A 56,311-nucleotide genomic window follows, 5' to 3' on the forward strand; every position below is an offset into this window, starting at 1 on the left:
GCAATCTGGTGCAGCTGGGCCACGGCGCCCGCCAGCGCCGCATCTGGACGGCCGAGACCGACATGACCAGCGCGATCGCCGAAGGCATCGCCAGTGACAAGGACCTGACCAAGAACCTGCTCAAGGCCGTGGGCGTGCCCGTGCCCGAGGGCCAGGCGGTCAAGACGCCGGCCGAGGCCTGGGAAGTGGCCCAGGACCTGGGCCTGCCCGTGGTCGTCAAGCCCAGCGACGGCAACCATGGCCGCGGCGTGACCCTGGACCTGCAGACCCAAGCCGATGTCGAAGCCGCCTTCAAGGTGGCCGACGAAGAAGGCTCCGAGGTGCTGGTCGAGCGCTACATCCGCGGCAACGAGCACCGCATCCTGGTCGTCGGCGGCCGGGTGGTGGCCGCCGCGCGCGGTGAGGCCGCCTGGATCACCGGCGACGGCCAGCAAACCGTGCGCCAGCTGGTCGACAGCCAGATCAACACCGACCCGCGCCGCGGCCTCACCGAAGACTTCCCGCTCAACCGCATCACCCTGGGCGAAGACCCGGTGGTGATTCTCGATCTGCAAAGGCAAGGTCTGACCCCCGAGTCGGTGCCGGCCGCCGGCCGCCAGGTGCTGATCCAGCGCAACGGCAATGTCGCCATCGACTGCACGGCCGAGGTCCACCCCGATGTGGCCCATGCCGTGGCCCTGGCCGCCCGCGTGGTCGGCCTGGACATCGCCGGCGTCGACCTGGTCAGCGAAGACATCTCCAAGCCCATGGCCGAGACCGGCGGCGCCATCGTCGAGGTCAATGCCGGCCCGGGCTTGCTGATGCACCTGAAGCCGGCTGCGGGCAGCCCGCAGCCGGTCGGCCAGGCCATCATCGACCACCTGTTCGCCGAAGACGAAACCGGCCGCATCCCGGTGGTCGGCGTGGCCGGCTCGCGCGGCACCCACACCATCAGCCGCCTGGTCGCCTGGCTGCTGCACCTGAACGGCCGCCATGTCGGCCTGGCCTGCCGCGACGGCCTGTTCCTGGGCACGCGCCGGGTCGAGCGCCGCCCCTCCAACCGCTGGGACGCGGCCCACCGCCTGCTGATGAACCGCGGCGTTGACGCCGTGGTGATCGAGAACAGCGCCGCCAATGTGCTGCGCGACGGCCTGGCCTACGACCGCTGCCAGGTCGGCGTGGTCACCGATATGGGCGGCATCGAAGGCCTGGCCGAGTTCGATGTGCACAGCGAAGACCAGCTCTACAAGGTGCTGCGCACCCAGGTGGACGTGGTGCTGTCGGAAGGCGCCGCGGTGCTCAATGCCGATGTCGCCCGCCTGCTGGACATGGCCGAGCTCAGCGACGGCGAGGTCGTGCTCTACGCCCTGGACGGCGCGGCCGAGAGCCTGAAGGCCCACCGCGAGCAAGGCGGCCGTGCCGTCTTCCTGCAAGGTGGCGCCGCGGTGCTGGCCCAAGGCCACTCGGAAACCGTGGGCGCCAATGTCGACGCCCTGCTGCGCCGCTTTGCCGCCAGCCCGGCCGGCGCCGGCGCCGAGGTCGATGCCGCCACCGTGCTGGCCGCCGTGGCCACGGCCTGGGCGCTGGGCATCCCGCCCGAGCTGATTTCGGCTGGCCTCGACACCTTTGTTCTCGAACTGCAGGCCTGACCTCGGCCTGCGCGACGCTCCCCATACCTTTCCAAGCTCTGGAACACGCACCATGGAAGTTTCCCGCACACGCGCGCTGCGCGGCCCCAATATGTGGAGCCGCCACACGGCCATCGAAGCGGTCGTGCACTGCACGCCGGCCGAGCAGTCGATCGCCGACATGCCCGAATTTGAAGCTCGGCTGCGCGCCCTCTTCCCCAGCATCGGTGCCCTGCGCCCCGCCAGCGCCCAACGCACGCCCATCACCCTGGCCCATGTGCTGGAACAGGCCACCCTGGCCCTGCAAGCCCAGGCCGGCTGCCCGGTGACCTTCAGCCACACCCACATCACCTCCGAGCCCGGCAGCTACCAGGTGGTGGTGGAGTACAGCGAGGAAGACGTGGGCCGCATGGCCTTCGAAGCCGCCTGCAAGCTGGTGGAAGCCGCACGTGACGGCGGCAGCTTCGATGCCGACGCCACCCTCAAAGCCCTGCGCGACCTGGACGAGGACGTGCGCCTCGGCCCCTCGACCGGCTCCATCGTCAACGCCGCCGTGGCCCGCGGTGTGCCCTACCGTCGCCTGACCCAGGGCAGCCTGGTGCAGTTCGGCTGGGGCGCCAAGCAGCGCCGCATCTGGGCCGCCGAAGTGGACGCGACCAGCGCGGTGAGCGAATCGATCGCCCAGGACAAAGACCTCTGCAAGCGCCTGCTGCAATCGGCCGGCGTGCCGGTGCCCACCGGCCGCCCGGTCAGCTCCATCGACGACGCCTGGGAGGCCGCGCTGGAGATCGGCCTGCCCGTGGTCGTCAAGCCGCAGGACGGCAACCAGGGCAAGGGCGTGACCGTCAATGTGGTCACCCGCGAGCACATGGAGATTGCCTACAAGGCCGCCGATGAAATCGGCCAGGTCATGGTCGAGAAATTCCTGCCCGGCAGCGACTACCGCCTGCTGGTGGTGGGCGACAAGCTGGTCGCCGCCGCCCGCCGCGACCCGCCGCATGTCATCGGTGATGGTGTGCTGACGGTCAAGCAACTGGTCGACAAGGTCAATGCCGACCCCAAACGCGGCGATGGCCACGCGACCTCGCTGACCAAGATCCGCTTCGACGACATCGCTGTGGCGCGCCTGACCCAGCAAAACCTGACCCCCGACTCGGTGCCGGAAAAAGGCCAGCGCGTCATCCTGCGCAACAACGCCAATCTGTCCACCGGCGGCACCGCCACCGACGTGACCGATGACGTGCACCCGGACGTGGCGGCGCGCGCCATCGCCGCGGCGCAGGTCGTGGGCCTGCATGTCTGCGGCGTCGACGTGGTGGCCGAGAGCGTGCTGCGCCCGCTGGAAGAGATCAACGGCGGCATCGTCGAAGTGAACGCCGCGCCGGGCCTGCGCATGCACCTCTCGCCCTCCTACGGCAAGGGCCGCAATGTCGGCGAGGCCATCATTGCCCACCTCTACGGCCACGGCCACAAGAGCGAGGACGGCCGCATCCCCGTGGTCGCAGTCACCGGCACCAATGGCAAGACCACCACCTCGCGCCTGATCGCCCATCTGTTCGCCACCTGCGGCCTCAAGGTCGGCATGACCAACACCGACGGCGTCTACGTCGATGGCCGCCAGATCGACAGCGGCGATTGCTCCGGCCCCAAGAGCGCCCGCAATGTGCTGATGCATCCCGATGTGGAGGCGGCCGTGTTCGAGACCGCGCGGGGCGGCGTGCTGCGCGAAGGCCTGGGCTTTGACCGCTGCCAGGTGGCCGTGGTCACCAACCTCGGCGCCGGCGACCACCTGGGCATGAACTTCCTCAACACCGTGGAAGAGCTGGCCCTGGTCAAACGCGTGATCGTGCAGAACGTGGCGCCGAACGGTTATGCCGTGCTGAATGCCGCCGACCCCATCGTCGCCAACATGGCCGGCACCTGCCCGGGCCAGATCATCTTCTTCGCCGCCGACCGCCACCACCCGCTGATGGCCACCCACCGTGCACAAGGCAAGCGCTGCGTCTACGTGGACGGCGACCAGCTGGTGGCCGCCCAGGGCAGCTGGCGCGAGAACATCCCGCTGCGCGACATCCCCATCACCCGCGGCGGCGCGATCGGCTTCCAGGTCGAGAACGCCATGGCCTCGGTGGCCGCTGCCTGGGGCGTGGGCCTGGACTGGGACACCATCCGCCGCGGCGTGGCCAGCTTCGCAAATGACGCCGACAACGCGCCCGGCCGCTTCAATGTGATGGACTACCGCGGCGCCACCGTGATTGCCGATTACGGCCACAACGCCGACGCCATGCGCGCCCTGGTGGCTGCGGTCGAAGCCCTGCCGGCCAGCAAGCGCTCGGTCGTGATCAGCGGCGCCGGTGACCGGCGCGACGAAGACATCCGCGAACAGACCGTCATCCTGGGCGCCGCCTTTGACGAGGTGATCCTGTTCCAGGACGCCTGTCAGCGCGGCCGCGAGGACGGCGAGGTGCTGGCCTTGCTGCGCCAGGGTCTGGAAGGCGCCAGCCGCACCCGCTACATCGAGGAGATCCGCGGCGAGTTCATCGCCATCGACGCCGCCCTGGCGCGCCTGCAGCCGGGCGAACTCTGCCTGGTGCTGGTGGACCAGGTGGAAGAAGCCCTGGCCCATCTGGCGCAGCGCATCCAGGCTGGCTGATCGGCGTTTCGTCCCGAAGCAGAAGCCGGCGCCCCAAGCGCCGGCTTTTTTCTGCCCGGCGCACATCTTCCGCGCGTATGCTGCGCGCATGCACCTCTTGGACACCCTGCACATGACGGTTTATTCCGGCGGACTCTCATGACTGCAACTCTGCGCCATCTGGTTCTGGTGCTGGGGGATCAGCTCAACAGCGACGCCTCCGCCTTCGACGACTTCGACCCGGCACAAGACGCCGTCTGGATGGCCGAGGTGCGCGAGGAGTCGACCCATGTCTGGTCCTCCAAGCCGCGCACGGTGATGTTTCTGGCGGCCATGCGCCATTTCGCCCTGGCCCTGCGCCGCCTGGGCCGCCCCTTGCACTACCGCTGGCTCGATGACCCCGACAACCAGGGCAGCCTGGCCGGCGAACTGCGCGCCGCCATCGCCCGGCTGCAGCCGCAGCGCCTGATCATGACGGCGCCGGGCGACTGGCGCGTGCTGCAGGCCCTGCGCGCCGTAGCGGCCGAGGCCGGCCTGCCGCTGGAGCTGCGCGACGACCGGCATTTCTTCAGCACCGTGCGTGAGTTCGCCGCCCACGCGCAAAGCCGCGGCAGCTTGCGCCTGGAGTACTTCTACCGCGAGCTACGCCAGAAGCACGGTGTGCTGATGGAGCCCGATGGCCGCCGCCCGATGGGTGGGCAGTGGAACTTCGATGCCGAGAACCGTGAGGCCTTCGGTGCCGCCGGCCCCGGCTTTCTGCCGGCCCGCAGCCAGTTCCCCCCCGATGCACTGACCCGCGAGGTGATCGCCCTGGTCCAGCGCCAACTGCCCGATCACCCGGGCCGGCTGGACAGCTTTGCATGGCCGGTCACGCGCGAACAGGCCTTGCAGGCGCTGGGCGAGTTCCTCAGCGAGCGCCTGCCCTTGTTCGGCCACTACCAGGACGCCATGTGGCCCGAGGAGCCCTGGCTCTACCACTCCCATCTGGCCGCTGCGCTCAACCTCAAGCTGCTGAACCCGCGCGAGGTGGTGGCTGCGGCCGAGGCCGAGTACCGCGCCGGGCGCGCGCCGCTGGCCTGCGTGGAGGGCTTCATCCGCCAGATCCTGGGCTGGCGCGAGTATGTGCGCGGCGTCTACTGGACGCAGATGCCGGGCTATCTGGAGCACAACAGCCTGCAGGCCAAGCAGGACCTGCCCGCCTGGTACTGGACCGGCGAGACCGAGATGGTCTGCCTCAGCGCCGCCCTGCGCCAGACCCTGGACCATGGCTACGCCCACCACATCCAGCGCTTGATGGTGACCGGCCTGTTCTCACTGCTCTACGGCGTGGCGCCTGCGCAGATCCATGCCTGGTACCTGGCCGTGTATGTCGACGCCGTGGAGTGGGTGGAACTGCCCAACACCCTGGGCATGAGCCAGTTCATCGACGGCGGCCTGCTGGCCAGCAAGCCCTATATCGCCAGCGGCAAATACATCCAGCGCATGAGCAGTGGCAGCTACTGCCGGCGCTGCCCGTATGACCCGGCCGAGCGCCTCGGCGAGCGCGCCTGCCCCTTCACCACCTTGTACTGGGATTTTCTGATCCGCCACGAAGCCCTGCTGGCCGCCAACCCGCGCATGGTCATGCAGGTGCGCAATGCAACGCGGTTGAGCGCAGAGGAACGCACAGCCATCCAGCAGCAAGCGGCCGCCCTGCGCCAGCCCAAACCACGGGCCGGCACTCCCTGATATGCCACAGGCCGATAGATCTGCATTGCCGAGGCGCACGCACTTGAGTTACCGTCCAGCCATGCGCTTGGCGCCGCCGCTTCCGGCCCCACCGGACTGCTCTCAATGAAAAAGATCCTGATCGTTGACGACAACCCCGACATCCGGGCCCTGCTGCACGCCACCCTGGACCTGGCCCAGAGCTTCGAGATCCACGAGGCCACCAATGGCGTCACCGCGGTCGAACAGGCGGCCATCATCAAACCCGATCTGGTGCTGATGGACATCATGATGCCGGGCGAGTTCGACGGGCTGGAGGCCTGCCGCCGTATCAAACAACTGACCCTGGACCACGGCCTGCCGCCCAAGGTGCTGCTGGTCAGCGCCAAGCCACGCGATCAGGTGCGGCAGCAGCTGGATGAGGTCGGGGCCGATGAATTCATGGCCAAGCCCTTCGGGCCGGCCCAGTTGGTGGCCTGCATCATGGCCTTGTTCCAACCCAAGGACTGAAAGCCCGCAGCAGGCCGAGGGCCCGCCTGCGCACATCCAGCTCCCGCTCACCACTTGCAGCCGTTCTTGCGCACCGCGTCGGCGGCCAGCGGGATCACGGCCAGCAGCCCCATCTGCTCGCCATAGGCCTTGCGGCAGTCCTTCTTGCCGGCGGCCTCCATGCTTTCTTCCAGCTTGGATTTGCGCTCGGGCGGCGGCGGCACCATGTTCAGCAAGCCCGAGCTGCTGCGCGAGGGCAGTGCGCCGCCGCGCATATCGCGCGGCAGATTGAGATTGAGGCGCGGTGCATCGGGCGGTGTGGAGGCCGGCGTCGCCACATCGTGCCCCAGTTGCGCGCCGGCATCGGGTGCGCCTTGACCGGGGCGACTCGATGACGCGGGCGTGGCCGTGGCGGGACTGCCAGGCTGGGCATTGCGGCCATTCGATGACGCCGGGGGCGCGTGGACCGGGTTGTTCGGGCTGGCACTGGGCTTGGCTTGAGTCTGCGCCCCGGCCTCCGGGCTGCGGGCCGCGCTGCTGTCGGCAGCCTGAGCGCTGGGGCTGGGGCTGCTCTGCACCTGGGCGGCCGCGGGCTCGGCCTTGGCGTCACTGATCGCCGTGTTGGGCACACCGCCTATCTGAGGGTTGCTAACAGGCAGCGCTGGCAGCTGAGGCAGCGCTGCGGCCGCTTCCACCGGCGCCCGCTGCGGCGGCAAAGGCAGGGCCTCGGATCGGGTGGGAGCTGTCAACGCAGCCGGGTTCGGCTGGGGCAGTTGGCGCGTGCGAACCGGCGCCGTCACCGGTTCGAAGGCCGGCAAGGGCTGCACCGTTTGTGCCGGGGCCGGCAGGGGTTGGGTGGGGCTCAGATCTTGCGCCGTGGCTCGACTCAGGCGGCTGCTGGCCGCCGGCAGGCTGCGCGTTTGCACGGGCGGGACGAAGGCCACGGGCGCCTGGGCCGGCAAGCTCGCGAGGGGGGCGGCTTCGGCACTGGACTGCAAGGGAATGAGCTCGGCGCGTGCCCGGTTCACGGGCGGCGCTGCTTCCCGCAATCGATTCAGCGCCCGCGCCGCCAAGGGCTCCGGCAGCGGTGTGGGGTCCGGTGAAGGCAAGGCCATCGGCTCGGGCAGGCGCTCCAGCGCCGGGGCTGGATCGGGCGCGGGCGCGGGCGCGGGTGCGGGCACGGACTTGGGCATGGGAGCGGCGGCCGGCGTGAGCTCGGGAGCAGGCTTGGGGCCCTCCACCGGCCGAGCCTGGTCCTGCCCGGTTTGCTCCATTTCCTGCGCGGCCGGCGTGGGGTTCCAATCGCCCAGTCGCGCCGCCCCCGGCCCCGTCTCGCGTGGCACTTCGGGCCGCACGCTGCCCCCGTGTCGAGTCTGTCGCGCCTGACCCACCGGGCCCGTCTGCTGCGGCACCCCGGTGCCGGCCTCGCCCGAACCCGCTTCCAGGCGGGGGCCACGCAAAGTCACATTGATGCGCCCCCAGACGCCCTCACCCGCCGGCGCCGTGCCGCCTTGGGTGTTGCCGAAGACCAGCACCAGCAACACGTGCAGCAGCAGGGCCAGGGTCAGGCATTGCTGCATGCGTGTGGGCGGCTGACGCGGCTGCTGAAGCCACGCAGCCATGGCCGAAACACCAGCACTGCGGGCCGGGGCATTCACGGTGGCGAAGGCGGGAAATCGGAGCATTGAAAGCGGGGCGGGCAGACGTTCGCGCCCGGCAAGGCTCGGCGGGGCAGGCTGAAATGTAGCGCGGCGCGCCCGGGCGCCACCTGGGGCCTGCCCGCAGTGCGCGGCAGCCGCACTTCGTGAGCGATGTCACGAAATCGGGAAAACCTGGCCCGCAGACATGGGCTGGCGCGCCGGGCGGGCGAGGACTAAGCTGCGTGCATCGCCTGGACTCTCGCTGTGCATTGCAGCGGCACCAGTTTTGCACCCGCCCATTGCAAGGAATCGCCATGAAAACCACCCTGCTCGCCCTCAGCCTGATCAGCCTCAGCGCCCTCTCGCACGCCGCCGCCGCGCCGCAAGACAGCCCCGAAGGCCTGGCCCTACGCAGCGAATGCGCGCAGAAGTACAGCGCGGGCTACGCGGCCCGTGACGCCGCCGCCAAGTCGGACACCGACGAGTACGTGTTTGTCTATCACAAGGGGCAATACAAGGGTGAGCATGTCGCCGGCCAGACCCTGGACTGCACCGAACGCCAGTACGCCGCCTATCTGAACACCGTGGATCCGACCCGCGTGATGGCCGCCTATCCGACTGCCGCTGGCCGCCCCAGCATCAAGGCACCGCGTCTGCCGCGCACGCCCTCGGTCGGCAAGTGAGCGCCTGACCCGCGCTCAAAGACAGCCCGCTTGCGCGGCCGGGCTCGGCTCGCCGTAGCGCAGCTGCGCCAGTGAAGCCTGAACGCCTGCGGAAACAGCGGGCCGCAAGACGAAGAGGTGCTGATAGCTGCTTTCACACAGCTCTGCCACCTGCGGCCCTCCCAGGGCCGCGATCAAGGCCGGCACCGTGTTGCTGTGACCGACGATCAAGAGCGCCCCGCCGGACTGAGCACGGGTCAGCGCCACGATCTCCTGGATATGTGCGGCGCCTTCCCCGCGCCGGGCAGGCACCGGTCGGGCTTCGATCTGCAGCCGCTGCGCCAGCGGCGCCGCCGTCTCACGGGTGCGACGGAACTGGCTGGTGATGATCTCCCGCACCCCAGCGGCGACCAGCGCCTCAGCCAAGGACTGGGCACGTACCTGGCCGGCGGCGCTCAAGCCCGGGTCGGCCGCGGGCTCGCCCGCCCGCTCGGCATGTCGCACCAGAAAGATCTGGTCCGGCCAGGCCGAAGCGGAAGCCGCCAGCAGCAGGCCGCCGACCGCCCACAAGCTGCGAATCAGGCACTGCCGCGTCGTGGTGGCGGCCCTGCGCTTCATGGGGCAGCTTTGGGTGGTTGCACAGCGCCGCCGGTCGAGCGGGCCACGAACACCGCCAAAGCCTCGATGTCGGCCGCGCTGAGCTTGTCTGCAAAGCTGGGCATGGCGCCCAGGCCCGAGCGCAAGACTTTGCGCACCCGCTCGGCGTCGGGCTTGAGCTCGTCCAGCACCGGCCCGACCTGACCTTCCGAGCCGGCCGCCGCCAGCGTGTGGCAGACGGCACAGGCCGGCTGGGTCTGGGTGAACAAGGCCTTGCCTCGCGCCAGTTGCTGCGGCTCGTCAGCCGCCAGCGCGAGCGGCATGGCGGCCAGGCCGCCGATCAAGCCAAGCCAGACGCGCAACTCAAACCACCGTGATGGTGACGGCATGGTCGCGCCAGCTGTTGTTGTTGTACCCGCTGAGGTTCTCCTCGCGCAGCTCGGCCTGCACATGGCCCTGAGCATCGGTGGCGCGGCTGGCCAGGGTGTAGCTGCCCGCAGGCAGGCGTACCGACAGCACGAACTGGCGCCAGGCAAAGCGGCCCAGATCGGGGCCGACCAGGCGGGCGGGGTACCAGTTCTTGCCGCCGTCCACCGAGACCTCGACGCCCTTGATCGCCTGCGTGCCGCCAAAGGCCACGCCGTGGATCTGCACCAGGCCTTCCTTGACCGGGCCGGTCTCGGGCAGCGGGCCGTTGATCCAGGACTTGACGCCCATCTCCAGCACCGAGGGCTGGTCCGGCGCGGCCTTGGCGCCGGCGGGAGTCATGCGGTAGCCGTGCGACATGATGCGAGCCTTGGACTCCTGGGCGGTGAAGGCCAGGCTCTTGACGTACTTGATGTTGTTCACGCCTTGGTAGCCCGGCACGATCAGGCGCAGCGGGCCGCCGTGAGCCAGGCTCAGCGGTTCGCCGTTCATCTCCCAGGCCAGCAGCGCGTCTTCCAGGGCCTTGATGGGCACCGAGCGCTCGACGATGACCGAGGCCGGGTCCACGCCCTCGGGCAACTTTTCACCGCCGGTGCCGGTGATGTAGAGCATGCCGTCGGCCAGACCGCCGAGCGCCGTCACCACATTGCGCAGCGGCACGCCGCTCCACAGCACGCAGCCGGCCGCGCCCACGGTCCAGGGCGTGCCGCTGGGCTTGCTGGGGAAGAAGCCGCGGCCATTGCCCGAGCATTGGATGACGGTGGCCACGGTTTCCAGGCCCAGGGTCTTGAGCTCGGCCAGACGCAGGCTGCGCGGATTCTTGACGCCCTCGACCGACAGGGTCCAGGCATCTCGGTCGTCCAGGATGGCGGCGTCGGGCGCGGGCAGGTTGTTGCGAACGTAAAGCTGCGAGGCCGGGGTGATCACACTGGTGCCGAAGGCCGAACGGCGGGTCTCCAGGGTGCTGCTGCTGTGCTGGATCAGCTGGGCGGCGTTCTTCCAGGCGGCGTAAGCCGGCAGCGGTTTGGCGGCGGGTGCAGCCGCAGCAGTCTGGGCCGCGGCCGGGCCCATCCAACTGCCCAGGCCGACGGCGCCAAGGGCCGAAGCCGTGCCAGTCAGCCATTGGCGGCGGGCATGGAGGGGGGCGGAGGGGTTCTTCTTCGTGCTCATGCAATCGTCTCCCGGGGTGCGTGTTTGAAGGGAAGTTTGGGCTAAAGAACAGACTCTGAAATGAAAGCTCGAAACCAGTGCATCTTTCTTGCAAGCGCGCCATTCTGGGGGCTGGCGGCCATGCCGCCGCTCAGGATATAGCCCTAGAGGGCGACGCGCGCCCATTCTGCATTCGACTCTGTGACGACATGAAATACGGGCACACTTCAGGCTTTGGGCAAGATGCCCGAGTCCCAGTCATCGCCATCGGGAGGGGCGACGACTTCTGGCGGCTGCAACCGGACTGAGACGCCGGACCAGCCTGTTATCAAGAAAACCGCCCGATGTTGACGATGAAACCACTTGCAAATATGTGGCGCGCCGCCATGGTGATGGGCCTCTGGGCCTGCGGCTCGGCCCAGGCCGGCTTGAGCGCCGTGGTCGCGGTTGAACCCACCGCCAAGAAAGCCAGCTACAGCATCCACTACAGCGCCCTCGACGCCGCCCTCAGCCGGGCGGCCTCTCAAGCGGTGGCCGCCACCGCCAGCGAAGACATGGCCGATGTCATGCGCGCCACCCGCAGCGCGGGCTTCGACATCTTCATCGGCCCGGCTCAGGTGGCCGCCTCGGCCCTGCACCGCGGCTACGAGCTGGTGGGTGCCACCCAGGCATCCGAGCCTTTCTTGCTGGTGGTGCGCAAGGAAGTGCCCGACATCCCGGGGCTCAAGACCCGCCGCATCTATCTGCCGCAGCAGGATTCGATCTACACCTATATGGCGCGCGGCCTGCTCAACCAGGGCGGCCTGTCCATGCAGGACATGAAGGTGGCCCATGAGCGCTTTCCGCAAGCCGGCCTGACCGCCCTGATGCTGGGCGCGGCCGATGCCACCGTGGTGACGGCCAGCGATTGGAATGAATGGTCGGCGCAGAACCCGCAAATCGGCCGCGTGCTGGCCAAGACCGAGGGCGTCCCGGCCGGCCTGAGCGTGGTGATCAAAAAAGACCTGCCGGCAGACGTGCGCAGCCGTCTGAGCAGCTTCTTCAATGCGCCGCCTGCGGCTGTGGGCCTGCCGCCCACCAAGTTCAAACCCGACAGCGGCGAGTACAAGCGCGTCTCCGAGTTGGGCCTGTTCACGCCCACCAGCCTGCCTGGCGTGACCCGTGTCAGCGCGCGCGAAGCGCAGAAGCTGCAAGGCCAGGGGGCCTTGCTGATCGACACCCGCACCGAGAAAGAATTCCAGGCCCGCCGCATCCCCGGCGCCATCTGGGTGCCCTATGTCGAGAAGAGCCTGAAAGACATCGCCTTCAATGCGGCCCAGGACGACTTCAGCGCGCTGGCCAAGGTGGACAAGCTCGACGTCAACCGCGCTGTGATCTTTGCCTGCAACGGCGCGGAATGCTGGAAGTCTTACAAGGCCGCGCGCGTGGCCCAGCAAAAAGGCTTCAAGAAGGTGCACTGGTTGCGCGGCGGCCTGCCCGAATGGGAGGCCGAAGGCCTGCCGGTGCAGAACGCTGCGCCCTGAACCCGGCCGCTCAGCGCGCGGCCTGGCGAGCCTTCCGCTCAATCCAGGCCGTAGCGGCGCCGGATCTCGCGCAGCACACCACGCGCCTCCAGCCGGCCCAGCGCCTGATCCAGCAGTTGCGCATCGGCCTCGCTGACGCTTTTCTCGCTCAGCATGAAGGCCACCGGCCCGCGCACCGTGCCAAAGGGCATGAGCTGCAGCACCATGTCTTGCTTGCGGGCCAGATCCAGCAAGGACGCCACATCACCCAGGATCAGGGGTGCGCGCTGGCGCTGCAGCATGGCCACGCCCTTGCCATGGGTCTCGAACAGCTCCAACAGGCCGGCCTCGCGCAGCGGTGCGCGCCAGGGCTCGAAGTCCGGCCCCAGGCGCCCGGCGTTGAGCACCAGCAGCGGCGTGCGCGTGCGCAGCACATCCTCGAAGCTGCTCAGGCGGGCGGCAGGCGCGGGCAATTCGCGCCCCTTCAGGCTGCGCAAGGCCAGCACACCCAGCACTTCCTCGCGGTAGACGCGGGTGTATCGGACGCCGGCGGCGGGCGGATTCTTGGGCGTGGCGGCCAGGATCAGGTCGATCTCGCCCTCTTGCAGCTGCAGGATGCGCCGCCGCCGCGGCAGCGGATCCACCCACTGCAGACGACAACCGCTTTCGTTCATCAAAGCCTGCAGGATTTCGAAATCCATGCCGCTGTGCTGACCGTCCTCATGATTGACCAGGTAAGGCGGCCAACTCGCACGGGTGACGCGCAGAGCATGGCGGCAGCCCGCGCTCCAGGCTGAACTCATGGCCAGCAAAAGCAGCAGACTCAGCGCCGCCGAACGGCGATGAAAGCGGGATGAAGCGAGACAGTTCACGAGCGGAGCGACCGGCGTCAAAAACGCTGCGCCTGCGGCCAGCGATTCCCGGACCATAACGCAAAGCCGCCCGAACGGGGCTGGGCGCAGACCCCTATCTGAAATACCGCTGCTGCAGCCGGGCAACGCTGCCGTCGGCCACCAGCTGCTGGTAGGCGTGCAACCAGCGATCAGTCTCGACCTCGCTGACATGCAGAGAGCAGCCCATGTAGAGGTCGGCCTCACCCAGATGGGCGAGGGTCCGGAACGCGCTGCGCGCATAACCATTCAACTCGATGGCAGCATTGAGCATGGGCGCACCGGCATAAATCGCATCCAGCATGTCGCTGCGCAGCATGCGCAGCAAATCCTTGTAGTCCTTGGCCTCGATGATCTGGCTGAAGCGCTCGGCCTGCAGATTCTTGATGATGGGCGAACCGCGCAGCACGCCGACGCGCCGGCTGCGCAGAGCCTCCAGGCTCAGCGCGCCGCCACCGGCCCGGCCCACCAAGGCATAGCTGACATGCATCAGCAGGATCAGCCAGCGAAACTTGTGCTCGCGGTCCGGCGTGCGCGCCAGCGGAAACACGCCCAAGGCCTCGCCCGCCTCGGTCATGCGCACCGCGCGCGCCCAGGGGAAGAACTGCACGGCATCGCGCCTGCCGAGGCGTTCGGCCATCAACTGGGCCAGCTCGTAGGCATAACCTTGCGGGCCTTCGCTGCCCTGCCAGGCAAACGGTGGCAGGTCACCGGCCACCCAGCGCAAGGGCGCAGGCTCGGCCGCGCTGGCGGCGTGGCTGGTCGCAGCCCAGCTGGCGCAGGCGCTGACGGGCAGGCAGGGAGCCCAGGCGCAGAGGCGGCGGCGGGACAGGGGAAAGCCGGCGGGGTCCATCGCTGCAGCACGCAGACCGGCGGCAGGCGCCGGACACGCAGTCTTGGCTGTTTGTCTCGTCCTGGCTGCCTGTCCCGGCGGCTCAGAGGGGGTGGATCCCTGCAGTTCGATCCACTGTAGCACCGTCGCGTGCGAACACCGCCCCCTGAAACAGGGGCAGCGACAGAACGGGCGAATGCGCCTCGCGACGACCTGGGCGCTGGCTAGCTGCCGCGAACAGGTTGGCCAGGCGCTGAGCTTGGGCGCGATGCGACGGCGGCCGTGGGCTGTGCCGGAGCCTCACTGGCAGGGCGCGCGGAGGCGCTGGCACTCGCAGCTGCCCCGGGTGTCGCGGCGCCATCCCGTGTCGGGCCGTTGCTGTCTTTCGCTTCAGCGCCCGCGCTGTAGGCCGCGATCAGCATGGCAAAGAGCAGGGTCAGCACCGACAAGGCGGACAAGGCGATGAGGGCCTGCGTCTTTCGATACCCCGGGCCGCCATGCCCGCCCTTGAGATGAGGCGGCCGCCCCGGCATCCCGGGCCAGAACCACTGCGCATCCAGGAAGCTGCGACGACTCATCAAATGGCTGTAGGACACATGGTCATGCAGGATCCGGGCATGCAGGGCGAACCAGAACAGAAGCAAGAAAAGCGAAGATCCGACGATGCCCCACAGCTTGACGCCCCAGCTGAGTTTCTCGCTGCCCAGCAAGCTGATACCGCCCGCGAACAGCAAACCGACCACAGTGAAGAACAAGCCCGCCATGGACGCCTCGGTGGCCCGCAGGGCGCGCATCTCGGAACCCAGCTCCAGGTAGAGATCGCTCAACCTCGCCTGTCGCTCCGGCGTCAGGTTTGCCGGCATCGGCGGAGGTTCCGGAATGACCGGTTTCGACAAGCCCAGGAGCTTGTCCAGCAAACGAAGAATGACTTCCATCATGATTTTTTCCCCCGGTTCGGCGCGCTGGCCTTGAGTTTGTTGCGGTGGCGCGCATCAGTTTGTCGCATGGAGAGCAAGGTTCGCCTTGCCGCCTTCAGTCTTGTCCATCATCCCAGCGCCAGGCCCGCCACGCCCAGCGCAATCGCTGCAGCACCCAGCAGGCGCAGCCAGCGGTCGCCTTCGCCCAACAGGCTGCCACCCGCCAGAGCGGCGAACAGCATAGACACCTCGCGCGCTGGCGCCACATGGCTCAGCGGCGCCAGCTGCATGGCGTAGAGCACCATGATGTAGCTCATCGGCCCCAACACGGCGATGGCCAGCGCAGCCTTCCACTGCGCCCGCCAGACCGCTTTGAACCGCGCCGGATCGCGCAGCGCGAACGGCCCCATCACCGGGATGCGCAAGACATTGCCGACGTAGTCGACCAGGATGGGCGAGATCAGCAGCACTTTGACCGCGTACCCATCGATCACGGTGTAGGTGGCAATGAACACCCCGGTCAATGCGCCCCAGAACAGGCCGCGATGCAGGCGCTGGCGCACAAAGGCGCGCGACTCGCTCAAGGCCCCGGCCTCGCCTCGCCCCAGCAGCTGGCGCAGGAGCGCCGGGCCGCCGGCGATCAGAAACACCCCGGAGACCACCGCCAAGGCGCCCGCGGCGCCCAGCCAACTCAAACTCTCACCCAGCACGAAGACTGCGGCCACCGAGCTCAGCAAGGGCCCGCTGCCGCGTGCCAGCGGGTAGACCACGGTCAGGTCGGCCACCGAGTAGCCATGGAGCAGGCAACGGAAATACAGCACATGCACGGCAGCGCTGACGGCCAGAACCGTCCACTCCAGCCAACCCCAGGTCGCCACACCCTCGACGCCAGTCCATGCCACCACCGGCGCCCAAACCAGGCCAACCAAGATGGAACTCATCAGCACGAACTCGTTGCCGCCCCCACCGCTGCGCTTGGCGATCAGATTCCAGCTGGCGTGGCAGATGGCGGCGGCAAGCACCAGGGCGAGGGCAAGAGGACTCATTCGGGGCGCAAGAAGACTGGCAGGGCACAGAACCGGCCCAACACGACGAGCGCCTCGGACCGAAACCCTCGATTGTGCGTTCGTCAGCGAACAGACCGCGCAAGCCAGGCAATCTACAAGCACCGTGTCGGTGCCCCTGCCGCGCCGCCGCCAACTCAAGGCCTGCCATGATCCATACGCAATCCACCTCCACCCGCCGCCCCTTCCTGCGCATCAGCGCGGCAATGCTCACCGCCAGCCTCAGCGTGCTGGGCGGGCTGTCGCCCCTGTCCGCCTCAGCGGCCAGCGCCGAAGATCTGAACAAAGATGCCCAACAAGCCCTCGCCGCGCTCTACAAGAGCAATCCGGTAGCGGAAACCATCTCCAAAAAGGCGCGTGCCGTGCTGGTCTTCCCCAAGATCGTCAAGGCCGGCTTGGTCTTCGGCGGCAGCTACGGCGAAGGAGTGCTCATGAAACAGGGCGCCGTCAGCGAGTACTACAACTCGGTCTCTGCCTCCTGGGGCTGGCAAGCCGGCGCCGAGTCCTACGCCTACGTCGTCTTCCTGATGAGCGACAAGGCGGTGCGCTACTTGGCCAAATCCAAGGGCTGGGAGTTCGGTGTCGGCCCCAGCCTGGTGCTGGTCAACGAAGGTGTGGCCAAGAACCTCAGCACCTCCACCCTGAAAGACGATGCCTACGCCTTCATCACCGACCAGCAAGGCCTGATGGCAAGCCTCAGCATCGAAGGCACCAAGATCAGCCGCATCAAGCGCTGAATCTCGCATTGGCGGCGACGGCGGCTTGCGGCACGAAGCAGCCTTTGGTTTTGCTCGTGAGGCCCTGCAGCCCGTGCCGCCACCGGGCTCATGGTTCCGGGGTCGGCCCTAACGGGCCGACTTCCCTGCGCTGCTCGCGCCTCGGGGCTGGCGCATAACTCACTCCGCTCCCTGCGTTCGCTTCGTTCAGACAGAAGCGCCAAGTCAGAACTTGAAGCGCACGAGTACGTGCGCGCCCCGAGCCGCTGTGCTGCTCGGCCCGGCACAAATCGCCCGGCAGCAGCCCGGGCTGCAGGGCGCTTGCATCGCGGTCGATGTGCCTCATCCACGGTGGAACACGCCAACTCCGAAGGTGGCTCGGCCCGCCGACGGGCGATTTGTGCGCGGCCGAGGGCGCAGCGGAGCGGCTCAGGCGCGCGTACTCGCGCGCTTCAAGTGCTGACTCGGCGCCACTGTTTGACCACAGTGAGCGCAGCGAACGGAGGGAGTTTGGCGCCGCTGAGCCGCGAAGCGAGCAGCGAGGGAAGTCGGCTCGCAGAGCCGACCCGCGAACCATGAGCCCGGCGGCGGGACGAGACACCGCAGCAAGAACGACAACCCCACAGAGGTCCGCAATGTGCCGAGAACCGACATCCCCGCCGAATCAGGGACTCACGCCCGCCTCCGGCAGGCTGTACTCAAAACGATAGCTGTGTGCGCCACCCGGGGCGATGTCGATGACCATACGGCCCCTTAGGCCCGTCAAAGCGTCGGTGCCTGAATCGGGCACCACGGTGATACTTTGGGTCGGTGCGCCGCGGTCCAGGGTGGAACTGTGTTGCAGCACAAAGCTGCCAGCGCGGCCGTCCAGTGTGCCCAGAACCCGCTCCATGGCCACATAGCCAGCCGAGCCGCTGACGGCGCTGCGGAAAGCAATCATCTCGCCGGTGCTGCTGCCCTCCAGCGCACCGTGGAACCGCTTGTCCAGGGACATGCGCCCCAGGCCGCTGCTGGCGGCCACAGCGCTCATCTCCTGAGGCGCGAGCTTCACTTCGAAGGGGCCGCTGACTTGATGGCTGAAATTGCTGCGGTCGCTCATGGCGCGCTCCGTTTGAATTGCGGGTTTGGTTGGCTGAGTTTGCGCAAGCAACAGGCTGCTGCCCGTAGCCAGCGCGGCAGCCCAGAGGATAGAGGTGAAGAGGTGCAGGGGCCTCATGGCAAGATGAACTTTCTTTCAAGCTGATTCGGTGCGAATCCATCCGGCCGCCATTGAACCCGCCATGTCCCAAGACAAGATTGGAAAAACACGACACGCGGCACTGCACCCCTTGCGCACCCCGCCGCGCGGCGTGCTGCACCGCGTACCGGTCGGCGAGTTCGAACACCAGCGCCTGGCGCCGCCCGAAGACCTGGCCGATTGGATCGAGCATGTCTGGCGCGTGCGCTGGAATCTTGAAGGCCTGGCGCCGCAGCTGCAAGAAACCTTGCCCCACCCCAATATTCATCTGGTACTGGAGCCCGGAGCCGCGGCCGTCTGGGGCGTGCACAGCCGGCGCTGGTCGCGTGAATTGGCGGGGCGTTCGTTGGCCTTGGGCATCAAGTTCAGGCCCGGCGCCTTCCGCCCCTGGCTGGGTGGCCCGGTCTCGGCCTTGAGCGATTGCTCGCGGCCACTGCTGGACCTGTTCGGGCCTGAGTCCCAAGCGCTGAATGCGGCCTTGGAGATGGAGGCGATGGAAGACTCGGCCACGCATGTCCTGGACTTTCTGCGGGCCCGCCTGCCCGCGCCCGACGCGCAGGCGCTGCTGGCTGGCCGCATCGTCGACAGCGTGGCCGCGGAACTCAGCCTGCACAGTGCAGAGGCCCTGGCTGCTCGCTGGCAGATGAGCCTGCGCTCGCTGCAGCGCCTGTTTTCAGAGTACGTCGGCGTCGGGCCGAAGTGGGTGATCCAGCGCTACCGCATGCACGAAGCTGTGGCCCGCGTGCAGGCCGGAGAAACCATCTCCTGGGCGGCGCTGGCGCAGGATTTGGGCTTCTTCGACCAGGCGCATTTCAGCACCGCCTTTCGACGCCTGATCGGGCACACCCCGAATGACTACGCGCGCCACAAGGACTGAAACCCCGCCCCTCAATGCGAGTGGCCGTGGATGTGCGGCGGATGGTGGCCCGCCGCATCCATATGCACCTGGCCCTCGAAACGGCCGAAGCGCTCGCGCTGCGCCTGGCTGAGGCGGGCTTCGAGCCGGGCCAGGCGGTCCGCCAGGGCTTGTGCCTCTGCCGGTTTCAGGCCGGCCTCGCGCAAGCCGGCGGCCTGCTTGAGCCCATCGCCCGCGCACAGCACGATCTGCCAGGCCGGCCCGTGGCGGCGCAGCAGCGCACGGCCCCCACGTTCACCCTGAGCCCAGCTGGCCACGGCATGGTCGGCCTGAACCGCAATCGCTTCGACCCGCAGGCGCGCCTCGGGCTTGTCAAAGGTCTGCATCAGCAACTGCCGCACCGCGGCCTGATCCGGGCTGTCCTGCGCCCGGGTGGGCGCGGCGGCCGTCAGGCCCGCCGCAGTCAGGAGCAAGGCGGCCGCCAGAGCTTCGCGTCGATTCCACATTGCAAACATCCTTTCGCAGGGCATCAGAAGGCGGCACTCAGGCCGATCTGGGCCGAGCGGCTGGGCATGGGGTAAGCCGGACGGTAGCCGTAGCGCTGATCCGTCAGGTTCTCCAGGGCCAGAAAGCACTCGCCACGCAGGCCCAGGGCCGTCATCGCATGGGCGACACGCAGGTTCAGCACGCCAAAGCCGCTGACGCGGGCGGTGTTGGGGGCACCATCGGCACGGGCCTTGTTGAGCACGAACATGGCGCTCTGCAGCTGCGCATCGGCGTTCAGGCGCCAGGCGCCCGTGCGCCAGCTCAGCCCCAGGGCCAGGGCCCGCTTGGGCGCGTAGGGCAAATCGACCAGGCTGCTGTCCAGCAGGGTCAGGCCGGCGTAGCTGCTCCAGGCCGGGCTCCAAGTGTGGCTCCAGCTGATCTCGGTGCCGCGCACCTGATAGTCACCCAGATTGGTAAAGCTGGGCATGCTCACCGCGGGCGGAAATGCAAAGACATAACGCTGCTTCAGATCGTCACGAAACAAGGCGAGGTCCAGGCTGCTCTGGGCGGCCAGCTGCCAGCGCAGGCCGGCCTCCAGATGGACCATGCGCTCGGGCGACAGCTGGCGCCAGCCCTGCGGCGAAGCACCGGCCAGAGGCGGCACGATGGCATTCAGCAGGGCCGCATCCAGGCCCGGATGGTTGAGGCCGCGCGAGGCATTCAGGCGCAGGGCCAGGTTTTGCTTCTCCAGCAGCAGGCCGGCATGGGGCGCGCTGCTGTTGCCGAAGACATTGTGGCGATACAGGCGCAGGCCCGCCGAGGGCGTGGCGCTCCAGCCCTCGCCCAGGCTCAGGGTATGAGCCAGGGCCAGGAAGGGGGAACTCAGGCGCAGGGTCTCGCCCTCGAAAGCGCTGAAGCCGTTGAAGGCCACGCCGCCGCGCATGCGGTCGATGTCCAGTCCCAGTTGCAGCTCACCGCCGGCCCAGGGCTGCAGCTGCTCGCGCCAGCGCAGACCGGAGAGCTTGAAGTGGCTGTGGGTCAGCGCGGCCTGCGGATTGGCCCAGTCGCTGTCACCATGGTTGCTGTAGACCTGCAAGCTGCTTTGGGCGCTGCCATGCTGGTGTTGCAGATTCAGGGCGGCCAGGCTGCCACGCGTGGCGAAGCTGCCGGTCATGCTGGCGGGCTTGCCCTCTTCGCCGGGGTCGCGGACCTTGTTGTCGGCGCCCAGCAGCAGGACGCCGAGCCTCCAGTGGGCATCGATGCGCTGGCTGGCCTTGAGCATCAGATTGCCAAGGCGGCCGTCGGCGTCCTCGCGGTGGCCGTCGGAGCGGGCCGCGCCCTGGGCCAGCAGCAGTTCACTGCCCTCATGTCGCCAGGCCAGCTCGGCCTGCTCCAGCACGGTGGCGAAGCTGCCGGCCTGCAAACGCAGCTGGCCGCTCAAGCCCGGCTGGCGCGCCTCTCGGCTGCGCAGGTCGATGGCGGCAAAGGTGTTGCCGACCTGCTGCGGCTGCGGCCCTTTGAGCACCTGGATGCTCTGCATGCCATGCACCGGCAGCAGGTCCAGCAGGCTGTGATTCCAGACGCCCATGTAGAAGGGGATGCCGTCGACATAGGTCTTGATCTCGCTGCCCGGCCGGCTGGCGCCTAGGCCGCGCACATAGACCGCACCGCCCTCATCGCCACCGAAGGAGCCCACGGGATTGAAACGCGACACCGCCACGCCGGGCGTGCGGCGCAGCGCCGAGGACAGATCCAGGGCATTGAGCTCGCGCAGCTGCTGCTCGCCCACCACGGTGCTCAGGGAGGCAAAGCTGTCGATGCGCTGCGCTTCAATGATGGGCGCTGCATTGATGCTGACCGGCGGCAGGGTGGCCGTCTGCGCCAGCGTCTGCGTCTGCGCCTGAGCGCCCGCCAGGGGCAGCAGTGCGCTCAGCAAGGCCAGATGGAGTGGCCGCAAGGCATGGGGGTTCAAGGCTTTCATGGCAGTTCTTCTTTCAGGGGAGCGGAGGATGGGGTGGTGGCAGTGAGAAAGGACGGGGTGGCGCGCGGGCCTATGGCGGCAGGCGCCGGTGCTGACTCAAGGCTGCGAGACCGGCGGCCCGGGCCGCGCAGGCGCCGCCAGGCCAGCACGACGGCGCTGAGGCTCAGGCCCAGGCCGGCCAGGCTGAAGCCCAGCATCCAGCCGTCCCACAGGGGGCGGGCATTCAGAAACACCGGCAGGTCGAAGCTGTGCAGAAAGGCGAACAACCAGCGCTCTGTTCGCTGCCGGCTGCTGCTCAGCTGCACGATGTGGCCGTTGGCCGGGTCGATCACCACCCAGTGCGACTGCGGGTCGTCAAAGCGCAGGCGCATCACGGGCAAGGGGCGTTCGCGCTGGCCCGTCATGGTGTGAGGCTCGCGACTGTAGTAGTAAGCGTCGTAGCGCTGCAGCCACTCCTGCCGGGCGATGCGGGCCTGGGGCAGCAGACGGGCCGCGGCCTCGCGCAGCGCCTCTTCGCTCATGGGCAAGCGGCGCTCGCCGTTCGGATCCACCGCAAAGCTGGCCGCACCGGTCTGCACCAGCAGCTGCATCTCGCCGGCCACACGGCGCCACTCGAGCTGACGCGCGGGCTGGCCCTCGCTGGCCAGGCGGCGCAGCAGCGCGCCGACGTCGCCGGCCTGGTCGGCCCGCAGCGGCCCGCCGGCATAGGCGGCCCGGTCGGGCTCGGGGCCCGGGGTCTCGAACACCTTCCAGGGGTTCATGGAGAACAAGCCGCTGAGCACCCAGGTCAGGGCCAGCACGCCGCCGCCCAGGCCCAGGATGTGGTGCCAGCGGGCGAAACCCTCGCGGTAGGGTGAGCGCGAGCCACTCTTGTAGCGGCCCTTGAAGCGCCAGCGCCACACGCCCACCAACAGGCCGCTGAGGCCCAGCACGCCGCCAGCGATGGACAGCCAGATGACGATGTCGGTCCACCAGGCATCCACCGCACCGCCGCGGAAGATGTAGAGCCAATGCAGCCAGGCGCCCAGCCAGCCCCAGCTGCGCTCGGTGAAGCTGGCGTCACGCACCACCTCGCCGGTGGCGCCGCTGACGTACAACCAGCGCTGCGCCTCATCAGCCACCGCCACGCGGTAGAGCGGGCGGTGCGGGTCCATGGCCTTGGAGTGGGTCCAGGCGTCTTCCTCCACCCGCGCCAGCAGCTCGGCCGGCACATCCTGCGCAAAGTGGCGCGCAGCCGCCAGCGCCTGATCCGCGCTGACGCTCGAAATGCGCTGACCGCTGCGCGCATCCACGGCCACCAGGCGCTTGCCGCGCCCGTCGCTGAAGATGTAGCGCGGCTGGCCCGCCACACTGCTCAGCCGCCACTGGCTGGCGCCCTCCAGGCCCGAGGCCTGCAAGGCCTGCGCCACCGGCACGCAGCAGCCCTGCCCGTCCAGCGCCGGCAGGCCTTGCAGCTGCTCGGCCGGCGTCAGCTTGGGGTAGCCGACATAGAGCATGACCATGCCGGACAGGAACCACAGCGCCATCACCAGGCAGAGCGCAATGCCAGCCCAGCGGTGCAGCAGGTAGAGGAAGCGTTTCATCTCAGTTCACCATGTCTTCTACAGCGGGCCGAGCGCCGGGCCGCTCCCAAGCCGGCCCGTCAAAGAGGTGCCTGCGGCTCTGGGCCGCCGGCACCTCTGTCCCCTCGGGGGACCGACACGGTGTATCCGCATTCAGCGGGTGACACCGGAGCGAGGGGCCCAAGTTTTCAGAAGCGCCAGTCCAGCGCGGCGCTCAGGCTGCGGGGTGCGCCCAAGAATGGCAGATCGCTGCTCAGGCTGGCAACATAACGTCGATCGGTGACGTTCTCGATGCGAAGGCGGGCCGTCAGCTGCGGCGTGATGCTCAGCTGCGCCCCCAGACCCAGCAGGGAGTAAGCCTCGTCCCAGATCGTGTTGGCGCTGTTGGCATAGCGCTTGCCCACATATCGCCAATCGGCCGACAGGGTCAGGGCCGCGTTCGCGCGCCAGTCGGCGCTGAGGCCCAGGATCACGTCGGGCACATTGGCCGGGCGATTGCCGGCGCGCGAGGCCGGCGTCGTGCCCACGTTCTCGACGAAGCGATCAAAACGGGCGCGGGTGTAGCTGGCCTGGCCGGCCAGGGTCCAGGCGCTGCTGGCACGCCAGCGCGCGTTCAACTCCAGGCCCTGGCTGCTTTGCGCGCCCACGGGGATCACCTTGGTGCGGTCATTGGGGTCGGTGATGGAGAGGTTCTTGCGCGTAATGTCGTAGACCGCCAGCGTGGCCCAGCCACGGCCCTGGTCGAAGCTGAGCTTGCTGCCCAGCTCGAACTGGCGGCCGCGCGTGAGCTCGAAGTCACGCAAGGCATTGAAGCCGGCCGTGGCCAGCACGCCCGACGGTGGATCGGCCGCGGTGCTCGCCTGGGCATACACCTGCCAGTCCTTGGACAGGTCCTTGACCAAGCCCAGGCGGCCGGTCAAAGGCTTGAAGCGCGTCTGGAACAGGGCCGGGTTGGTGGCGGTGACCGTGCGATGGTTGCGCACATCGAGGCTGATGCGGTCCAGGCGCAGCGCGCTCACCAGCGCCCAGCCCTCGCCCAGCTCGGTGCGGTTCTCGGCGAAGGCCGCCATGGTGTGCAGCAGATTGGTGGCGCCGGGCGTGTAGACGCGGCTGACACCGGGGGTCTGCAGGAAATAGCTGTCACGCGGCGTGTAGGGGCTGGTGACATCGAAGGGGTCGTTGACCGAGAGCGGGAAGCGGGTCTGGCGGTTGTAGCTCCAGTCCCAGCCGGCGGCAAAGTCAGAGCGGTGGCCAGCGATCTGGCTGCGGTGGCTCAGCTCCATGCGGCTGCCCCAGACCTGCTGGTCGTGGCGCTGCAGCAAGGCGCTGGAGCGCTCGACCTGGCTGTTGTTCTGCACGAACTTATAGACCTCGACGTTGTCGTAGTCGCGCAGCGCGTCGTAGTGATAGAAGGTGTGGCGCAGCGCCGTCTGCTCGCTCAGGCGCCAGTCCAGCATGGAGCGGGCCCAGCTGACGTCCTGCTCGAAGCGGCCATCGACCACGTTGTAGTTGACGCCGAAGGTGCCCGGGTCCAGGCGGAAGGCGCCGCTGGCGGTGCCGTCTGCCGCGCGCAGCATGGGCGTGCCCCAGTAGGGCTGCAAGACCTTCTCATGCTGGCGCTCCAGAGCCAGGGTGTGGGTGATGTTGGCACCCAGCGGCGCCAGCCAGGAGGCGGCGGCCTGCCAGGCGCTGCGGTCGCGGCCCTGGGTCCAGAGTGCGCCTTCGCTGCGGTTCAGCTCGACACGCAAGACCTGACCCTCGGCCCCCAGGGCCTTGAGATCGCGCTGCAGGCTGGCAGCCGCCTGAGCCCGGTCGCCCTGCGCCAGGTAAAGGCGGCTGATGTCACCGCTGCGGTCGGCCGTCTTGGTGATGACGTTGAGCGTGCCGCCCACGGCGCCTGAACCGTTCAAGAAGCTAGACGGGCCGCCGATGGCCTCCGCGCGCTCGACGATCCAGCTGTCCACCGGGCGGGCGGCGATGGCGTCGTACTGCACGCTGATGCCGTTGTAGAGCTGAGCCAGCGAACCCGAGCCGAAGCCACGGTAAAACACGCTGCCAGCCGAACCCGGCGGGTCGGCGAAGACCACGCCGGGCACGCTCTTGAGGATCTCCTGCGTGTTGCTGGCACCGCGCATCTCGATGGCCTCACGGTCGATCACGGTGACGCTGGCCGGCGTTTCCTTGAGGCTCAGGGCCAGGCGCGAGCTGCTGCCGCTGGGGCCTTCAAGGGCCGGGCTGGCGGCGGCACCACTGACGCTGACACGGCCCAGCAGCTGCGCCTCCGGCGCCGAGCTCTGCGCATGAGCATCGCGGGCCCAGAACTGGGTGGAGGACAGGGCCAGAACGGCCAGGGCGATCGGTTTCAAGGTAGACATGAGAGAGAAAGGGGAAAAAAAGGAAGGGGGAGAGAAAGAAACAAAAATGGGAACGCCAGGCGGAACGCGATGGGGCGCAGGAGGCGCGCCCCATCGCAACGGGGCTCAGCGTGAGCTGCTGGGGGCGCTGCAGAGGCAGGCATGCGGCACGATGGCCAATGCGGGCGCCTGCATGCGATCGAAGCGATCGGGGCGCGCCGCCCCGGTCAAGGTCAAAGCCGCAGCCGCGGCCGCGAGCAGCACGACGGCAAAACCCAGCATGGCCCACAGGGCCGCGCCCAACTCTTGCGCGTACGCATCGGCTGGCAGCTCGTTCATGGCTGGCCTCCGCTGAGCTGCACAAGCGCGTAGGCGATGCAGGCCAAGGCGGCCCCGACATTGAAATGCGTCATGGCGCGCAGGACGCGCTCGATCCAGGAAGACATGGAATCACTCCAGCGCAGCCGCGCTGAGCACCTGCAAAGAGCCCCCCGGCGGATGCGCGACACAAAGACAGAAATGGCGACCGCGGCAACGCGCGTCAGCGTCGCCACAGGCCGGCTGGCTGCGGTGTCAGGAGTTCAGAGGGGGCGCGCGCGGCTGGGCGCTGGCCCAGGCGAACAGGGTTCGCGGCGCGCGGAGAAAGAGCGCCGGGACGGCATCTCCCAGGCTCAGCAGGGCCGGCTCGGCCATGGCCGGCGGCGGCAGGCCCAGGCCATCGCTGTGGATGGCGCAGTAGGGGCAATGCTTGTAGGTGTGGACGGGCGCGGTCTCGTGCCCGGGCCCAGCGGCCTGCGTGTCATCTGCGGCCGCGCCGCTGTCCAGGCGCACCAGCTTGGCACCGGTGACCGAGCAGATTTCCACCCAAACATCGCCCGCCGCACGCGAGACCAAGGCGTGCGACAGCGTCGGCGCGAGCGCGCTCATCAGGATCGCCAGGCAGGCGAACCAGGAGATGAAGCGACGGATGCGGGCCGAAGGAAAACGCATGCAGGCATTCTAGGTGCGCGGACAAGCGGACGCGCCGCCGTGCAACGCCGCCCTTGCGACAGGCGCCCGAGCTTCAGCGTGGATATGCCGCGGCGCAGGCCTGGGCGCGCGCCAGTCCGCCCCAGGCCTCGAAGCGCTCGCGTGCTGCGGCGTCGATGCGATCGGGCGTCAGCCAGGGATCGGCCGCATTGCGGCTGCCCGGGAAGATCAGCACCACGGTGGGCGGCACGGTCCAGGCCTTGCCCTTGAACGCGCCCTTGCCGCGAAGCTCCTGGTAGTTGAGCGGCGGCTCGGTCTTGCCGAGCAGCTTGCCGTTCAGCGCCACCGAGCCCTCGCCCAGCTGGTCCGAGGGGCCGGAATCCCCGACCACGGCGAACACCGGGCTCATGGCATCGCGCCGCAGCGCCACCACCAAATCGCCGATGCGGGCACCGCGCTGCGCGAACTCGGAAGGCTGGCCGCGCTTCGGGCCCTTGGGCAGCACCAGGGCCGGCGTCACCAATGCATCGGCGTATGCCGTGAGGTCACAGGCATCGCTGACACCCGGCTTGCGCAAGGCCGTGGCCGAGACCAGAAAGCCATCGACCTCGGGGCAGGGCTTGCCATTCCGGAGCGGGATGATGTCGGCCGAGAGCTTGCTGCGCTTCCACATCTCGGCCGGCCAGCCCTGGGCCGCGGCCTGCTGCACCAGCTCGCGGCGCGCTTGCAGGCCGCCCTTGTCCAGGCCGGCGCAGGCGTCGCTCATGGCATTGCAGAGGTTGTTGAGCGCCACCCGCTCGCCCCAGAAATCGCTGACGCTGTAGCTGCGGCGGGTGCCGTCGGTGTTGACGTTGAGGCCGTCGATGAACATCAGCGCCTGGTTCTGCGCATCGGCCCAGACGGCGGTGCGGCCGCCCTTGGCATTGCCGTCCTTCTGCTCAAACGCAGGCGACATGCCGCAATCGACGGCGGCTTGCGTCCAGCCTGGCACGGCAAGTGCGGCGGTGAATGCGGCGACGAGCGCGCCGCGCTGGGCCATCGTCCAAGTCCTGCTGTCGATCCGAAATGCACGCATGATGGCCCGATCTCCAAAGGCCGAGACATTTCGGCCCGGCGATTGTGGGCCGGCAACAGCGCGCCAGCCAGCCTGTGGCGGACTTCAAGCTGGGGGCTTGTGCCGCCCCGATGGATCAGTGCAGGTCGAGGGCAAACGTCGTGTCGCGCAGGCGAAAACCTTGCTGCCAAAGCGCTTGCAGCGCCAGGCGCTGGGCCGCTTGCTGGAGCTGCGCCGGGCGCTGGCCCGGGCGGGCCCACAGGGGCTCGCTCAGCCATTGCACAGCCCCGCCCTGCTGGCGCAGCAGGGCCAGGCGCCAGGCTTGTTGCAGGCCGCGGCTGCGGCCTTCATCGGCCAGCACGCCAATCCAGTCACCGGCCTTGAGGCCCAGGGCCGCACGCAGAACCTGCGCCGCGCTGGCGCCACGCGGCAGCGTGGCCAGGTGCTCGCCCGTGGGGCTGAGCAAGTGCTGCTGTTGCTGTTGCTGCGCGGCCGGCGCCGGCTGGGCGGTGAACGAGAGGGTGGCAGGCTGAGGCGCAGGGCTGGTGTCGGGCACCAAATGGCGCAGGCTGGGCTGCGTTGTGCGAACGGCGCTGAGGTGGCCGGCGGCGCGGCGGGTCAGCCAACGGTCGAAAGAAGCGAGACCTTGCATGATGAATGAAAAACTCCGAGAGCCCTGACACCGGCAGTTGCCGGCCCGGGGCATCTCGGAGCCGCAACGCTTTAGCCGTATTTGTTAGCCCGCCCGCAAGTAGTTGGTAAATCGGCGGTGACGCTCTGTTTCCAGCGCGTCGGAGCATATTCTAGCCGCAGTCGCGCGCGGGCCGGAAGGCAGAAATGCGCAGCTTTTTCAAACGCTGAGCGATCTGCGCCCGCGCGCACGGAAGGCTCGGCGGGTTCAGGGCGCCGGCTCCAGCGCCGTCACCACCAGGCCGCCGGCCTGCATCTCGACCCGAAAGCGCAGGCGCTCGCCGACCTTGCGGCCCTCCAGCAGGCGCGCATCGCGCAGACGAAACACCATGGTCATGGGCGGCATGTCGAGATGGGCGATCTCTTCATGCTTGAGCGTGATCTTGCCGCCGGCGGCGTCGATCTTGCGCAGCTCGCCCAGGGTCCAGGGCGCCGGGGCCGTGGGGCCCGAGGCGGCCGCAGCAGCCGGTGCATGGGCCGCATGGTCCATGGCCAGGGCCGCCGGGGCGGTGATGGAAAAGGCCAGCAAGGCTGCAGCCGGGACAGCGTGGCGCGCGGTGCGCGAGGGATTGAATTTCATGAGGGGTCTCGAAAAAGGGTTGTGATGAGGTTTTCGGCAGGTGCCGGGCTCAATGCCCGCTGTGCCCACCATGGCCTCCGCCCTGGGGCTTGCGCGCGCGCAGCTCGGTCGGGACAGTGCCCGAGGCGGGCGCCGCCTGCTGGCGCGGCATGGACTGGCCGCCCTCGGCGGCAAAGCGGGCCGGCGTCGGCAGGGGCGCGCCGGTCCACTCGAAAGCGCGACTGCCCTTGGGCTGGGCGTACCAGCCGGGGTCGCTGTAGTCGCCCGGCTTCTGGTCCTTGCGCACCTTGAGGATGGAGAACATGCCGCCCATCTCGACACCGCCAAACGGCCCCTGCCCCGTCATCATGGGCAAGGTGTTGTCGGGCAGGGGCATTTCCATCTCGGCCATATCGGCCATGCCGCGCTCGCCCATGACCATGTACTCGGGCACCAGGCGCCGGATCTTCTGCGCCAGGCCGCTGTGATCCACGCCGATCAGGTTGGGCAGGCCATGGCCCATGGCATTCATGGTGTGGTGGCTCTTGTGGCAATGAAAAGCCCAATCACCCGGCTCATCGGCCAGGAACTCGATCTGGCGCATCTGGCCGACGGCGATGTCGGTGGTCACCTCGGGCCAGCGCGCGCTGCGCGGCACCGGGCCGCCATCGGTGCCGGTGACGCTGAACTCATGGCCATGCAGATGGATGGGATGGTTGGTCATGGTCAGGTTGCCGACGCGGATGCGCACCCGGTCGCCCTGGCGCACATGGAGCGAATCGATGCCGGGGAAGACCCGGCTGTTCCAGCACCAGAGGTTGAAGTCCAGCATGGTGCTGGGCCTCGGCGTGGCGGCGCCGGGCTCGATGTCGAAGGCATTGAGCAAAAAGCAGAAGTCGCGGTCCACCGTGTCGATCTGCGGGTGGCGGCCGCGCGGATGGGTGATCCACAAACCCATCATGCCCATGGCCATCTGCGTCATCTCGTCGGCATGGGGGTGGTACATGAAGGTGCCAGGCCGGCGCGCCTCGAATTCGTAGACAAAGGTCTTGCCCGGCTGGATGGCTGGCTGGGTCAGGCCCGAGACGCCGTCCATGCCATTGGGCAGGCGCTGGCCATGCCAGTGCACGCTGGTGTGCTCGGGCAGGCGGTTGGTGACGAAGATGCGCACACGGTCGCCTTCCACCACCTCGATGGTCGGGCCCGGCGACTGGCCGTTGTAGCCCCAGAGATGGGCTTTCATGCCGGGCGCCAGCTCGCGCAGCACCGGCTCGGCCACCAGATGAAACTCCTTCACGCCCTGGTTCATGCGCCAGGGCAAGGTCCAGCCGTTGAGGGTGAGCACTGGTTGATAAGGCCGGCCATTGGGCGGCAGCAAGGGCGGGGCCGTCGTGGCCGAGGTTTGCAGCACAGGCTCGGGCAAGGCGGCCATGGCCACACGGCTGACCGCCGTGGCCGAGACCGCCGCGCCCAGGGCACCGGCGCTGCGGACAAACAAATCGCGTCGAGACACCATGGTCGGGACTCCGTTGGAATTTTCAGTAAGGATGGACGGGGCAGGCTCAGTGCGCAGCAGGCGCGAGGCCGCTGGACACAGGGCTTTCGCCCACGGCCACGGCCGAGCTGGGGCCCAGCAAGGCCTGATCCAGCGCCGCCTGTGCCAGCCAGAAATCACGCTGGGCCGCCAGCGCGGCATTGACGGCCGCAATCTGCGCCCGCGCGTCGGCCAGCAGCTCGAAGACGCTGATGAACATGCCGTTGTAGCGCAGCAGGTTTTCCTCCGAGATGCGGCGCACGATCGGCAGCAGCTCGTCGCGGTGGTGGCGCGCGATGTCGTAGCTGCTGCGCCAGAGCAGCTCGGCCTCGCGCACTTCGGAGCGGGCCTGGATGGCGGTCTGCGCCGCCTGGTGCACGCTTTGTAGGTACAACGCTTCGGCATGCGCCTGGCGGGCCTCACCCCAGTCGAAGAGCGGGATCTCGAAGTGCAGCTCCGTGCCGGTTTGCAGCGGAGCTTCGTTGCTGCTGCTGCGCATGACGCCCAATTCCAGCGCATTGATGAAGTGGCTGATGCGGCTCAGGCCCAGGCTGCGCGCCGTGGCCTCGGTCTGGGCACGCGCGGCCTGCACATCGAGGCGCTGGGCCAGCGCCTGCTGCTCCAGCCCGGCCCGTTCGGGCAAGCCATCCGGCAGATCGGGCAGTTGCGTGGGCAGACGCAGGCGCGCCAGCGGCTCGCCCCACAGGCCCAGCAGGCGGGCCAGGCGCTCGCGCTGCTGCAGGCGCTGCTGCTCGGCCCGGGCCAGGCCCAGGGCGGCCTCGGCGGCAAAGCCTTGCTCACGCGCCAGCTGCAGGCGGTTCCAGTTGCCGGCACCGACCATGCGACGGCCCAGCTCGGCGCCGGCCTCGGCGGCCTCCAGCACATCGCGCTGGTAGCGCAGGGCCTGCTCGGCCGCCACCGCGCTCACCCAGGCGCGGCGGGTGTCGGCCGCCAGCGCCAGCAGGGCCAGGCCGGTGCGCTGCTGCAGGGCGCGCAAGCGCCGGGCCTCGATCTCGCGCACCTGCGGCAGCGCCAGCAGCTGGCCCAGGTTCAGGCCCAGGCCCAGCTCGCGTTCACGCTCATCGCCGCGGCGCAGGCGGGCGATGCTGAAGCCCGGATTGGCCAGCCGCCCGGCCTGGGCGCGTTCGGCCTCACCCAGGCCCAGCTCCTGCAAGCTGGCTTGCAGGCCGCGGTTGTTGAGCAAGGCGAGCTGCACCGCGGCGTCCATGGTCAGCGGCGCGGCCAGCAAGACCTCGACCTGGGCATCGACACGGGCCTGGTCGGCCGCGGCGCGGGTGAGCTGCAAGGGCTGGCCGCTCTGCTGCTGGGCCAGCTCGCGCAAAGGGGCGTAGGCGGCCTCGGGGTCCAGGCTTGCGCAGCCGCTCAGGGCGGCCGCGGCGGCCAGCAGCAGGCCACCGGAGAAGCGAGGGGGCCTCATGGTCGGGCTCCCGCGGAGGCAGCAGCGCTGGCGGCTGCTGGCGGGGCCACGGTTGCCGCGGGCGGCAAGCCCTGCCGGGCATAGGCACGCCAGCCGCCGACGCGGCGCACCTGTTCGTTGAGGGCGGGCCAGTCACCGGCGCTGGGCTCGTCGAGCGCGCGCGCCGGCGGCAGCACGGGGCGGTAGACCAGCGGCGGCACAGCGGCCTGCGGGTTCAAGGGCGCCAGCAGATCGGCAGCCCGATCTGCAGCGCGATCTGCAGCCAGGGCGGGCTGGGCGGGCGAGAACGCGGCCAGCAGCAAGCCGGCCAGCGGGGCAAACAAAAAGGGTTTCATGCGACAGGTCTCGCAGCGTGAATCGAATCGAAACGAACAGTGCTGCCGGTCCCGCGACGCGGCATCCAGGCACAGCGTCAGGCGGGCGGCAGCGGCCGAAACAGATTCAGGCGAGCCGGGGCGGGCGGTCGAGGCCGCCGGTCAACATGCGCTCACGTGCCGCCGCGGGCGCACTCACGGGCATCGAGGCCAGGGCCGGCAGGCGCAAGCTGGGCAGGCTGGGCAAGAGGGCCGGCGCGTGGCAGCAGGCGGACGCCGCGCAGGCGCTGCAGCCGGTGTCCGAGCCTGAGTTCGCGTCCGCAGAGGCGCCGTCATGAACCCCGGCCTCTTCGGCCGGTGCCATCTCGTGACAGGGAGGCACGGCCTCCGATGCGGCCTTCATGGACGGGGCTTCCGTGACCACCGCCACCGTCATGGGCAAGGCCGCCATGCCGCACTGGCTCAGGCCCGCCAGCGCTTGCAAGGGCAAGGCCAGGGCCAGCAGTGCGGCGACAACGGCGCGCCAGAAAACGGTGTTCATGCGCCCAGTGTAAGCCGGCCCGCGAGGCCTTGGCTGCGCCTCAGCCCCCCTCCTCGGCCTCCGGATCCGCATAGCGCGCAGCGATATGGCGGAATTCCTCCTGCACCGCCATGAAGGCGTCCACCACATCGGGGTCGAAATGGCGGCCGCGGCCCTCGGCAATGATGCTCAGTGCGGTCTCGTGGCTGAAGGCTGGCTTGTAGACGCGGCGGCTGATCAAGGCGTCGTAGACATCGGCCAGGGCCATCAGCCGGGCCGAGGTGGGAATGGCCTCGCCGCTCAGGCCCTGGGGATAGCCGCTGCCGTCCCATTTCTCCTGATGCGAAAGCGCAATCTCCTTGGCGAAGCGCAGGAACGGCGCCTCATGGCCCAGTCCCTGCTCAGCCCGGGCGATCGCTTCGAAACCCAGGGTGGTGTGGGTCTTCATGATCTCGAACTCGGCCTCGTTGAGCTTGCCCGGCTTGAGCAGGATGCGGTCCGGAATGCCGACCTTGCCGATGTCGTGCATGGGTGCCGACTTGAACAGCAGGTGGATGTTTTCCGGCGTCAACAGGGCGGCAAAGCGCGGGTGGGTCTGCAGTTGCCGCGCAAGGCATTGCACATAGTGCTGGGTGCGGCGCAGGTGGTTGCCGGTTTCGTTGTCACGCGTTTCGCCGAGCGAGGCCATGGCCAGCACCACGACGTCCTGCAAAGCCTCGATCTCCTGGGTGCGGCGCGACACCTCGGCGGCCAAATAGTCGCTCTGGTTGCGTAAAAAATCAGTGGCCGCCTTGAGCGCCAGGTGCGTGCGGATGCGAGCGCGGACGATGGGCGGGCTGATGGGCTTGGTGATGTAGTCCACTGCGCCCAGCGACAGGCCCTGGGTCTCGTCATCCACCTCGGTCTTGGCAGTCAGGAAGATCACCGGAATGGCGGCCGAACGTGGTTCGGCCTTGAGGCGACGGCAGACCTCGTAGCCGTCCATACCGGGCATCATCACATCGAGCAGGATCAGATCTGGCAGTTGCGCGCCCTGGGTCAGATGCAGGCAGCGCTCGCCACTGTTGGCCACGGTCACGCGGTACTCGTCCTTGAGCAGACCGAACATCAGCTCCAGGTTGTCAGGCGTGTCGTCCACAACCAGGATCGTGGCTTTGGGGAGGGTGGGAATGCTGATCACGCTGAGAGCCCTTCCTGATCCGACTTGCGACCTGCAGTCTTGCTTCAAGCAGCGGGGTCAGCCGCTCTGCCACCAAGCAGGCCATACCGCTGCAACAGCGCTTGCAAGATGGGCGCCACCCGATCGAAGTTGAACTGCCGCAATTCGCGCGCGAAAACCTCGAAGCCTGCGCCCAGAGCCGCCTGCCACAAAGTGTCGTATTCGGCCAGCAAGGCCAGCGCCTCGGGGTCACCATCCTGCAACTGTTGCAGCAACACGGGGCCGTGGGCCCGCAGCTCATGCAACTGGCCTTGACTCAGGCCCGGCCCGTCGGTGCTCTGCGTCACAGGCGCACTGGCGCTCGTCCGCAGACTGGGCATGGCCGCCTGCAAACCCTCCAGGAGTTGCTCCATGCCCTGCTCCAGAGCGAGCAACAGGGCTTGCAGCTCAGCGTCACGGGACAGGTCCATCTCCTCGCGTTGGCGCAGCGCATGCTCCAGCAGCTCGGCACGCTGCTGCACGTCGACCGCACCCAAGTTGCCGGCCACGCCCTTGAGGGTGTGGGCCAGCATGCGCGCCGACTGGCCGTCGGCGGCCTGCAGCTGCCGCCGGATCTCGGCCGGCGCCTTGCCCTGCCCTTGCACAAACTTCGCCAGCAGCGATTGGTACAGCGCCAGCTTCTGACCCGTGCGGCTCAAGCCCAAGGCGGCCTGCAAGCCATGCACGGCGCGCAAGGCCTGCAGATCAAGCGGATCCGGCTCTGCCAGCCGCTGCTGCGGCGGCGCGTCATGGGGCTGCGATTGGGCGGTTCCGCGTCCTCCCGGCTGAATCCAGCGGGCCACCATTTGGTACAGCAGATCCGGCTCGACCGGCTTGGCCAGAAAATCATTCATGCCCGCGTCGAGGCAGGTCTGACGGTCCGCAGCCATGACGTTGGCCGTCATCGCCACCACGGGCAGATCGGCCAGGCCGGGCATGGCGCGCAGCGCCCGCGTGGCCTCGGGCCCATCCAGGCGCGGCATATTCATGTCCATCAACACCAGCGCATACGTCTGGGCTTGAAGCGCCTGCAAGGCCTGCTCACCATCGTCGCAGCAATCGACCTCCAGGCCAGCCTCGCGCAACAGCTCGGCAGCAATCTGAAGATTGATTTCGTTGTCATCCACCAGCAGCACCCGCGCGCCGCGCAGCTCAGCCAGGCGGGCTGCCGCCGGGCTTTCGCTCCAGCCCGCGCTGCGCTCGACCGATTTACGCTCGCCACCACTGAGCAGCAACATCAGGTTGTCGAGCAGCACCGATGCATTGATGGGCTTGACGATCACGGCATCGAAGCGCTCCTTGCGCGCCTGCTGCAACACCTCCTCGCGGCCAAAGCCGGTGACCAGCATCAGATGCGGCGCCCTGCCGCGCTGCTCGGCCCGCATGCGGCGTCCGGTCTCCAGGCCATCGAGCCCGGGCATCTGCCAGTCCAGCATGACCACTTCGTACGGCTGCGCCTGGTCTTCGGCCGCCGCCACTGCCGCCAAGGCCTCGCCACCGCTGGCTACGGCGTCCACCTGCAGACCAAAACCATCCAAGACCTCTCGAAGCACCGTGCGGGCACTGTCGTTGTCATCCACCACCAGAACGCGCCGCCCCTGCAGATCGACGGGCGAGGCCTCCAGCGGCAAGGCTTGCTGGCCCTTGCCCAGCACCGTGGTGAACCAGAAAGTTGAGCCCTGGCCGGGTTCACTCTCAACGCCGACCTCGCCGCCCATCATGTCTACCAGCTTGCGCACGATGGCCAGGCCCAGGCCGGTACCTCCGAACTGCCGACTGATCGAACTGTCGGCCTGCTGGAAGCTCTGGAACAAGCCTCCGATCTGCGCCGGGGTCATGCCAATTCCGGTGTCGCGAACCTCGAACCTCAGCAACACCTCGTCACTGCTCTCGCGCAGCTTGCGCACCTGCACGGCCACCTCGCCCTGCGCCGTGAACTTGACGGCGTTGTTGCCGTAATTGATCAGCACCTGACCCAGGCGCAAGGGGTCGCCGACCAGCTGATCGGGCACGTCGCGGGCGACATCGAAGATCAGCTCCAGCCCCTTGTTCGCCGCCTTCTCGGCGATCAGATTGGCAAAGTTGCTGAGCACCGCGCTGAGCTGGAACTCGATGCGCTCCAGGTTGAGCTTGTTGGCCTCGATCTTGGAGTAATCGAGGATGTCATTGAGGATGCCCAGCAAGTGGTGGGACGACAACTGGATCTTGCCCAGATAGTCTCGCTGCTTGCTGTCCAGCTCGGTCTTGAGCACCAGATGGGTCATGCCGATGATGGCATTCATCGGTGTGCGGATTTCGTGGCTCATATTGGCCAGGAAAGTGCTCTTGGCGCTGTTGGCCAGCTCGGCTTGCTCCTTGGCCTGACGCAGGGCCTCGGCACTGGCATGTTCGGCGCTGACATCTTCGAAGATGGCCAGCACGCCCTCACGGCCATCACCCAGACTGAAGCGCTTGCCGGCGATGCGAGCCCAGAACAGCTGCCCGTCCTTGCGCACCATCTGTATCTCGTAGTGATGCAAGCTGTCCGCGGCCAGGGCCTGATAGACCTCGCGACCACTGTGTTCAAAATCGTCCTCGCTGGCATAGAGCGCGCGTGTGGACTGACCGATCAGTTCGCCCGGCTCCCATGCGAAGATCTCTTCAAAACGCCGGTTGCAGCGCAGCATGCGGCGCTCGCTGACCAGCACGATGCCGACCGAGGCGGTTTCGAAAATGGCCTCCAGCTCCTGCGATGCCAGGCGCAGCCGGCTCTGCTCTGCCTCCAGCGCGGCTGCAGTCTCTTGCAACCGGGCCGTGCGCTGCGCGACCAGGCCTTCCAGCTCGGTGTTGAACGCGCGAATCTCATCTTCAGCCTGCTGCCGCTCGGTGACATCACGCAAGATGACAGTGAACAAGCGTTCACCCTTGACGGTCATGTGAGAAATCGAAGCGTCTGCCGGGAACTCCTGGCCATCGAATCGCCGGCCGTAGACCACCGTCAATCGACCCATCGCTCGCGCACTCTGGCCACTGATGGCAAAGGCATCCATCTGCGCGCCGTGGCCCGCACGGAACCGCTCTGGCAAGAGCTCATCAATCGCGAGACCGATCAGCTCATGCTCCTCGCAGCGAAACAGCCGTGCAGCAGCCGCATTGCACAAGGTGATGCGATGCTCGGCGTCCACCGTGATGATGGCATCCATGGCCGTGTTGAAGATGGCTGCAAGGCGAGCACGACCGTCTTCCAGTTCCTGTCGCGCCTCGCGGATGCGCTCGGTCATGGTGTTGAAACTCTGAGCCAGACGCATGACCTCGCGCGAGCCAGCTTCCGGCACCGGCTGTTTGATGTCACCACTCTCCGAAAACTGCAATGCCGCCTCTTCCAGGCGCGCCAAAGGCTGAATCACACGTCGGTGCAGGAGCCAGGCCAACAGCAGCATCAAGCCGACCGACACGCCCAGCTGCGGCCAGAAGCGCCGCATGGCCTGGTACTTCATGTGGGCGTACTCATGGCTGAGCTGATACTCCAGCCAGATCACGCCACGGCCGAGATCGCGCAACTGGTTCGCGTCACGCCCCGAAGCAAAGGGCTGCATGACCGACACCCGCAAACCATCCGCCGACACGGCCAGATCAGGCCGACGGCTGTCCACCACACGCTGAAAGCGAACTGCGTCAAAGCCGGGCAAGGTCTGGCTGGCCGGCCGGTCTTGCCAAGCCAGACGATGAGCCAGGCGAACCATGCCGGAGGCATCGACCAGAGCCAACTGCGCGATGCGCGGCTCTGCCGACTCCACGGACAGATCGGAGGCCACATGGTCGGGTCGATCGATCCAGTCTTGTTCAGCCGCACGGGCCAAAGCCTCGGCCCGCTGGATGGCATCCTGCCGAGCCCGCTCCAGCGCCGCTTCGCGCCCGCGCAAAACCGCATCGGCAAAGGCCAGCACCAGCGCCAGCACCAAGACCACCAGCACCGCCAGCGGCAGCGTGATACGCAAAGAGCTGCTGAGCCGGGTCATGACGCCGGCAAGCCTCGCAGATCCACCAAGGACTGCAGGTCGAGTGGTTTGGCCAGCAAACCCTGCTGCTGCATCACCGTCATCAGGCTGCGTCCCGCCTGTTGCACCAAGCCGCCTGCACTGAGCAGGCGACGGTTCTCGACCAGATCAGGCAACTGCATGCCACGATAGGCACTGCTCACCTGTTCCGGCGGCAACTGCAGCCGCGCGGCCAGCAGGGGAAAGGCCCGCGCCGGTTCCTTGCGGAAAAACGCCAGCGCCGCGAAATGCGCGTCGATCAAGCGGCGCAAGGCCTGACCGTTCTGTTCAAACACAGCGCCCTTCGCTGCCAGGACATCGATGATGCGCCCGGGAATGGCACTGCTGTCAAACAGGCGCAGGGCCCCCAACTGCTCCAGACGCGTGGCCCAGGGTTCGGCACTGATCACCGCATCGACCGCACCGCTGAGGTACACATCAACACTGCGGCCCAGCGTCATGCTCACCTTGTGCACCTGGTCGATGCGCAGCCGCGCGGCATCCAGCACAGCGCCCAGCATCACCGCCCCCGTGGCGCTGTCTTCCACGCCGATGCGCAGACCCTTCAAGGCGCTGAGCTGATCGACACCGGGCCGGACCATGAGCACGTCAACCCCGGCCGACTGATCCAGCACGAGAGCCACACGCAGATCGACACCATCGGCGCGTGCCGTGAGCAGCTCATCGAGGGTCAGTGCGGCGGCCTCCAACTGACCCGTGGCCAGGGCGCGCAAGACATCGGTGTTGGAGCGCAGCTCCACCAGACGCAGCAGGCGCTCGTCCAGCAGCCCCATCTCGCGTGCCAGAAACAAGAGCTCATAGCCTGGGAAGACGATGCTGCCCACCCGCAGCGGCGGCTGCGGCGCGCGGCAGGCGCTCAAAGGCAGGCCCAAGCTTCCAGCCAACACCGCAGCGCCGGCCCATCGCAGACTCTGGCGCCGCTCCGCCTTCGGAACAAGGGGCACCGCGGAGCGGGAGCCATTCGCAAGGGCGCGGAGCAGGGGCATGCAGGGCATCCTCTCAAGCAAGTTGGGCTGAGGCTCGTTCAACTATACGAGCAGGCGAGGATCCAATCCCAAGGAAAAACCGGGCTGTGGTGCCGAGGATTCACGTCGTGTGCAATCCGTGTAGACCGGCGGCTAGCCTTGCGAGAAAAACCGATAGCGCCCCTTGCCTTCCCGTTTGGCGCGGTACATGGCGGCATCGGCCTTGCGGCGCAGCTCGGCGCCGCTGTCGGCATCGTCGGGGAAGCCGGCAATGCCCACGCTGGCGCCCACCTGCAGCACCCGGCCTTCGATCGGGCAAGGCTGGGACACGGCCGCGATCAGGCTCTGCGCCACCTTGGCCGCCGCGCCCAGCTCGCTCATGGCCGGCAGGATGACCAGGAACTCATCGCCACCGATGCGCGCCACCGTGTCCTGGGCCCGCAGGCAGGCACGCATGCGCTGCGCCACTTCGCGCAGCACCTGGTCGCCGACCGGGTGGCCGTGGTTGTCGTTGATGGCCTTGAAACCATCCAGGTCGACGAACAGCACGGCCAGTTTGCCGCCGCTGCGCCGCGCCTGGTGCATGGCCACGCCGATGCGGTCTTCGACCAGGCGCATCGAGGGCAGACCGGTCAGCTGGTCATGTGTGGCGCTGCGTTCGATCACCTGACGCTGCGCCTCCAGCTCCCCCAGCAGATCGAGCAGGGCGGCGTTCTGCGCCCCGACCGCGCGGATGATGAAGTACACAAAGATCAGACTGACGAAGATCAAGCTCAGCCAGGCCGATGGCAGGGTTTGGTAGCGCTCCAGATTGATGGACGCTTGCAACCAGCCGCCGACATGGCCGGCACCCGCCACCGACAGCACCAACACCAAGCTGAAAGCCAGCAACAAGGTGATGCGCACCGAGTGAACGATGCCGGCGATCAGGCAGCTCAGCACCAGCCAGAAGATGCTGGACGCGGCAATGCCGAAGCTGAACACCCCCGACACCCCCACCACCCAGCACAGGCCGATGAACAGGCCCGACAAGGCGGTTTCAGACAGCCGTTTGCGCCAGTAATACACAGCCAGCACGCAGGCACCGAGCAGGATGTGCAGCCAGTAGACCGGCAACCAGCCCGTGCCCAGGCTGCGCATCACCGACAACGGCATGCCGATGCCGGCGATCACCAGCAGGCCGCCCCACAGGCGCTCCAGAAACGTGCGCTTGATCGCAGTCAGGCGCGCGGCCAGGCTGGGCGTTTCGCCCTGCAGGCTGTCTTTGCCCCTCATACCGTCAGGCACAGCGCCAGCGCGCCACGCCCCCCGAGGCGGCTCGAGGCGCAGGCGCCCACACAACACAGGGGCTCGCAGGGCGAGGCCACAAGAAGCGCGGGCCGAAGCCGGCGCGGACAGGAAAGCAAGGCTGGCAAGATCAAGGAACCCGGGAGACGGGCCGGTTCGGTCAGGATGGGCGCGGCGATGGTAGCAGCGGCAGGTGTCAGGCCGGCGCCTGGTAGACCAGCACCTTGAGCGCCCGCTCGTCCGAGATATCGGCAAAAGCGGGCGGATTCTCAAGCCGGCGCAGAAAGCGCAGGTCCGGCGCCAGCTCGGCCATCTGATCCTGCAAAAAAGCCATGCCCAGCTTGGGCGTGTTCAGGCAGAGCAAGACCTGGCCCCCAGGCGTGAGCAGATCGGGCAGGCGGTGCATCAGGCGGGCGTAGTCCTTGGTGGCCACGAAGCTGCCTTTTTGGTAGCTGGGCGGGTCCAGGATGATCAGCGGATACGGGCCGGCGCGGCCGATCTTGCCCCAGGAGTTGAAGATGTCGTGGGCCAGAAAGCTGGCGCCGCTGCTGAGGCCGTTGAGCGCATGGTTGCGCCGGCCGGTGGCCAGGGCACCGTCGCTCATGTCCACATTGATCACCTGGCCGGCCCCGGCACGCAAGGCCACCACCGAGAAGGCACAGGTGTAGGCAAACAGATTGAGCACCTTGAGGCGCTCGGGCTGAGGCTGTGCGGCCACCTGCTCGGCCAACCAGCGCCGGCCCTCGGCCATGTCCAGAAACAGGCCGTGGTTCTGGCCCTTGAGCACATGGACCAGGTAGCGCAAGCCGCCTTCGCTGACCACATGGGGCTCGGGCACCTGGCCGGCCATCAGCCGGGTTTCCAGCTGGCCCTCTGCCCGGCATTGGTAGACCCAGTTCAGCGCCTGCCCGGGCGCGATCTCGGCCAGGCGTCGGGCCAGGGCCTCATGCACGGCGGCCAGCTGGTCCTCACCGGCCGGCGCGAAACTGGTCAGCACAAAGACGGGCGGAAAGGCATCGAGCGACCATTGCTCGCATCCGGGGAACAGGCCGCCGCGGCCATGGAAGAGGCGTTGGGCCTCGCTGGGCAGAGAAGCCATCTGGGCGATGGCGTGGAGAAGCGCTTGCATGGGCGGCATTCTCGCCGCCCGGGAGTCAGTCCTTCGCTGGCGCGGCGACAGGAGCGGAGGCCGCGGCGTCCGGCAAGGGGTAGGCATCGGCCACATAGGCCGGCCCCTTCATCACCCGCACGACAAAGCAGCCGGTGGCCACAGCCATCCACAAGCTCCAGTGCAGCAACAGCCAGCCCAGCAGGCCGTACATCCACAGGCCCAGAGCCCGCTCGGCCGGGCCCGCCGGCGCATCGACCGAGGACCAGGTGGCCAGCCACAAAGCGCCCAGGGCCAGCAGTGGCAGAGCCGTGCCCCAGAACAGCAGGGCCGGCAGGCGGCGCCAGATGCGCTGCTCCAGGCCGGGCGCGGCCTTGTGAAAACCTGGGAGCTTCTGGAACAAGCGGGACATGGTGAACGCGCCTTTCGCTCGGGCTGGCCGCCTGACTCAGCCCGCTTTGGCGGGGCTGCGTCGGCAGCGCTCGGAACAGTACTTGACCTCGGCCCAGTTCTTGGCCCAGCTGCGGCGCCAGCTCATGGGCCGGCCGCAGGCCAGGCAGGGCTTGGACGGCAGGCTGGCCTTGTTGCCGCGAAAAGAACCCGGCGCCTCGCTGCGTGACTTTTCCTTCATGCCGGCACGATACGCCAAAGCCAGAGCGGACTTGTGACCGGGGTCAAAAGCCGCAGCAAAGCGCGCTGAGGCCCGGTGGCGCATGGGAAAAGGCCGCATGGCATCTGTGACGAAACGCACAGACCGCATGAGCCGCGCGGACTATCGTTGCCTCCATCGTCAGCACGGGCATGGCCTCCAGGCACGGCCCCTCCCCTCGCGCAGACACACCGTCCAGGAAAGCAGCACCATGAAGCTCTCGTTCAGCTCAGACACCCAGTTCGCTCCCTGCGAAACCGAAGCCTGGCGCTGCCCTTGCTGCAACAGCGGCGTGCACCGTGTCAGCCGCCGCACCCTGGACCGGATCTGGAGCTGGCTGGTGCCATCCTGGCGCTACCGCTGCCGCGACCGGCAATGCGGCTGGGAAGGGCGGGTCGCCCTGAGCCGGCTCAGCGAGCGCCAGCGCCACGCCCACGAGCGCAACCCCTACCGGCACCGCAGCTCCGAGCTGCCGCGCCGGGCGCGCCTCGGGCAGCTGGCGCGCGGCTGGCACTGACCCCGTTTTCCCTGACCCCGTTTTCCCTGACCCCGTTCCCCGGCGCAAGCCCGTCAGGCCTGAGCCAACCCCAGCTCGACCAGCAGCTCCGAGAACTCACCGTACAGCGCCTGGCCGCGGATCACGCGGCGACCCTCCGGCGTTTCGCACACCAGGGCCGGCACGCCGTGCAAGCCCAGCTCGCGCATCAGGGCCTGGCTCTGCGCGCGGCGCTGCGCCTCCAGCGCCAGCAGTTCGGCATCGGCCGCCTGCAGCCGCTCGGCCGCGGCGCGCAGGCCCTGTGCGTGCAGCAAGTCGATCAGCGGCGGCCGCGCGGTGACGTCCAGGCCCTCGACATATCGGGCCTGCTGGATGTGGCGCAAAGCCTCCAGCTCGCGCTCGGGCGCCGTCAGGGCCACGGCACTCAGGGCCAGATAGGCCGGGCCGGCATCGAAGCTGGCGCCGATCTGGCCCAGCACCTCCCGGCGGTAGCGCTCGCTGAAGCGCTGGCCAGTGAGTTGCTCGATGCGCACATCGTTGGCCCAGGCGTAGTCGGCAAAGCCGGCGTCCATGCGGCGCGCCCCGGCACCGCTGAACAGGCCCGTGGGCGCCAAACTCAGGCCGGGGCCGGGCTGCTCCTGCAGGTAGGCAGCCAGGCGCTCGATCTGGGGCGCGGCGCCGTAGCACCAGCCGCACAGGGGGTCGAACAGATAGTGCAGGCTCAGGCCCGAGGCTGCGCCGCGGCTCACCATTTCATTTCACCGGTATTGACCTTGGCGCCGATGTCCAGGGACAGCGCGCCCTCGCTGAGGTTGGGGTAGGCCTTCTTCATGGCTGCGATCAGATCGGCGCTCTGGGTGTGGGCGGCCAGGTTCTTCTCGAAGCTCAGCAGATAGTCCTTGGTGAAGCGGATGGCGCTGGCATCCAGCGGGGTGCCGGCCGCCATATGACCGGGCACCACCTGGGCCGGCTTCAGGGCGGCCATCTCGTCCAGCTGGGCCACCCAGGCGGCGCGCTCGGCGACGCTTTGGGTGTCGGCCGTCCAGACATGCATCTGGCCGACCACGGCGATATTGCCGACGATGGCCCTGATGGACGGGATCCAGGCGTAGGGGCGGTGCGCCAGCAGGCCTTGTGTGCCGCGGATTTCGATGGTCTGGCCGTCCAAGGTCAAGGTGTTGCCCTCGATGGCACGCGGCAGCACCGGTTGGCTCGGCGCATTGGCGCCCATCTTGGGGCCCCAGAAGGCCAGCTTGCCGGCCATCTTGGGCGCCAGCTTGGCCAGCACGGCGGGGGTGCTCAGCACCTCGGCCTGCGGAAAGATCTGCTTCAGGGTCTCGACGCCGAAGTAGTAGTCCGGGTCGGCCTGGCTGACGTAGATGGTGCGCAGCGTGCGGCCGCTGTCCAGCACCTGGGCGGCGATGCGCAGGGCGTCGGCGCGGGTGAAGCCGGCGTCGATGACCATGGCCTCTTTCTCGCCGTAGATCAGGGTCGAATTGACGTTGAAGCTGCGGCTGTCGGCGTTGTAGACCTTGAGGCTCAGAGCCGGGGCGGTGGCCAGGCTCGCCTCGCTAGCCTGGGCCAGCGAGGCGCTGGCGCCCAGGCTCAGGGCGGTGGCGGTGGCCCAAACGGTGCTGCGGAAGTTCATGGTGGGTTCTCCAATCGGTGGCGGCCGGGGCCGCGGGGTTCTGAGGTTCAGCGAAAGCGGCGGAGGACCGGGTTGGGCCCGGGCCTCTACGCGATGAAACGAACTTTAATTTCGCAAACCGATCAGATAAACCACCTAAACTTCACATCACTGTTTCACGTTTCGAGCAAATCATGGATCGACTGCGCGCCATGCAGGTGTTTGTGGAGGTGGTGAACACCGGCAGCTTCAGCGCCGCGGCCGAGAGGCTGGAGATGTCGCGCGCCATGGTCACCCGCCATGTGGCGGCGCTGGAAGAGTGGCTGGAAGCGCGTCTGCTGCAGCGCACCACGCGCAGCCTGACCCTGACCGATGCGGGCGAACACTGCCTGCGCCGCAGCCAGCAGATGCTGGCCCTGCAGCAGGATGTGGAAGAGGAAACCAGCGGCCTCGGCGACGGGCCGGACGGCCGCGGCGGCCAGCTGCGCGGCCAGCTACGCCTGACCTGCAGCATGTCTTTTGCCTACGCCCAGCTGGCGGCGGCGATGGTGGACTTTCTGCGTCTGCACCCCCTGCTCAAGATCGATCTCAATGCCAGCGAGGGCGCACTCAATCTGGTCGAGGCGCGCATCGACCTGGCCATCCGCATCAGCGCCGAGCCCGACCCGGCCTTGATCGGCCGGCGCCTGGCGCCCTGCGCCTCGGTGCTGGTGGCCTCGCCCGACTACCTTGCCCGCCAGGGCGAACCGCAGCAGCCCGCCGATCTGGAGCGCCACCTGTGCCTGAGCTACGCCAATTTCGGCCGCAGCACCTGGCTGCTCAGCCGCGGCGAGGAACGCAGCGCCGTGACCTTGCGCAGCCATTTCAGCGCCAACGAAGCCACCTCGCTGCTGCAGGCCGCCCTGGCCGGCGGCGGCCTGGCCTTGCAGCCGCGCTATCTGGCCAACCCGCACCTGGCCAGCGGCCGGCTGCGCGAGGTGCTGCCGGACTGGTCGCCCCCCGAGATGGGCATTTACGCGCTCTACCCCTCGCGCCGCCACCTCTCGCCGGCGGTACGGGCCTTGCTGGACTTTCTGGTGGCGCGCTTCGAAGCCGTGCCCTGGTGAAGCGCTGCGCCGGATTCAGCGCTTGTCGGCTTTGGCGCTGAAGCTGTCCGCAAAACGCAGGTTCAGGGCATAGCGCTGCGGCCGACCGCCCTGGCAATCGAGGCTGGACACGGCGATGCGCACGGGGCTGTGATAACGCCGAGGTCCCTGGACCGAGAGCGCACGCGCGCGGCCCTGGGCATCGACTTCAAACTCGGCGCTCAAATCCGCCTCGCGGCCGATGCGTTGCTGGCTGCTGGCCAGCAGCTCGGCCAGCTGCTCCTGCACTGCCGGGCAGACCGACGGGCGGCCGCTCTGCGCCGCCTGCTCGGGCGTCAGTGCCGAGGCTTGGGCGCTGGGCGCCCCGCACAAGCCAGCTGCAGAGAGCATGAGCGCGCCGAGAGCGGCACGGAGGGTGGGTGACTTCAACAACATGATGCGTACTCCAGGACGACGCCCCAGCGCGGCCGAACGACAGCCAGGCAGCGCACCGGGGGAGCATCAAGTTACGCAGAGCATCGGTGCGCGTCAGCCGGCACGAGACAGAGCTCGCAAATCCGCGGATCAAGCGGCAAATCTCGGGGACAGTCGGTCAGGCCACCAAGGTCGTCCGTGCCGCGCCTGGTGGGTCGAAAGTCATGCAGTCACGCCGCGCAAAAAAGAAAGCCGCCGACGCGGTGCCCCGCGCGGCGGCTTCTTCTTCTTTGCTCCAGCTCGGGGTGATGTTCGCTCACCCTGGCCGGCTCAGTGCGTACGCCTCACTTGGTCGCGTACATGGACGCGTACTTGGCGCCGAAGTAGAGGATGAAAGCGTAGCAGGCGGCGGGCAGCAGGAAGGAGGTCTGCACGCCCATGGCATCGGCCATGGCGCCCTGCGCAAACGGCACCAGGGCACCGCCGACGATGGCCATGCAGAGGATGCCCGAGCCCTGGCCGGTGTGCTTGCCCAGGCCGTTCAGCGCCATGCTGAAGATGGTGGGGAACATGATGGAGTTGCACAGGCCCACGGCCAGGATGGCCCACATGGCCACACTGCCCTTGCCGAACACGGCCGCCAGCACCAGGGCGATGGCCGCCAGCGAGTTGAAAGCCAGGGTCTTGCCCGGGCTGACCGTGCGCATCACCGCAAAGCCGATGAAGCGGCCGATCATGGCGCCGCCCCAGTAGACGCTGACGTAATGCGCGGCGTCGCCATGCGAGAGGCCGGCGATATGCGATTCACCGAGGAAGTTGACCAGGAAGCTGCCGATGCTGACCTCGGCACCCACGTACAGAAAGATGCCGATGGCACCCAGCACCAGGTGGCGATGCGACCAGGCCGAAGAAGCCTTGTCTTCCGCGCCGGTGCTGACCGTTTCGCTGTCGCTGATCTGCGGCAGCTTGGCGGCCCAGAACAGCACGGCCAGCAAGGCCAGGGCCGCTGCCAGACCCAGGTAGGGGCCGCGCACCGTGGCCGCATCGGCCGCCGTGCCCACGGCCGACAGGATCAACAGGCCGCCAACCGCCGGGCCGATGGTGGTGCCGAGCGAGTTGAAGGCCTGCGTCAGGGTCAGGCGGCTGGACGCCGTGCGGGCCGGGCCGAGCACGGTGACGTAGGGGTTGGCCGCCACCTGCAGCACGGTGATGCCCGAGGCCAGCACGAAGAAGGCAAACAGGAACAGGCCGTAACCGCTGGACGCCGCCGGGTAGAACAACGCGCAGCCGCAGGCCGCGATCAAAAGGCCGGCGACCGCGCCTTTTTGGTAACCGATGCGCCGGATCAGCGCGCCTGCCGGCAGCGAAACGATGAAGTAGGCCCCGAAGAAGCAGAACTGCACCAGCATGGCCTGCACATAGCTCAAGGTGTAGATGGCCTTGAGGTGGGGAATGAGCACATCGTTGAGCGAGGTGATCAGACCCCACATGAAAAACAGCAGGGTGACGATGACCAGGGCGCTGGTGTGCTGCCCGGGCTCGGCGCCGCTGCCTCCCTGGATGTCCGCCGCCTGAGGCGCGCTGTGGTGTGCCATGTTTGCCATTGAATCTGTCTCCTGTTGTGGGTCTTGTCGGGTGTGGCTTGTGGTGTGGATCGCTGCGGGCTCCGAGCGCCAGGCTAGGAGCCGGGGCTCAGGGCTTGAGCCCTGCTGGCGCTTTGGGCAAATCGCGGGCGCGCGTGCCCCAACCTTGTGGGTCGGGCTGCGGGCTCAGCTTGAAGCTCAGGGTAGCACCCGACTGCAGCGCTTCCCATGAGAGCCATACCGGATGGTGTGCGCCACCCGCCCATGTGACGGCCTCGACAAAGCGGCGCTCGCCCGGCTTCGCCTCCGGCGCTTCGATGCGCAGGGTGCGGCCGGTGCCCAGGTCGATCTCGGCGCGGGCGAAGCGCGGCGCATGCAGCAGGAAGCGGCCGCTGCCCGGCATGTCGGGGTAAAGCCCCAGGGCGCTGAACAGATACCAAGCCGACATGGTGCCCAGATCGTCATTGCCGGTCACGCCGTTGGGCGCGTTGCCGAACAGGGTCTCGGCGGCGCGCAGCACGGTGGCCGTCTTCCAGGGCTGGCCGATCAGGGTGTAGACCCAGGGCGCATGCAGATCGGGCTCATTGTTCGGGTTGTAGCGAAACTGGCTGTAATAGCTGTACGGCCCCACCACCCAGGACTTGCGCACCGCGGCCGCCGGGTCGGCGAGCAGGGCCTCGTAGTCAAAGAAGTGATCCAGTCGCTGCGCCGCCCCCGCCGGGCCGCCCATGGCCGACACCAGGCCGGGGATGTCCTGCGGCACCAGCCATTGGTACTGCCAGGCCGTGCCCTCGTGGAAGCCGCGCTCGGAGCGTGGGTCATAGCCGCCGTTCAGCTCGGTGAACCAGCTGCCGTCCGCGCGGCGCGGGCGCGGAAAGCCACGTTGGCCGGTGGGCGTATCCAGCACGCGCTCGTCCCAGATGCGGCGCCAGTTCAGGGCGCGCTGGGCCAGCACCTGGGCATCCTGTTTGTGGCCCAGGGCCTGGGCCATCTCGGCCAGGGCGCCATCGGCCAGGGCGTATTCCAGCGTGGACGAGGCGCCGTGGTGCGGGTCCACATCCATGCCCTTGGAGACAAAGCCGCGGTCGTACTGGACGAAACCCTGCTTCAGATAGCTGGGGTTGCCCGCCCGCCCCTGCGCGCGAATGCCGTGCGGCGGCACGCCAAAGGCGTTCTCGCGCAGGGCGGCGTAGGCCTCGCGCTCGCGGCCCTTGAGCGCGCCCAGGCGCCACAGGTCCACCAGGAAAGGCGTCACCGGGTCACCCGTCATGATGTTGGTCTCGAAATTGGCATAGCCCCAGCGCGGCAGCCAGCCGCCCTGCTCGCGGATCTTCAGCACCGAGTAGGCGATGTCGCGAGCACGCTCCGGCCGCAGCAGGGCCAGGAGCTGGTTCTGCGTGCGGTAGGTGTCCCAGAGCGAGAAGAACTCGTAGTAGGTCCAGTCCTTGCCTTGATGCTTGGCGGTGTGGATCGCATCGTCATAGCCGCGGTAGCGCCCGTCGGCATCGCTGCCGGTCAGGGGCTGCAGAAGCGAGTGGTAGAGCGCGGTGTAGAACACGGTGCGGTCGTCCACGCTGCCGCCTTCGATGCGCACGCTGCTCAGCTCACGATGCCAGTTGGCCTCGGCCTTGGCGCGCATGGCGTCGAAGCTCAGCGGCTCGCCGCCTGGGGCCAGGCCCTCGGCGCGCAGATTGATGCGGGCGCCTTCGGCATCGACATGCGAGATGGCGCTGACCGCGGTCACCGCCGACTTGCCGCCTTGCAGATCAAAGCTCAGCCAGGCGCCGTGCGGGCGCGCTTCGCCCTGGTGGCTGGGGCCTTTGGCGCCCGGCCAGGCGCCGGCGCCGTCCCAGATGCCATGTGCCACAAAAGGCCGGTCAAAGACCATGCGGAACCAGGTCGTGTACTGGGCGCCGCCGCAAAAGCTCTTGGTCGTGATCTTGCCTTCGATGCTGCGCTGGTCGCCCCCCACGCGCAGCTCGCTGCCGACCACCGAGTGCTTCTCGTTGGCTTGGCCCAGATTGACCAGCACATGGCCGATGGGGGCTCCAGCGGCAAAGCTATAGCGCTCGGCCGCCGCGCGGGTCAGAGCCGTGGCTTCGGCGGTGATGCCGCCGTAGCTGGTCAGCTGCACCTTGTAGTAACCGGCCTGGCCCACTTCGCCCGCATGTGTGTACTCGGCCGCGTAGCGCTTGTGGTCGAAGCTGCCGACCTTGGCCGTGTCGAAATCACCGCCCGGAGCAATGCGCCCCGTGACCGGCAACACCGACAGCTGCCCGCCTTGCTCCCAGCAGCCCGCGCCGGACAGATAGGAGTGGCCGAAGCCGCGGATGCGCGTGTCGTTGTAGCGCCAACCGGCGTAATGCTCGCCGGTCGGGCTGACCTGGATCATGCCGAAGGGCGCGGATGCACCGGGGAAGGTGTTGCCGTCGTCCTGGGTGCCGATGAAGGTGTTGACGGGGGTGGGGTTGGGTGCCGCGGCGTGCAGCGGGGCCAGGGGCCATGCGAACACACCCAGCAGACCCAACAGGCGGAGCATGCTCAAAGGCCAGGCTTTGCTGCGGACGGCGACTGGGTACGTCCACTCCATGTCCCCCGGCCGCTCCGCGGCCTCCTCCTTGACTTCCGTGGCCGCACCCACCCACCGTCCGCCGCCGTCCAACGACTCCCTTTGCGAAGAGGGAACCCTCGACGATCTGCTCAAGCAGGCTGGCGGGGCGCCCCTGCGACGTAAGTCAAGGAGGAGCCCGCGCAGCGGGCGGGGGACATGGAGTCGCAGGGGTGCGCCGTCAGCCTGCGTCTCACGAGCAAGCGCCGGATCGCCCTGCCAGGATTGGTGCGTCATCACGGTCATCTCCTGGAGGGACTTCAACGCACCGGCGCCGACAGGCGCATCGGGTGGGCTTCGGTGTTGAAGGTCACGGCGTCAAAGTCCAGCGCCGATTTCGGCGAGAACAGCAGGTAGAAGTACTTGAAGGTCTCTGCGAAGAGGAAGCTTTCCATCGAGTCTTCATGCACCTTGGTCCGCACATCCTTGAGCGCCGCATAGCCTGCTTCCGTGCGGCAGTGGCGCACGAAGTCCTCGAAGAACTCGCGGCCCATGGCGCGGTAGCGGGTGTCGCCGGTGAGCTGGTGCAGGTAGTAGGCCGACTCGACGATCTCGGGGCGCAGCGCGTACTCGGGTGACAGCACCTTCATGGTCTTGTAGTCCATGGACTCGGGCTCGATGCCGTGCAGGCGCCACATGCGCAGGTTCGATTCCTGCAGCTTGCGCGCACGCTTGAGGTCGCCGCCGATGGCCAGCAGGGCCGGCATGAAGGCGTCCAGCGCGCCGTACTGCGTCTTGGTCCGGCGGCCGGTCTTCATGTCGGCGTGGCCGTACCAGAAGCCCGTCTTGGTCTCGTCGCCCAGCACCTTGTTGACGCCGGCGATGCTGTGGTCCCACATGGCCTTGCACTCGTTGTCACCGAACAGGCGCCAGCATTTGTACAGGTACTCGTAGTAGGAATCGATGCCGCCGCCGATGTGGGCATCGGTGCGCTCCCAGCGGCCGGTCTCGACGTTGATGGCCGAGCCAACCACGCCGTCCGGTGACGCGCGGCGGTAGGTTTCCACCAGGGCGCGCTTGGCTTTCTCGAAGTAAATCGGCTGGCCCGTCAGCTTGCTCAGCATGCCGAACTCGATGATCAGCGTGCCAGTTTCGGCCGGGTTGCTGATCGTGCCGCTGACCTTGCCGCTGCGCAGATTGACATGGGTGTAGGGCAGGCCGGTGGGCGACTCGAACACCGGCAGCAGGCGCTTGCCCAGGTCTTCCGCCTTGGCCAGCAGGCGGGCATCGCCGCTGAGCTGGTAGGCGGACACCAGGCCGCCCAGCAGGCGGATGGTGATCTCGAAGTTCTGCACCGAGAGGTCCTGGTCGAAGTTCAGCTGGCTGGCGATCAGCTCGCGCGCCTCGTCGGACTCCTCCTTCAGACCCATCACCAGCAAGGTGCTCAGCGCATCGACCGGGGTCATCAGCAGCGAGCTCTTGTACCAGTTGTGGCTGCTCTTGCTCAGGGGCTTGAGGGCGTCCTGGCCCCATGCGTACTGCTTGTAGCCGCGCCAGGCGTGGCGGGTCTCTTCCTTGACGCGCTGGGCCAGCTGGGCCGATTCGGCTTCGCTGACAGGCTTGAGCGCGGGCATCGGCGCGGCTTGAGCCGAGGTGGCCAGGGCGGCCACGGCAGCCAGGCACAGGCCGCTGAGCGCGCGGCGCGCCGGGGCCGGAACCCAGGACGAGGACATCGAGGACAAAGAAATCAAGGGCAAGAAATGGTGACTCATGAGGGAACCTTCTCTTTCGCGTGCTGTTCTTGAAGCTGATCGAACAACTGGCCCATGGCCAGCGGTGTCGGTGGGGTGGCGCCCGACTGCAGGCAGGCGGCGGAGCCGGCGGCCAGGGCCGCGTGCAGATGGGCTTGCAATAGGCGATCGGGGTGGCGGCTGAGGCTGTAGAGCAGACCGGCGGCGCTGGCATCGCCCGCGCCCACCGTGTCCACCACCACCACGGCCGGTGCTGTGGCGTCCACGCGCTCCTCGCCACGGTAGAGGCTGGCACCGTGGCCGCCGCGGGTTAGCAGGCACAGCGCACTGGGGTTGAGCGCGCGCAGGCGCTGCAGCGCTGCATCCAGTTCCAGCCCCGGGAACAAACCGCGCAAGTCGTCGTCCGAGACCTTGATCAGGTCGGCCACGGCGGCCATGCGATGGAGCGTCGGCGTGTAGCGTTCGTCCATCACCTTGCGGTAATTCGGGTCGTAGCTGATGGCCACGCCCTGCTCTTTCAAATGCTCGGCCAAGGCAACCAGACGGCCGGCCAGGGGCTCGCGCGCCAGGCTGATGCCGCCGAAGTGCGCCCAGCGCAGCTTGCGCGACCAGCCCTCGGGCAGGGCCGTGGCGTCGAAATAGAGGTCGGCGCTGTCATCGCCGATGAAGAAGTAGCGCGGCGGCTCGCCCTGCTCCACCATGGCCAGCAAGGGCGAGCGCGGCGCGCGCTGCATCAAGCGCAGGTCCAGGCCCACGGCCTCGCTTGCGGCCCAGAGCTCATCGCCAAAGCGGTCGGCACTGACGGCTCCGGCAAACGCCGTGCGCTCGCCCAGCGCGGCCAGCGCACGCGCCACATTCCAGGTGGAGCCGCCCACACGGGCCAGCCACTGCGCCCCGCCCTGGTGGATCATGTCGGTCAGCGCCTCGCCGGCGCAGAGCATCAGCGGAGCGTCATGCATGGCCTCGCCCTCCGGCCGCATCGACCGCCTCAGCGGCATCCAGCACCGCCACGATGTCGTAGCAGGCGCCCATGGTGTGATAGTCCACCTTGCCGGCCGGGCTCTTCTCGTCGCTGTACTTGCGGTTCTGCGCATCGAGGATGCGCCACCAGGCGCCATGCTCGTGGTCGACAAAATGCGTCCAGCTGTAGGCCCAGAGGCGCTCGTACCAGTCCCAGTAGAAGGGGTGCTTGGTGCGCTGGGCCAGCATGGCGGCGGCGGCCGCGCTCTCGGCCTGCACCCAGAAGTACTTGTCCGCGTCGCAGATGTTCAGCTCGGGCGAGATGGAATAGCACAGGCCGCCATGCTCGGCATGCCAGCCCTTCTCCACCGCCACCTTGAACAGGCGCTCGGCCGTGGGCAGGGCCCAGCTCAGGTCGCGCGCCAGGGCGCCGCCCAGCGACTCCAGCTGCAGCAGCAGCTTGGCCCATTCGGTGAAATGGCCGGGCTGGTAGCCCCAGGGGCGGAACAGATTGGCCGGGTCATGGATGTTGAACTGCCAGTCGGGCTGCCAGTTGCTGTCGTAGTGTTCCCAGATCAGGCCGCCGCAGCGCTCGGCCTGGCGCTGGGTGATGTTGAAGGCCACGGTGTAGGCGCGCTCCAGATAACGCGTTTCGCCCGTGGCACGGTAGGCGGCCAGCAGCGCTTCGCAGGCATGCATGTTCGCGTTCTGGCCGCGGTAGCTGCCGCGCTCGCGCCAGTCGCGGCTGGCTTCGTCGGCGTAGAGGCCGGCCTCGGGCTCCCAGAAGCTGCGCTCCATCAGCTCGAAGGTCTCGGCCACCCAGGGCCGCGCCTCGTCCAGCCCGGCCATCAGCGCATGCGAGTAGGCCAGCAGCACAAAGGCCTGGCCGTAGGCATGCTGGGTGCCGTCCAGAACTTCACGGCCGCCACTGTGGCAGCGCAGCAGCCAGCTGTAGCCGCCGAACTCGGTGTCGCGGTGCGCCTCGCGCAGGAACTTCAGCGCATGACGCAGGCCGTCCAGGTACTCCGGCTGGCCGAAATGGCGGTAGGCCATGGCGTAGGTGAAGACAAAGCGCGTGCTGCTGACCAGATGGCGCTGCTCTGAGTCGTAGACACTGCCGTCGTCCTTGAAGAAGTGGTACATGCCACCGCTCCAGTCGATGCAGCGCGGGTGGTAGAAGCTCATGCTGTGCTGCGCATGGGCGAGCAGCACCGCCCGAGAGCGAAAGTCGGGGAGATTGGACATGGTGGTGAATTGAAAAGTTAGAGGCGTGAGGCGGGTGTCGATCGCTTCATGGCCATGCCTTGCATGCTTGGGAATGTGTCCATGAATGAATCAATCGTCACTGCTGCTTTCACGCACGATCATCTCGACCGGCAGAACCAGTTCGGCGGGGGGCTCATCGGGTTTGAGGCGCAGCAAGAGCTCCACGCCCGAGGCACCCAGCGCCTCCTTGTCCACATGCACCGTGCTCAGCGGCGGCACGGCCACGGCCGCGCTGCTGATGTCGTCGAAGCCGACAACCATGATGTCGTAGGGAATCTTCAAGCCTTCGTTGACGCAGGTCTTCATCGCCACCAGGGCGGTGCTGTCGTTGTAGCAAAACACGGCGTCGGGCCGCTTGGGCAGGGCCAGCAGGCTGCGCATGGCCTCCATCACGCCCTCGTCGCCCTCGCCCATGGTGGGCACGATGACTTCGAGCTCGGGGTCGGCATGCACCTTGGCCTCGAACAGCGCCCGGCGAAAGCCACGGATGCGCTGCTGGATGCTGTAGTGCGCGGGTGAGCCCGAGAGCATGGCGATGCGCCGCTTGCCATTGCGCAGCAGGTGGCGCGTGGCCAGGTAGCCGCCCAGCACATTGTCCGGATTGATCGAAGACATGCCGCGCCGGTTCATGTCCACCAGCACCATGGGCTTACCCGTCAGCATCAGCGCGCTCAACACCTCGGGCTCGAAGAAGCCGGCGCACAGAATCGCATCGGGCGCATGCACCCGCACCTGTTCCAGCACCGGCTCCGCCGGGCCCACGACGATGAAGGACAGCGCAATCCCCTCGCGCCGGCAGGCCGCCTCGGCACCATGCAGCACCGGCGAGAAGAAAGGGCTTGAGGCCAGCGTGTTGTGCTGGCTGTGCAGCAGGAAGGCGATGCGCCGGATGCGCCCCTTCTTCAGCTGCGAGAGGTCATAGCCGAGCCGCTGCGCCGCCTCGCGCACCTTGTTGCGCGTCACCTCGGTCATGCCGGCCTGGTTCTTCAGCGCCCGCGACACGGTGCCGATCGACAGCCCTGTGGCCTCAGCGATGTCGCGGATGGTGACCCCGCTGCCGTTTCCGCTCATGCCGGCACTCCGGGTTGCCGGAGCAGGCAAGACGGCGCGCCGATCGGCGCTGCGCGAATGCGCAACAAGCCCAGCAGCGGCGATTCTGAAATCATCTTCAGCAGCAACACGGTGTCTCCGGTGTTCTCGGTCTTGGGTTTAATAAACGCATCATCGTGCGCTTGCAAGGCGCGGGCGAAGGCACTTCACCCGGCTTTGTTCATGGGTGATGTTTATATCCAGCGCTTTTTTGAGCGTCAACCAAAGCGACGGAAGACAGGTGTTTTTAGCGCGGTTTACTAAACAAGCGCGAAGCTTGGCGATGCGACAGGCGCGTTTGGAAGGCACGGGGCAACGCCAGCGCATGAAAAGGCGGCGTGAGCGCTGGGCTTCCAGCGAAGCCCGCACCGCCTGCCTCTGACCACGAACAGCGGCTGCGGGCTGGGAACATTCATTCGCCGGGGACGCTGGGTCCAAGCGCCAAGGTCCCTGGAGCGTGCCCGAGTGCCTTCATTCGCTCGCGGCGACACCGGGTACATTCGGGGAGGCGGTCAACGTACCGGAGAAGCTCGGATGCGCATGAAGTTGCAATGGCCCCCGGGGGAAAGATGCTTGAGGCGGCTTGCACCCCGCCTCATCGCCCTTGTGCTCTCTTGCCTGGCCCCAGGGCTCGCGGTGGCGGCACCCGATGAGGTCCTGCGCATCTGTGTGGTCGATGTACCGCTGCCGCCGTTTTTCAACGGAGACGAGAGCAAGCCTGGCTTGACGGAGCGGCTGCTTCGTGACGCCGCCAAAGGCGCCAGCCTCCAGATTGAATTCGAGCGCTTGCCCCAGCCAAGATGCCGAGCCCTGCTGTTGAAGGGCGCGATCGACGGCATGTTTGCCGCCCCGATCTCGGTGCACACCGAATCCTTCGCCTTTCCCCGCCTGGCCGACCGTCAAATTGATCGATCGCGCCGCGCCATGACCATTGAGTACGTCCTGGTGCGACGAGCCGGAACCAGCTTCGACTGGGACGGCCGGGAGTTCTCGCCCGAGGCTCAGCCCGTGATCGGTGTGCGGCGCGGCGTGTCATTCCTGATGGAACGCCTGACTGCGGTCGGTGCCAGGGTCGATGACGGCGCATCCACCTACGAGCAGGCGCTGAACAAGCTCGTCGCCGGACGTACCCATCTGGCCGTCGTGCCCCGGTATTCGCTGCAGGCCTACCTGGCCAATTCAAAGCCGGTGGAGCTGGAGTCGTCCAAGCTGGAAGCGCTGCGAGCCCCGCTGCACACCCAGGATTTCTACATCGCGATACGGCCCGACCTGGACCCCATCCGGCGCTCGACGGCTGAATCCTTTTGGCAGGAAATCGGGCGCCTGCGTGATCTCGATGCCTACCGTGTGAAGTAGCTGAGAGGTCCTCGGGGCCCGCCCGCCCCGACCCCAGCCCTGGACGACGCCCGTCAGGCCTCCAGGCAAAATCCTGCCCATCGGGGCGCGCTTGGCGTCAGGGCTGGCGGGCAGCCCAACTTGAATGCATGAAAAACAAACAGCTAGAAGAACGGAGCCGCATCCATGGCACTGACGAAAAAAGGCGAGTTCTGGTACGGCACGACCTCGGGCGACACCCAGGCCGAGCTGCGCAGCTACAGCGTCGCGAACCGCCACGAGGCCACTCGTTTCGCCGCGTCTAAATGCGACTGCGGCTGCCGCACTTTCGCGCTGCAGAGCGATGAAGAAGCCGGCGTGGCCATCCGCACCTGCACCGACTGCGGCCAGGAGCATCTGATGGGCGACAGCGCCGACCATCTGGAAGGCGCGGAACCCGAAACGCATGAGTGCGTGTGCGAGAACGAGGTCTTCGAGCTGATGTCCGGCGTCTCCGTGGTCGAGGGCAGCCACAAGGTTCGCTGGTACT

51 protein-coding genes (2 of these 51 cut by a window edge) are annotated in these 56,311 nt (G+C 67.9%); 12 read left to right on the forward strand and 39 right to left on the reverse strand.

The window, feature by feature from the left end; translation table 11 throughout:
* The 4 genes from AC1Q6P_RS05685 to AC1Q6P_RS05700 all read left to right on the forward strand — a co-directional run.
* Positions 1–1,628 carry the 3' portion of a cyanophycin synthetase gene (locus AC1Q6P_RS05685; RefSeq protein WP_492664435.1) on the forward strand. Its footprint begins 568 nt before the window's first position, so 1,628 of the gene's 2,196 nt are visible here — the last part of the coding sequence; its start codon lies off the left edge, out of view; its stop codon occupies positions 1,626–1,628.
* Positions 1,629–1,680: 52 nt separating this feature from the next.
* Positions 1,681–4,260: a cyanophycin synthetase gene (gene cphA / locus AC1Q6P_RS05690; RefSeq protein ID WP_492664434.1), complete on the forward strand. Its 2,580-nt coding sequence runs from the start codon at positions 1,681–1,683 to the stop codon at positions 4,258–4,260.
* A 138-nt stretch (positions 4,261–4,398) separates the two neighbouring features.
* Positions 4,399–5,967 carry a cryptochrome/photolyase family protein gene (locus AC1Q6P_RS05695; protein ID WP_492664433.1) on the forward strand — a complete coding sequence of 523 codons (1,569 nt, stop codon included), beginning with the start codon at positions 4,399–4,401 and terminating at the stop codon, positions 5,965–5,967.
* Between the two features lie 105 nt (positions 5,968–6,072).
* On the forward strand, positions 6,073–6,456 hold the full coding sequence (locus tag AC1Q6P_RS05700) for a response regulator transcription factor (RefSeq protein WP_102768152.1): 384 nt from the start codon (positions 6,073–6,075) through the stop codon (positions 6,454–6,456).
* Positions 6,457–6,503: 47 nt separating this feature from the next.
* Here the strand turns inward: AC1Q6P_RS05700 and AC1Q6P_RS05705 are convergent, their stop codons facing one another.
* Positions 6,504–8,057, reverse strand: coding sequence for a hypothetical protein (locus AC1Q6P_RS05705; RefSeq protein WP_492664432.1), 1,554 nt, complete (start codon positions 8,055–8,057; stop codon positions 6,504–6,506).
* Between the two features lie 332 nt (positions 8,058–8,389).
* On the opposite strand from AC1Q6P_RS05705, the gene AC1Q6P_RS05710 reads away from it, so the two are divergent.
* A complete protein-coding gene (locus tag AC1Q6P_RS05710) occupies positions 8,390–8,758 on the forward strand; it encodes a hypothetical protein (protein WP_102768154.1) in 369 nt (122 codons plus the stop codon).
* Between the two features lie 15 nt (positions 8,759–8,773).
* Here AC1Q6P_RS05710 and AC1Q6P_RS05715 read toward each other — a convergent pair whose 3' ends face one another.
* From AC1Q6P_RS05715 to sorT, 3 genes are read right to left on the reverse strand one after another with little or no spacing between them, the layout of a single operon-like run.
* Entirely contained in the window at positions 8,774–9,355 is a 582-nt protein-coding gene (locus AC1Q6P_RS05715; protein WP_492664431.1) for a SixA phosphatase family protein, read from the reverse strand.
* Positions 9,352–9,657, reverse strand: a complete 306-nt coding sequence (gene sorU, locus AC1Q6P_RS05720) for a SorU family sulfite dehydrogenase c-type cytochrome subunit (RefSeq protein WP_492664532.1) — start codon at positions 9,655–9,657, stop codon at positions 9,352–9,354. Before sorU ends, AC1Q6P_RS05715 begins: the two co-directional genes overlap by 4 nt.
* Positions 9,658–9,697: 40 nt before the next feature.
* Positions 9,698–10,930: a SorT family sulfite dehydrogenase catalytic subunit gene (gene sorT, locus AC1Q6P_RS05725; protein WP_492664430.1), complete on the reverse strand. Its 1,233-nt coding sequence runs from the start codon at positions 10,928–10,930 to the stop codon at positions 9,698–9,700.
* A gap of 332 nt (positions 10,931–11,262) precedes the next feature.
* Here sorT and AC1Q6P_RS05730 point away from each other — a divergent pair, with 332 nt between their 5' ends.
* Positions 11,263–12,432, forward strand: a complete 1,170-nt coding sequence (locus tag AC1Q6P_RS05730) for a rhodanese-like domain-containing protein (protein ID WP_223696722.1) — start codon at positions 11,263–11,265, stop codon at positions 12,430–12,432.
* Positions 12,433–12,470: 38 nt separating this feature from the next.
* Here AC1Q6P_RS05730 and AC1Q6P_RS05735 read toward each other — a convergent pair whose 3' ends face one another.
* From AC1Q6P_RS05735 to AC1Q6P_RS05750, 4 genes are all read right to left on the reverse strand, one after another.
* Entirely contained in the window at positions 12,471–13,214 is a 744-nt protein-coding gene (locus AC1Q6P_RS05735; protein ID WP_492664429.1) for a substrate-binding periplasmic protein, read from the reverse strand.
* Between the two features lie 163 nt (positions 13,215–13,377).
* Positions 13,378–14,154, reverse strand: a complete 777-nt coding sequence (locus AC1Q6P_RS05740; RefSeq protein ID WP_492664428.1) for a substrate-binding periplasmic protein — start codon at positions 14,152–14,154, stop codon at positions 13,378–13,380.
* A 203-nt stretch (positions 14,155–14,357) separates the two neighbouring features.
* Entirely contained in the window at positions 14,358–14,996 is a 639-nt protein-coding gene (locus AC1Q6P_RS05745) for a hypothetical protein (protein ID WP_492703084.1), read from the reverse strand.
* 182 nt (positions 14,997–15,178) lie between these two features.
* Entirely contained in the window at positions 15,179–16,096 is a 918-nt protein-coding gene (locus AC1Q6P_RS05750) for an EamA family transporter (RefSeq protein ID WP_492664426.1), read from the reverse strand.
* Between the two features lie 167 nt (positions 16,097–16,263).
* Here AC1Q6P_RS05750 and AC1Q6P_RS05755 point away from each other — a divergent pair, with 167 nt between their 5' ends.
* Positions 16,264–16,851, forward strand: a complete 588-nt coding sequence (locus tag AC1Q6P_RS05755) for a lipid-binding SYLF domain-containing protein (protein WP_102768163.1) — start codon at positions 16,264–16,266, stop codon at positions 16,849–16,851.
* Between the two features lie 643 nt (positions 16,852–17,494).
* Here the strand turns inward: AC1Q6P_RS05755 and AC1Q6P_RS05760 are convergent.
* Positions 17,495–17,929: a DUF3224 domain-containing protein gene (locus AC1Q6P_RS05760; protein WP_492665741.1), complete on the reverse strand. Its 435-nt coding sequence runs from the start codon at positions 17,927–17,929 to the stop codon at positions 17,495–17,497.
* A 181-nt stretch (positions 17,930–18,110) separates the two neighbouring features.
* Here AC1Q6P_RS05760 and AC1Q6P_RS05765 point away from each other — a divergent pair, with 181 nt between their 5' ends.
* The gene (locus AC1Q6P_RS05765) at positions 18,111–18,944 is read left to right on the forward strand and encodes a DUF6597 domain-containing transcriptional factor (protein ID WP_492665742.1); all 834 of its coding nucleotides are present in this window, start codon (positions 18,111–18,113) and stop codon (positions 18,942–18,944) included.
* Positions 18,945–18,955: 11 nt separating this feature from the next.
* On the opposite strand, the gene AC1Q6P_RS05770 is transcribed toward AC1Q6P_RS05765, so the two are convergent.
* The 20 genes from AC1Q6P_RS05770 to AC1Q6P_RS05865 form a co-directional block, all read right to left on the reverse strand.
* Positions 18,956–19,429 (reverse strand): copper uptake system-associated protein, encoded by a 474-nt coding sequence (locus AC1Q6P_RS05770; protein WP_492665743.1) that lies wholly within the window; start codon positions 19,427–19,429, stop codon positions 18,956–18,958.
* Positions 19,430–19,452: 23 nt separating this feature from the next.
* Positions 19,453–21,390 (reverse strand): TonB-dependent receptor domain-containing protein, encoded by a 1,938-nt coding sequence (locus tag AC1Q6P_RS05775; RefSeq protein WP_492665744.1) that lies wholly within the window; start codon positions 21,388–21,390, stop codon positions 19,453–19,455.
* A complete protein-coding gene (locus AC1Q6P_RS05780; RefSeq protein WP_492665745.1) occupies positions 21,387–22,973 on the reverse strand; it encodes a PepSY domain-containing protein in 1,587 nt (528 codons plus the stop codon). The genes AC1Q6P_RS05775 and AC1Q6P_RS05780 overlap by 4 nt, the downstream gene beginning before the upstream one ends.
* A gap of 167 nt (positions 22,974–23,140) precedes the next feature.
* On the reverse strand, positions 23,141–25,327 hold the full coding sequence (locus tag AC1Q6P_RS05785; RefSeq protein ID WP_492665746.1) for a TonB-dependent receptor: 2,187 nt from the start codon (positions 25,325–25,327) through the stop codon (positions 23,141–23,143).
* Between the two features lie 105 nt (positions 25,328–25,432).
* A complete protein-coding gene (locus AC1Q6P_RS05790) occupies positions 25,433–25,645 on the reverse strand; it encodes a hypothetical protein (protein WP_492665747.1) in 213 nt (70 codons plus the stop codon).
* Between the two features lie 234 nt (positions 25,646–25,879).
* On the reverse strand, positions 25,880–26,296 hold the full coding sequence (locus AC1Q6P_RS05795; RefSeq protein WP_492665748.1) for a DUF2946 domain-containing protein: 417 nt from the start codon (positions 26,294–26,296) through the stop codon (positions 25,880–25,882).
* Between the two features lie 73 nt (positions 26,297–26,369).
* Positions 26,370–27,350, reverse strand: coding sequence for a hypothetical protein (locus AC1Q6P_RS05800; RefSeq protein WP_492665749.1), 981 nt, complete (start codon positions 27,348–27,350; stop codon positions 26,370–26,372).
* A 115-nt stretch (positions 27,351–27,465) separates the two neighbouring features.
* Positions 27,466–27,981, reverse strand: a complete 516-nt coding sequence (locus tag AC1Q6P_RS05805) for a hypothetical protein (protein ID WP_492665750.1) — start codon at positions 27,979–27,981, stop codon at positions 27,466–27,468.
* 246 nt (positions 27,982–28,227) lie between these two features.
* A complete protein-coding gene (locus AC1Q6P_RS05810; RefSeq protein ID WP_492665751.1) occupies positions 28,228–28,599 on the reverse strand; it encodes a copper-binding protein in 372 nt (123 codons plus the stop codon).
* A gap of 49 nt (positions 28,600–28,648) precedes the next feature.
* Positions 28,649–30,094, reverse strand: a complete 1,446-nt coding sequence (locus AC1Q6P_RS05815) for a multicopper oxidase family protein (RefSeq protein ID WP_492665752.1) — start codon at positions 30,092–30,094, stop codon at positions 28,649–28,651.
* A gap of 46 nt (positions 30,095–30,140) precedes the next feature.
* Positions 30,141–31,550, reverse strand: coding sequence for a TolC family protein (locus tag AC1Q6P_RS05820; protein ID WP_492665753.1), 1,410 nt, complete (start codon positions 31,548–31,550; stop codon positions 30,141–30,143).
* On the reverse strand, positions 31,547–31,885 hold the full coding sequence (locus tag AC1Q6P_RS05825) for a hypothetical protein (RefSeq protein WP_492665754.1): 339 nt from the start codon (positions 31,883–31,885) through the stop codon (positions 31,547–31,549). Before AC1Q6P_RS05825 ends, AC1Q6P_RS05820 begins: the two co-directional genes overlap by 4 nt.
* A 106-nt stretch (positions 31,886–31,991) precedes the next feature.
* Positions 31,992–32,405: a hypothetical protein gene (locus AC1Q6P_RS05830; protein WP_492665755.1), complete on the reverse strand. Its 414-nt coding sequence runs from the start codon at positions 32,403–32,405 to the stop codon at positions 31,992–31,994.
* Positions 32,406–32,445: 40 nt separating this feature from the next.
* Positions 32,446–33,564 (reverse strand): response regulator, encoded by a 1,119-nt coding sequence (locus tag AC1Q6P_RS05835; protein ID WP_492665756.1) that lies wholly within the window; start codon positions 33,562–33,564, stop codon positions 32,446–32,448.
* Between the two features lie 44 nt (positions 33,565–33,608).
* Positions 33,609–37,559, reverse strand: coding sequence for a response regulator (locus AC1Q6P_RS05840; protein ID WP_492703087.1), 3,951 nt, complete (start codon positions 37,557–37,559; stop codon positions 33,609–33,611).
* Positions 37,560–37,576: 17 nt separating this feature from the next.
* Positions 37,577–38,503 (reverse strand): ABC transporter substrate-binding protein, encoded by a 927-nt coding sequence (locus tag AC1Q6P_RS05845; RefSeq protein ID WP_492665758.1) that lies wholly within the window; start codon positions 38,501–38,503, stop codon positions 37,577–37,579.
* 234 nt (positions 38,504–38,737) lie between these two features.
* Positions 38,738–39,859 carry a diguanylate cyclase domain-containing protein gene (locus AC1Q6P_RS05850; RefSeq protein WP_492665759.1) on the reverse strand — a complete coding sequence of 374 codons (1,122 nt, stop codon included), beginning with the start codon at positions 39,857–39,859 and terminating at the stop codon, positions 38,738–38,740.
* Between the two features lie 208 nt (positions 39,860–40,067).
* Entirely contained in the window at positions 40,068–41,000 is a 933-nt protein-coding gene (locus AC1Q6P_RS05855; protein ID WP_492665760.1) for a class I SAM-dependent methyltransferase, read from the reverse strand.
* 25 nt (positions 41,001–41,025) lie between these two features.
* Positions 41,026–41,391 carry a hypothetical protein gene (locus AC1Q6P_RS05860; RefSeq protein ID WP_492665761.1) on the reverse strand — a complete coding sequence of 122 codons (366 nt, stop codon included), beginning with the start codon at positions 41,389–41,391 and terminating at the stop codon, positions 41,026–41,028.
* 36 nt (positions 41,392–41,427) lie between these two features.
* Positions 41,428–41,610, reverse strand: a complete 183-nt coding sequence (locus AC1Q6P_RS05865) for a DUF2256 domain-containing protein (RefSeq protein WP_171827384.1) — start codon at positions 41,608–41,610, stop codon at positions 41,428–41,430.
* A gap of 229 nt (positions 41,611–41,839) precedes the next feature.
* Between AC1Q6P_RS05865 and AC1Q6P_RS05870 the strand changes: the two genes are divergently transcribed.
* Positions 41,840–42,145: a hypothetical protein gene (locus tag AC1Q6P_RS05870; protein WP_492665762.1), complete on the forward strand. Its 306-nt coding sequence runs from the start codon at positions 41,840–41,842 to the stop codon at positions 42,143–42,145.
* Positions 42,146–42,198: 53 nt separating this feature from the next.
* Here AC1Q6P_RS05870 and AC1Q6P_RS05875 read toward each other — a convergent pair whose 3' ends face one another.
* Both AC1Q6P_RS05875 and AC1Q6P_RS05880 read right to left on the reverse strand, forming a co-directional pair.
* A complete protein-coding gene (locus AC1Q6P_RS05875; protein ID WP_492703089.1) occupies positions 42,199–42,876 on the reverse strand; it encodes a DsbA family protein in 678 nt (225 codons plus the stop codon).
* A complete protein-coding gene (locus AC1Q6P_RS05880; RefSeq protein ID WP_492665764.1) occupies positions 42,870–43,772 on the reverse strand; it encodes an MBL fold metallo-hydrolase in 903 nt (300 codons plus the stop codon). Before AC1Q6P_RS05880 ends, AC1Q6P_RS05875 begins: the two co-directional genes overlap by 7 nt.
* A 173-nt stretch (positions 43,773–43,945) precedes the next feature.
* Between AC1Q6P_RS05880 and AC1Q6P_RS05885 the strand changes: the two genes are divergently transcribed.
* Entirely contained in the window at positions 43,946–44,857 is a 912-nt protein-coding gene (locus AC1Q6P_RS05885; RefSeq protein WP_492665765.1) for a LysR family transcriptional regulator, read from the forward strand.
* A 15-nt stretch (positions 44,858–44,872) separates the two neighbouring features.
* Here AC1Q6P_RS05885 and AC1Q6P_RS05890 read toward each other — a convergent pair whose 3' ends face one another.
* From AC1Q6P_RS05890 to AC1Q6P_RS05925, 8 genes are all read right to left on the reverse strand, one after another.
* A complete protein-coding gene (locus AC1Q6P_RS05890; protein WP_492665766.1) occupies positions 44,873–45,271 on the reverse strand; it encodes a hypothetical protein in 399 nt (132 codons plus the stop codon).
* A 323-nt stretch (positions 45,272–45,594) separates the two neighbouring features.
* Positions 45,595–46,854 (reverse strand): sugar MFS transporter, encoded by a 1,260-nt coding sequence (locus AC1Q6P_RS05895; RefSeq protein WP_492665767.1) that lies wholly within the window; start codon positions 46,852–46,854, stop codon positions 45,595–45,597.
* 88 nt (positions 46,855–46,942) lie between these two features.
* On the reverse strand, positions 46,943–49,372 hold the full coding sequence (locus AC1Q6P_RS05900) for a GH92 family glycosyl hydrolase (RefSeq protein ID WP_492665768.1): 2,430 nt from the start codon (positions 49,370–49,372) through the stop codon (positions 46,943–46,945).
* A gap of 329 nt (positions 49,373–49,701) precedes the next feature.
* Positions 49,702–51,153 (reverse strand): glycoside hydrolase family 47 protein, encoded by a 1,452-nt coding sequence (locus AC1Q6P_RS05905; RefSeq protein ID WP_492665769.1) that lies wholly within the window; start codon positions 51,151–51,153, stop codon positions 49,702–49,704.
* Positions 51,150–52,091 (reverse strand): carbohydrate kinase family protein, encoded by a 942-nt coding sequence (locus tag AC1Q6P_RS05910; protein WP_492665770.1) that lies wholly within the window; start codon positions 52,089–52,091, stop codon positions 51,150–51,152. The genes AC1Q6P_RS05905 and AC1Q6P_RS05910 overlap by 4 nt, the downstream gene beginning before the upstream one ends.
* The gene (locus AC1Q6P_RS05915; protein ID WP_492665771.1) at positions 52,084–53,337 is read right to left on the reverse strand and encodes an AGE family epimerase/isomerase; all 1,254 of its coding nucleotides are present in this window, start codon (positions 53,335–53,337) and stop codon (positions 52,084–52,086) included. Before AC1Q6P_RS05915 ends, AC1Q6P_RS05910 begins: the two co-directional genes overlap by 8 nt.
* A gap of 90 nt (positions 53,338–53,427) precedes the next feature.
* Positions 53,428–54,429: a LacI family DNA-binding transcriptional regulator gene (locus tag AC1Q6P_RS05920; RefSeq protein ID WP_492665772.1), complete on the reverse strand. Its 1,002-nt coding sequence runs from the start codon at positions 54,427–54,429 to the stop codon at positions 53,428–53,430.
* Positions 54,426–54,596: a hypothetical protein gene (locus tag AC1Q6P_RS05925; protein ID WP_492665773.1), complete on the reverse strand. Its 171-nt coding sequence runs from the start codon at positions 54,594–54,596 to the stop codon at positions 54,426–54,428. Before AC1Q6P_RS05925 ends, AC1Q6P_RS05920 begins: the two co-directional genes overlap by 4 nt.
* 487 nt (positions 54,597–55,083) lie before the next feature.
* On the opposite strand from AC1Q6P_RS05925, the gene AC1Q6P_RS05930 reads away from it, so the two are divergent.
* Positions 55,084–55,803, forward strand: a complete 720-nt coding sequence (locus AC1Q6P_RS05930; RefSeq protein WP_492665774.1) for a substrate-binding periplasmic protein — start codon at positions 55,084–55,086, stop codon at positions 55,801–55,803.
* Between the two features lie 165 nt (positions 55,804–55,968).
* On the forward strand, positions 55,969–56,311 hold the 5' portion of the coding sequence (locus AC1Q6P_RS05935; protein ID WP_492665775.1) for a hypothetical protein. It continues 98 nt past the right edge of the window; the window shows 343 of its 441 coding nt (coding positions 1–343); its start codon is at positions 55,969–55,971; its stop codon lies off the right edge, out of view.

Source organism: Roseateles sp. GW835-FHT13E02 (genome assembly GCF_058794035.1).

Coding starts and splice junctions, on each gene's coding strand:
- AC1Q6P_RS05910 (WP_492665770.1), bottom strand. CDS start 52,091: ATGCATGACGCTCCGCTGATGCTCTGCGCCGGCGAGGCGCTGACCGAC.
- AC1Q6P_RS05780 (WP_492665745.1), bottom strand. CDS start 22,973: ATGAAACGCTTCCTCTACCTGCTGCACCGCTGGGCTGGCATTGCGCTC.
- AC1Q6P_RS05825 (WP_492665754.1), bottom strand. CDS start 31,885: ATGAAACCCTTTTTGTTTGCCCCGCTGGCCGGCTTGCTGCTGGCCGCG.
- AC1Q6P_RS05705 (WP_492664432.1), bottom strand. CDS start 8,057: ATGGCTGCGTGGCTTCAGCAGCCGCGTCAGCCGCCCACACGCATGCAG.
- AC1Q6P_RS05765 (WP_492665742.1), top strand. CDS start 18,111: ATGTCCCAAGACAAGATTGGAAAAACACGACACGCGGCACTGCACCCC.
- AC1Q6P_RS05920 (WP_492665772.1), bottom strand. CDS start 54,429: ATGAGCGGAAACGGCAGCGGGGTCACCATCCGCGACATCGCTGAGGCC.
- AC1Q6P_RS05895 (WP_492665767.1), bottom strand. CDS start 46,854: ATGGCAAACATGGCACACCACAGCGCGCCTCAGGCGGCGGACATCCAG.
- AC1Q6P_RS05885 (WP_492665765.1), top strand. CDS start 43,946: ATGGATCGACTGCGCGCCATGCAGGTGTTTGTGGAGGTGGTGAACACC.
- AC1Q6P_RS05790 (WP_492665747.1), bottom strand. CDS start 25,645: ATGAACGAGCTGCCAGCCGATGCGTACGCGCAAGAGTTGGGCGCGGCC.
- AC1Q6P_RS05695 (WP_492664433.1), top strand. CDS start 4,399: ATGACTGCAACTCTGCGCCATCTGGTTCTGGTGCTGGGGGATCAGCTC.
- AC1Q6P_RS05785 (WP_492665746.1), bottom strand. CDS start 25,327: ATGTCTACCTTGAAACCGATCGCCCTGGCCGTTCTGGCCCTGTCCTCC.
- AC1Q6P_RS05850 (WP_492665759.1), bottom strand. CDS start 39,859: ATGAGGGGCAAAGACAGCCTGCAGGGCGAAACGCCCAGCCTGGCCGCG.
- AC1Q6P_RS05905 (WP_492665769.1), bottom strand. CDS start 51,153: ATGAGTCACCATTTCTTGCCCTTGATTTCTTTGTCCTCGATGTCCTCG.
- AC1Q6P_RS05735 (WP_492664429.1), bottom strand. CDS start 13,214: ATGAGTTCAGCCTGGAGCGCGGGCTGCCGCCATGCTCTGCGCGTCACC.
- AC1Q6P_RS05870 (WP_492665762.1), top strand. CDS start 41,840: ATGAAGCTCTCGTTCAGCTCAGACACCCAGTTCGCTCCCTGCGAAACC.
- AC1Q6P_RS05795 (WP_492665748.1), bottom strand. CDS start 26,296: ATGCGTTTTCCTTCGGCCCGCATCCGTCGCTTCATCTCCTGGTTCGCC.
- AC1Q6P_RS05860 (WP_492665761.1), bottom strand. CDS start 41,391: ATGTCCCGCTTGTTCCAGAAGCTCCCAGGTTTTCACAAGGCCGCGCCC.
- AC1Q6P_RS05745 (WP_492703084.1), bottom strand. CDS start 14,996: ATGCCGGCAAACCTGACGCCGGAGCGACAGGCGAGGTTGAGCGATCTC.
- AC1Q6P_RS05865 (WP_171827384.1), bottom strand. CDS start 41,610: ATGAAGGAAAAGTCACGCAGCGAGGCGCCGGGTTCTTTTCGCGGCAAC.
- AC1Q6P_RS05775 (WP_492665744.1), bottom strand. CDS start 21,390: ATGAAAGCCTTGAACCCCCATGCCTTGCGGCCACTCCATCTGGCCTTG.
- AC1Q6P_RS05875 (WP_492703089.1), bottom strand. CDS start 42,876: ATGGTGAGCCGCGGCGCAGCCTCGGGCCTGAGCCTGCACTATCTGTTC.
- AC1Q6P_RS05740 (WP_492664428.1), bottom strand. CDS start 14,154: ATGGACCCCGCCGGCTTTCCCCTGTCCCGCCGCCGCCTCTGCGCCTGG.
- AC1Q6P_RS05830 (WP_492665755.1), bottom strand. CDS start 32,405: ATGAACACCGTTTTCTGGCGCGCCGTTGTCGCCGCACTGCTGGCCCTG.
- sorU (WP_492664532.1), bottom strand. CDS start 9,657: ATGCCGCTCGCGCTGGCGGCTGACGAGCCGCAGCAACTGGCGCGAGGC.
- AC1Q6P_RS05820 (WP_492665753.1), bottom strand. CDS start 31,550: ATGAGGCCCCCTCGCTTCTCCGGTGGCCTGCTGCTGGCCGCCGCGGCC.
- AC1Q6P_RS05880 (WP_492665764.1), bottom strand. CDS start 43,772: ATGAACTTCCGCAGCACCGTTTGGGCCACCGCCACCGCCCTGAGCCTG.
- AC1Q6P_RS05750 (WP_492664426.1), bottom strand. CDS start 16,096: ATGAGTCCTCTTGCCCTCGCCCTGGTGCTTGCCGCCGCCATCTGCCAC.
- AC1Q6P_RS05800 (WP_492665749.1), bottom strand. CDS start 27,350: ATGCGTGCATTTCGGATCGACAGCAGGACTTGGACGATGGCCCAGCGC.
- AC1Q6P_RS05730 (WP_223696722.1), top strand. CDS start 11,263: ATGAAACCACTTGCAAATATGTGGCGCGCCGCCATGGTGATGGGCCTC.
- AC1Q6P_RS05855 (WP_492665760.1), bottom strand. CDS start 41,000: ATGCAAGCGCTTCTCCACGCCATCGCCCAGATGGCTTCTCTGCCCAGC.
- AC1Q6P_RS05890 (WP_492665766.1), bottom strand. CDS start 45,271: ATGTTGTTGAAGTCACCCACCCTCCGTGCCGCTCTCGGCGCGCTCATG.
- cphA (WP_492664434.1), top strand. CDS start 1,681: ATGGAAGTTTCCCGCACACGCGCGCTGCGCGGCCCCAATATGTGGAGC.
- AC1Q6P_RS05710 (WP_102768154.1), top strand. CDS start 8,390: ATGAAAACCACCCTGCTCGCCCTCAGCCTGATCAGCCTCAGCGCCCTC.
- AC1Q6P_RS05815 (WP_492665752.1), bottom strand. CDS start 30,094: ATGGTGTCTCGACGCGATTTGTTTGTCCGCAGCGCCGGTGCCCTGGGC.
- AC1Q6P_RS05715 (WP_492664431.1), bottom strand. CDS start 9,355: ATGAAGCGCAGGGCCGCCACCACGACGCGGCAGTGCCTGATTCGCAGC.
- AC1Q6P_RS05760 (WP_492665741.1), bottom strand. CDS start 17,929: ATGAGCGACCGCAGCAATTTCAGCCATCAAGTCAGCGGCCCCTTCGAA.
- AC1Q6P_RS05770 (WP_492665743.1), bottom strand. CDS start 19,429: ATGTGGAATCGACGCGAAGCTCTGGCGGCCGCCTTGCTCCTGACTGCG.
- AC1Q6P_RS05810 (WP_492665751.1), bottom strand. CDS start 28,599: ATGAAATTCAATCCCTCGCGCACCGCGCGCCACGCTGTCCCGGCTGCA.
- sorT (WP_492664430.1), bottom strand. CDS start 10,930: ATGAGCACGAAGAAGAACCCCTCCGCCCCCCTCCATGCCCGCCGCCAA.
- AC1Q6P_RS05700 (WP_102768152.1), top strand. CDS start 6,073: ATGAAAAAGATCCTGATCGTTGACGACAACCCCGACATCCGGGCCCTG.
- AC1Q6P_RS05755 (WP_102768163.1), top strand. CDS start 16,264: ATGATCCATACGCAATCCACCTCCACCCGCCGCCCCTTCCTGCGCATC.
- AC1Q6P_RS05805 (WP_492665750.1), bottom strand. CDS start 27,981: ATGCAAGGTCTCGCTTCTTTCGACCGTTGGCTGACCCGCCGCGCCGCC.
- AC1Q6P_RS05900 (WP_492665768.1), bottom strand. CDS start 49,372: ATGCTCCGCCTGTTGGGTCTGCTGGGTGTGTTCGCATGGCCCCTGGCC.
- AC1Q6P_RS05915 (WP_492665771.1), bottom strand. CDS start 53,337: ATGTCCAATCTCCCCGACTTTCGCTCTCGGGCGGTGCTGCTCGCCCAT.